Source organism: Streptomyces sp. 8N616, from assembly GCF_052246385.1.
Classification (GTDB): domain Bacteria; phylum Actinomycetota; class Actinomycetes; order Streptomycetales; family Streptomycetaceae; genus Streptomyces.
In genome coordinates this window covers 1-56708 of the sequence record NZ_JBQQBY010000006.1, presented here as the reverse complement: position 1 = coordinate 56708, position 56708 = coordinate 1, and the positions used below count along the sequence as shown (strand labels likewise).

Sequence of the window (56708 nt, the reverse complement as noted above, 5' to 3'; positions counted from 1 at the left end):
CCGCGGAGCTCCCGGCGCCGCCCGCCGCTGCCTGAGCCGCGCCCTGCGCGAGCCTCCGCCCCCGGGTCTTGCGGCCACGGTGCTGTACGAACTGGGTTCCCCGGGGCTGCTGCAGGACCCGGCGGCGACGGTGAACCTCTTGCGGGCCGCGCTGGAGGAGCCGGATCTGTCGCCGGCGCTGCGGCAGAGCATCGTGATCCGTATCATCCGGACGCTCGCGTACTGCGACCGGCTGACCGAGGCGGCGGATGTGGCGATCCGGGAGGCCCGTTCCGCCACGGACTCGCGCGTGCGCCTGCGCATGCTCATGGAGCACTTCATGGCGGCGAGCTTCACCTCCGAAGACCGCGAAGCCCCGGCCCTGTCGCGCCGGCTCGCCCACCTCACGCGGCGGCTGACCGGCAGGAGCCAGACGGAGCGCTATCTGTTCGGGCTGCGCGGGTGGGATGCGATGGTGCGCGGCGAACCGGCGTCGACCGCGCTGGAGTACGCGGAGCGGGCGCTGGGTCCTGAAGGGATGACCTGGACGGACGAGGAGTGGAGCTTCGAGGTGCCGTCGCTGGTGGCGCTCACCTTTCTCTACTGCGACCGCCCGGACCGGGCCGAGGAGCTGTACGCGGGAGCCATCGCGGAGTACGAGCGGCAGGGCTGGCGCGGGATGCACCTCGCGCTCGGCTACAGCCTGCTGGGCTTCATCCGCTTCTGGAAGGGCCAACTGACCGACGCCGAGGACTTCGTACGCGCCGGGCTGCGGCTTGCGGACCGGCTGGGGCCCGCGGGCACCCCGGCGCAGTGGTACGCGGTGGCGGGCCTGATCGAGATCCTGATGGCCCGTGGGGACACCGCGGCTGCCCATGAGCTGGCGGCGGAGCACCGGTTCGGCAAGCCGTTCCCTTCGGCCGTGACGCTTCCCGACGCCCAGACCGTCCACGGCGAACTGCTGCTGGCGCGCGGCATGCACAAGGAAGCCGCCGAGGAGCTGTCCGAGGTGGGCCGCCGCCTCGACCTGCGCGGTATGCGCAACCCCGCCTGGGTCCCCTGGCTGCCCAACCTGGCGCTCGCCTCCGGGACGACGGACGCCGCGCGGGCGCTGGAGCTGGCGCAGGAGGCGCTGCGCCGCGCCGAGCGGTTCGGTACGGGAACGGCGGTGGGACAGGCGCTGCGGGTGCTCGCCCGGTTGTCCGAGGGGCCGGAGGACATCGCCCATCTGCAGCGGGCCGTCCGCGTGTTGGAGCTGGCGCCCTCGGGGTACGAGCTCGCGCGCGCCCTGGTCGAGCTCGGTACCGCGCTGTGCCGCGCGGGACGCCTCGCGGAGGCCGCCGAGCCCTTGCACCGGGGCGTCTGCCTGGCCGGGCAGTGCGGGGCCGGAGGTGTCGCGGCGCAGGCACGCGACGAGCTGGTGGCGGCTGGGCTGAGGCCGCGCCGGTTGGAAACGCCGCGGCACGCGTCGCTCTAGCAAGGCGTGCATCCAGCCGCACGGCGCGCGTTGAGCGATGCGCGCCGTGCCGTGCGCCACCTCGTCGATCCTGTCGCCCCAAGGGGCCAGGTCCCCGGTTTCCCCCAGCGCCGTGCGGTGAAGGTTGAGGGCGTAATCACGAAGAGTGTTAAACACATCACTCTCCGCCCCTGCCTCATCTCGCTCCTTAGGAGGGGGCCATGCGCGCTGCTGCGGCAGATGCCGAGCGCCAGTCCCTGACCACCCCCACCAATGCCGTACCGGACCTGACGGAGATCCGGCTGGCGGTCGACACCGTGCTCGCGGAGTTCCTGGCGGCCAAGCGCCGTTCCGCGAGACCACCGCTCCAGGAACTCATCGACACCTTGGACGGCTTCATCTTCATCGGCGGCAAGCGGATCCGGCCGGTGATGTGCGTGTGCGGCTGGCGCGCGGCGGGTGGTGAGGGAACACCCGAGCAAGTGGTGCGGGCCGCTGCGTCGTTGGAGCTCTTCCACACCTTCGCCCTCATCCATGACGACGTCATGGACGACAGCGGCACCCGGCGAGGGCGCCCCACCGTCCACCGGTCGCTGACCCACCGCCACCGCAGCCAGGGCCGCCCCGGAAACGCCGACCGGTTCGGTGTGAACGCGGCCGTCCTGCTCGGCGACCTCACACTGGCCTGGTCGGACGAGCTGCTGCACACCAGCGGACTCACGTCCGGCCAACTGCGCGCAGCCCTCCCGGTGGTGGACGCGATGCGCAACGAGGTCATGTACGGCCAGTACCTCGACCTGCTCGGCACCGGCAGGCCGGCCGGCGACGTCGCCCACGCCCTGGAGGTGAACCGCTTCAAGACCGCGAAGTACACCGTCGAGCGACCGCTGCACCTCGGCAGCGCGCTGGCCGGCTGCGACACCTCCGTCACGGACGCCTGCACCGCGTACGCCCTCCCGGTCGGCGAGGCCTTCCAGCTGCGGGACGACCTCCTGGGAGCCTTCGGCGATCCCGCGGCGACCGGGAAACCCGCCGCCGACGACTTCCGCGAGGGCAAGTACACGGCCCTGATGGCCCTCGCCGTCGCGCAGGCCACTCCCTCCCAACTCCGGCTCCTGCACGCACTGGTGGGCCGCTCCGATCTCACCGGGGAGGAAGCCGACGCCGTACGGGCCGTCCTGGAGGCCACCGGTGCCCGCCTCGCGGTCGAGAGCATGATCGCCCGTCGCTGCCGCCGGGCTCTGGCCGCCCTTGACCGCGCCCCCTTCCCCGAGGCGGCCACCGTGCCCCTGCGCCAACTCGCTCACGCAGCCTCTGCGAGGACCTCATGACCGAATTCTTCCTGCCCGAGATGCCCCGGCTGCTGCCCGTCGCGTACCACCCCCAGGCCGCGCAGATCGAGTTCCGGTCCAACGGCTGGGTGCGCCGCCGGCTCGGCGGCTGCTTCGCCGGCGAGGAGGACCTGCTGTTCTTCCTGCGCCAGCGGAACGGGCTGTACGGACCGCTGACCGTGCCGGACGCCGGTGAGCAGCGGGCCCTCGACGTCGCCGACTGGTACCAGTACGTCACCGTCATCGACAGCTCCGTCTCGGACCGCTCGGCGCTGGGAGCCGACGAGGCCGCTGCCCGCGCGGTGTTCACCGGCATCATGGCCGACTTCCACGGCGAACGCGGCGGCAGCGAGGACTTCCCGTACGGGCTGGCGGGCAAGGACCTGTGGCGGCGGATCAGCCCGGGGCTCTCTCCCGCGCAGATCGGGCGGTTCGCCGACGCTCTCGAGGCGTTTCTGCGCGGGTGCGCGACCGAGATCCGTTTCAAGCTGACGGACACGGTGCCGGATTTCCAGACCTGCATGGCCGTGCGCCTGGACAGCTTCGGCTGCGACTTCATCCGGCTCATGACCGAGTACGCGGCGGAGGTCGACATGAGCCCGTACGAGCCGCTGCTCACCGAGGTGCACACCCACGCCATGCGGCAAATGATCATCGTCAACGATCTGCTGTCGTGGCGCAAGGAGCACGCGCAGGAGGACAAGATGACGCTGGTCCGCGTGCTCATCGAGCGCGAAGGGCTCTGTCTGCAAGAGGCAGTCGACCGGCTCTGTGAGCAGGCGGAGCACCACGAGAGGGCCTACATCGCGGCCCGGGACCAGGTACGGCACGGGCCGTACGGCACCCGCGTGGAGATCCTCGCCTACCTCGACGGCATGAACTACGTCATCGCCGGCAGCCAGGAATTCGAGTACCTCACCCCCCGCTACTTCGGCGACGGCTACGTCTGGGACGGCTCCACCTCGGGCTGGATCAGCCTCATCGCCCCCGTCACCCGATTCCGTCCACAGCCCGACATGGCACCGGTGCCGGGCTCAGCCGGCCGTGCGTGCTGACACCACCGATGACGAGGAGCAGAAGATTGGCAGAGACGTCACGCGAACGGCCGGGCACCGGCCCTACGACCACCGGGCCCACGACGCCCGGCCCCACGGCCACCGGCACCCCTGTGCTGTGGACGAAGGGCACCGCTCCCGGCCGGATCCCGGTACTCGCCCATGCGATCCGTCTGCGGCGCCGCCCACTGGAGTTCCTGGCCGCCCTGCCCGTCCACGGCGACCTGGTCGAGGTACGTCTCGGCCCGCACCGGGCGTACATGGTCTGCCGGCCCGAACTCGTACGCCAGGTACTGCTGGACCCGCGCACCTACGACAAGGGCGGCCCGCTGTTCGACAAGGTCCGACCACTCGTGGGCAACGGGCTGTTCACCTCGGGCTGGGCGGAGCACCGTATGCAGCGCCGGCTGGTCCAGCCCGCCTTCCGCCCCGGCCGGATGGCCTCGTACGCCGCCGTGATGTGCGAGGAGATCGACGCCACGCTCGGGGCGTGGCAGGAAGGCCGGGCCGTCGAGCTCAACGCGGCACTGCATGCGCTCACGGTCCGCGTCACCACGCGAACGCTGTTCTCCACGACGATCGACAGCCGGGCCGTTGAGGAGGTACAGCACTGTCTGCCCGTCATTCTCAGAGGCGTCTACAAGCGCATGGTCGCGCCGATCGGGCTGCTGGAGAAGCTGCCCACCCCGGAGAACAGGCGCTTCGACCAGGCGCGCGCGAGGCTGCGCGCGGTCATCGAGGAAACCGTCCAGGGCCGCCGGAGCGCCCGGGCCGACAACGGGGACCTGCTGTCGATCCTGATCGGGGCCGACGAGGAGAGCGGCGAGCGCTTCACCGACGAGGAGATCCACGACCAGGTCATGACCCTGCTGATCGCCGGCACGGAAACCACCGCGAGTGTCCTGGCCTGGGCTTTCCACCTGCTGGGTGAGAACGCCGAAGCCGAGCGGCAGTTGCTGGGCGAAGTCGATCGCGTCCTCGGGGGCCGGCTGCCCGCCTTCCCCGACCTGCCCGCCCTCGACTACGCCCGGCGCGTCGTCCTCGAAACCCTTCGTCTCTACCCGCCCGCCTGGCTGCTCAGCCGGATGGTCACCACCGCGACCGTACTCGCGGGACAGTGGCTGGCTCCTGGCACAACCGTCCTGTTCAGCCCGTACGTCCTCGGCCGCGACCCCCGTGTCTTCGCCGACCCCGAGCGCTTCGACCCCGACCGCTGGCTTCCCGAGCGGGCGTCGTCGGTGCCGCGTGGTGCGATGGTCGCCTTCGGCGCGGGCAGCCGCAAATGCGTCGGCGACGCCTTCGGCCTGGCGGAAGCGACCCTCGCGCTGGCCGCCGTCGGTACGCGCTGGCGGCTACGGCCCGCGTACGGCAAGGCGGTTCGGCCAAAACCGGAAGCTGCCCTGGGCACCGGACCCCTCCTGATGATCCCCCAGCCACGGCGCCCCAGCGGCACCTCAGGGGGCGCCTAGGAGTATCCGGCGGATCTTTGCCATCCCGCCCTCCCCCTGGGGACACCTCCCGGGCCGACGACGCGACGACGGGCCTCCAGTGGGAGGAGGCCCGCGCCGCGTCGCGTACCTCGGGCGCGTCAGTGCGACTACACCCGAACAGATTCGGTCGAACATCACGAATACTCTGCGTAGTTGAGTGCGGGGCGTCCGCGAGGGTCTGCGGGCGCAGGCCGGCGCCGCTCAGCGCAGGCCCATGACGAGGGTGACGACGGCGCCCACCGCCCCCGCGGCGATTTCCAGACGGTCCGTCAGCTGCCGGGTCAGCCACAGTCCCCGGCCGCCCTCCCCCGCGAGCATCCCGGGCGGGTCGGGTGGAATGACGTCCTCGCTGAAGCCGGGGCCGTGGTCGGTGACGCGGCAGTGCAGCGTGCCGTCGCCGCGGTAGAGGAGCAGGCGGCCGGCCCCGCCGCCGTGCTCGACCGCGTTGCACGCCACCTCGTGCACGGCGAGTACGAAGTCGCTCCGGCGCGGCTCGCCGAGACCCGCCCGTGCCGCGCACTCCGCCAGCCGCCGCCGCAGCATGGGTACGTCCTCGCCAACGAAGAGCAGCTCAAGCAACCGCTCCTGCGGAAAGCCCGCCAGATCGGCGCTCATGGCTTCAGTCACCTCGACCTCCGTCAGGGCCAGCCGCGGCGGTGCACAGCAATATGGAAACCGCGATCCGCATATGACGCTACTCGGCGTCATCTCCAGACACCACGCGTCACAACTTTTGCGCCGACGCATACGCATCTTGAACGGACGAACCACGAAGGCGATCGAAAGCGTCCTCCCGGTGTCCGGACGTGATCACCGGACTGGAACGGCCAACTTCTGGAGAGGACCCCGACATGGACATCGTCAGCTGGATAATCCTCGGCCTCATCGCCGGAGTCATCGCCAAGGTCCTGCTCCCGGGCCGCGACCCCGGCGGCCTCGTGGGCACCACTCTCATCGGGATCGTGGGGGCTTTTCTCGGCGGCTGGTTGTCGGCGCAGTTCCTCGACCGGCCCGTGGAAAAGGACTTCTACGATCCGGCGACGTGGGTCGCCGCCATCGCGGGGGCGCTGGTCCTGCTGATCGGCTACCGGATCCTCTTCGGCCACTCACGCGATCGCCGCTGAGCGCCGAGCCGCCTGCGGCGGCCATGCCCTAACGGGCCTCGGGGTCCCGGTCCGAATCCCGCTCCCGCTCCGTGTCCCTGCCCAGGTCCCGGTCCGAATCCCGCTCCCGCTCCGTGTCCCTGCCCAGGTCCCGGTTCGTGTCCCGGTCCCGGTCCATGTCCCGGGGCCCGCCCGGATCCGAAGCCGGACCCGGGTTCCGGTCCGGTGCCCGGGCCGGAACCCCGTCCTGCCCGTCGCCGCTCCCCCGCCCCCGGCCCGCGTCCGCCGCCGATCCGGCAGCGCGCTGCAGCAGGTGGCCGAGACCATGCCGGGTCGCCGCGATGACGACGCGGTCCTCGGGGCGCAGTACGTACCCGGGGTGCAGGTCCCACTCCAGTTCCGCCGGGCGCCCCGCCTCGCCGACCCGGAGCGGCAGGGACAGGTCGGGGCTGCGGTCCTCGGGAGCCGCCACGTCGAGCGCCATAACCCGCCACGCGCCGGGCCGGAAGGCCTCGGCCACGGTACGTCCCGCCAGCTCGGGATGGCCGCCCACCTCCACCGCCGCGAAGAGCAGCACACGGCGCTGGACCGGGATGGCGCCCAGGATCTGACGCCCCATCATCGCGCCCGCGAAGGAGGGCCCGGCCAGCGCCGAGACGCTGCGGCTGCGGGTCAGGGCCCCGGGGTAGGAGTCCCGGAGCGTGCGGTAGACGGTCGTGGAGAACTCGTCGTCGTACAGCCGCAGGACGACCCGCAGATCGGGCCGGATCTCGCGCGCGTACAGCACCGCCTCCAGGTTCGTACTGTCGCTGCTGGTCAGGGCGAGCATGACGCGGCTGCGCCGGATCTTGGCGGCTTCGAGGACCCCCTCCTCCGTCACGTCCCCGATGACGACCGGCACCCGGCGGCTGCGGGCGAGCGCGACCCCGCGCGCGCCCTGGTCGCGTTCGACGCACACCACCGGGATGTCGAGCTCGCAGAGCCGGTCGAGGACGCGGGTGCCGACCTTGCCCAGGCCCAGCAGGACGACGTGGCCGGACAGGCCGCGCGGCGGCCGGCGTACGGCGGAGGCCGCGCGGAAGGCGCCATAGCTCTCCAGGACGACGGCGAACAGCAGCGGCAGCATCAGCATTCCGGCGAACCCGGCGAGGAGCTGGAGGACCTGACGCCCACTGGACTCGTCCACGGCGGGGTCGCCGATCGCGAAGACGTCGAGGAGGGAGAGGTACGTGGCGTGCAACAGGTCGTAGCCCGTGACCAGCCAGGTCAGGACCGCCAGCAGGGCGACCAGGGCGGTGAGACCGGCGCTCGCGAGGCGCAGCCTGCGGGAGAAGAAGGAGCCCAGCGGCAGAGATCCGATCAGCCGGGGCACGGCCGGCGAGGCACGTTCCGTGCCGCTGCTGAGCGCTTCGAGCACGACGGCCGGGTGGGCCGAGTGCGTACGGGCCAGCGTCTCGTCGTCCGGGAGGAGCTGCGGCTCGTCGTCGTCGGTGGCGGCCTGCAGGGCGAGGGTGCACAGCGCGCCGCGGCTGTCGCGCTCGCCCGCGGTGCGGTCGGCGGCGCGCAGCATGAGCCCGTCGGCCTGCACGATCTTGGTGGTGCCGGTGACGGCGGCCGCGGCGAGCGAGTGCGCGGCGGTGTCCGCGTCGGAGAGTACGGTCGTCGAGGCGTCGATCGCGCGGGCGTCGAGCCCCGGGGCCCGTACGGCGGAGGCCCGCTGCAGGAGAGCTTCGAGGTGCCGGCCCAGCTTGCGGTTGAAGAGGCGTACGACCAGCCGCAGTTCGGGGTTGAGGCGGCGGGCCCGCAGCGCGGCGTGGATATTGGCCTGGTCGTCGCCGAGGGCGAGCGCGAGGGCCGCCGCGCCCTCCACTCCGGCCTCCAGCAGCGCCCCGTCGTCCGGCTCCGTGGCCTCGACGACCGAGACGGACACCTCGGAGCGGCGGGCGAGCGCGGCGATCTGGGGGCCGTGGCGGTGGCGTACGGATGGCAGGACGACCGTGACCTCCTCCCCGTAGACGGTGGCCAGTTCGGTGACGAGGCGGTGCGCGAGCGCGTTGTCACCGCAGACGACCATGTGGCCGGACCGGGGAGCGCGACGCGGAAACGGCAGCTGGAACGGCAGGGAAGGCACCCGATAGAGGATGCCTGTTCGTCCGACGGGACGTCATGGATCAAGCCAATTCGGCGAAGTTCTCCACCGCCTGGGTCTTTCCGGTGACGACGATCACGTCGCCGGGCCGGACCACGGTCTCGGCGGTCGCGTACGTGAAGTCGGCGCCCGGGCGCTTGATGCCGACGACGGTGATCCCGTATCTGCTCCGCACCCGGCTCTCGCCGAGCGGCATCCCGCCGACCGCCTTCGGGGCGATCGTCTTGATCAGCGCGTAGTCGCTGTCGAACTCGATGAAATCCAGCATCCGCCCGGTGACCAGGTGGGCGACGCGCTCGCCCATCTCGTGCTCGGGCAGGACGACATGGTGGGCGCCCACGCGTTCCAGGATCTCGGCGTGCTGGCGGCTCGACGCCCTGGACCAGATGTTGGGCACGCCGGCGCCCGCGAGGTTGGAGGTGACCAGGATGCTGGACTCCAGGTCGGTGCCGATGCCGACGACCGCGCGGGTGAACTCGGTGACGCCCAGCTGGGTCAGTGCCTGGGGGTCGGTGCAGTCGGCGACCACGGCGTGGGTCAGTTCGCCGCTGAGCTGCTGGATGATGCGGGGGTCGGAGTCGACGCCGAGGACGTCCCAGCCCCGCCGCGTCAGCTCCAGGGCGAGGGAGCTGCCGAACCGGCCGAGGCCGATCACCGCGACCCGGGCCGCCTCTTCCGGCTTGCGCATCCCGCGGTGGGCCCGGCGGCGGGCGCGGAACTTGTTCAGGTGCGTGCTAGCCAATGACGGGTCGCTCCTCGGGGAGTTGGTAGCGGCGGGCACGCTCGCGCAGGGCCAGGGCCGAGGCCAGGGTGATGGGCCCGAGCCGGCCGACGAACATGAGGCCGATCAGGACGACCAGGGCGGGATCCGGCAGGTCCGGGGTGATGCCGGTGGACAGGCCGACCGTGGCGAAGGCCGAGACGGCCTCGAACAGGACGGCTTCGAAGGCCGCGTCCCCGGCGACGGTCAGCAGGGCGAGCGTCGCCCCGATGACGCAGCCCACCCCAACGAGTGCGACGGTCAGCGCCTGCCTGAGGGCGGACGGCGCGATCCTACGGCCCATCACATCCACCGCGGTGTCGCCGCGAGCCTCGGCCAAGATGGCGGCGGCCAGTACGGCGAAGGTGGTGACCTTGATGCCGCCTGCGGTGCCCGCGCTACCGCCGCCGATGAACATGAGGATGCACGTTCCCAGGAGTGTGGCGGGTTCCAGCGCGGCGACATCGATGGCGTTGAAGCCCGCAGTGCGGCTCATCGCGGAGTAGAAGAAGCCGCTCAGGAGCTTGTGCGGCCACGAAAAGAGGCCGATGGTCCCGGGGTTGGACCACTCCAGCCCGAGCGTCAGCGCGGTGCCCGCGACCAGCAGGACGGCGGTCGTGCCCACGGTGAGCCGCGTGTGGAGCGACCAGTGGCGGGCGGCCCCGCTGCGGGTGCCCTGGCGGCTGCCGCGCAGCAGCTCCAGCAGGACAGGGAAGCCGATGCCGCCGAGGATGACAGCCGCGGCGATGGGAAGGGTCACCCAGGGGTCGTCGGTATAACCCACCAGACTGTCCGCGTGCAGGCCGAACCCAGCGTTGTTGAAGGCGGATACGGCGTGGAAGAAGCCGCTGAACGCCGCCTCGCCCACCGTCCGCCCGTACCCGAAGCGGAGGCGCAGGGCGAGGACCGCGCCGACTGCCAGCTCCACGGCGAGCGTGGTGGCGGCGACGCCGAGGAGCACCCGGCGTACGTCCCCGATGCCCAAGGTCTTCGTCTCCGCCTGCGCCGTGAGCTGCATCCGCAGCCTCAGCCGCCCGGAGACGAGCAGGCCGAGCAGCGAGGCGAAGGTCATGATGCCGAAGCCGCCGACCTGGATCAGGCCCAGGATGACGGACTGGCCGAAGCCGCTCCAGTACGTGCCGGTGTCGACGACCGCGAGGCCGGTGACGCACACTGCGGAGGTGGACGTGAACACGGTGGTCAGCGGGTTCGTGGCTGTGCCGTCCTGAGCGGCGAGCGGCAGGGTGAGCAGCAGGGCACCCGCGACGATCGCCAGGGCGAAGGCGAAGACACCGGCGCGGGCAGGGTGGGCGATCAGCCGGGACCACCAGGGCCGTCGCATCCACGCCGCACCTGTGGCCACCGCACCAACCCTTCCGCCGCTCCGGCCGATCTCTCAGCGGTGCGCGTCACCCTACCGGCGCGCTGGGCGTTCTCCGTGGAGACATTCGCCCCGTTATGTTCCTCGTGGACGACGGTCCCGGACGAGACGCTCCCGGGCGGTCCGGACGGAAGGGAGCCGGCCATGCGCGCACGCGACCTGGCTGTGGAGTACGAGTCGGTGACCGTGGACAGCGACGCGCTCGACGCGGCCCGGCTGATGGCCGAGCACAGGCTGCCGGGGCTGCTCGTACTCGACGCGGTCGGCACGCCCAAGGCGATCCTGCCGGCCTCGCAGCTGGTGAAGGTGCTCGTGCCGCCGTATGTCATCGAGGACCCGAACCTCGCCGCGGTCGTGGACGAGCAGCACGCCGACCGGCTGGCCTCCGCGCTTCAGGGGCGGCGGGTGGGCGACTGCCTGCCGCGCAGCTTTCCCGAGCCGCCGATCGCCGCGCCCGACGACACCGCGCTCGAGGTCGCCGCCCTGATGGCGCGGGCGCGCAGCCCGCTGGTGGCGGTCTGCGCGAGGGACAAGGCGGGACTGCGTCTGCTCGGTGTGGTCACCGCCTCCCATCTGCTCAACAGGCTGCTGGCGGTGGCGTCGTGAGGGGGGAGGTGCGAGCGGGATGAACGACTGGCAGAGCTGGGCAGCGATCGCGATCTTCGCGGGCACGTACACCGTGATCATCGGCGAGTGGGTGCACCGGGTGGCCGCCGCGCTCGCCGGCGCCGGTCTGATGCTGGCGATCCGGGCGACCGACGACTCCTCCGCCTTCTACTCCGAGCGCAGCGGTGTGGACTGGAACGTCGTCTTCCTGCTGCTCGGGATGATGATGATCGTCGGGGTGCTGAAGAAGACCGGCATGTTCGAGTACCTGGCGATCTGGGCGGTGAAGCGCGCCCGCGCCAGGCCCTTCCGGGTGATGGTCATGCTGATCCTCATCACCGCAGTGGCCTCCGCCGTGCTGGACAACGTCACCACGGTCCTGCTGATCGCCCCCGTCACGCTGCTGGTCTGCGAGCGCCTCGGCCTGCCCGTCGTCCCCTTCCTCATCGCCGAGGTCTTCGCCTCGAACATCGGCGGAACCGCCACCCTCGTCGGCGACCCGCCCAACATCATCATCGCCAGCCGCGCCGGCCTGACCTTCAACGACTTCCTGGTCCATCTCGCCCCGCTCAGCGCCGTCCTGACGGTGGTGCTGATCGGCCTGAGCCGCTTCCTCTTCCGCAGGTCCTTCGTCTACGACGAGAAGCGGGCGGAGGAGGTCATGGCCCTGGAGGAGCGCGAGGCGATCCGTGACCCGCGGCTGCTGATCCAGGGCCTGGCCGTGCTCGCCGTGGTCGTGGCGGGCTTCGTGCTGCACCCCGTGCTCCACTACGAGCCGAGCGTGGTCGCCCTGCTCGGCGCCGGTCTGCTGGTCGCGGTCTCCGCGGCGGAGACGAGCGATGCGCTGAGCGAGGTCGAGTGGCCGACCCTCGCCTTCTTCGCGGGCCTGTTCATCATGGTCGGCGGCCTCATCGAGACCGGTGTGATCTCCGATGTCTCGCAGGCGCTCGCGGACGCGATCGGCGGTCATGAACTCGGCGGCTCGATGATGTTGTTGTGGGCTTCCGCCGTGTTCTCCGGCATCGTCGACAACATCCCGTACGTGGCCACGATGGCGCCGATCACCAGCGACCTGGTACGGAATGTGGCGGGCGGCGGCGATCACGTGCTGTGGTGGGCGCTCGCCCTGGGCGCCGACCTCGGCGGCAACGCCACGCCGATCGGCGCATCCGCGAACGTCGTGGTGCTGGGCATCGCCGAGCGCAACCGCACGCCCATCGGCTTCTGGGAGTTCACCCGGTACGGGCTGGTGGTGACGGCCGTGACGGTGGGGCTGTCGGCGGTCTGGATCTGGCTGCGGTACTTCGTGCTGGCGTGACGGCCGCTGAGGAGCACTCAGGAGCACTCAGGCGTAGGACCAGCCGGACCAGCGGCTCACGGTGATCGTGACGACCGGCCCCTCCGGGGGCCGGTCGTCGTACTGCGGGTACTTGGCGCGCAGCAGCCCCACGGGATGCGTCCGGCCCGCCTCGTCCTCCACGATCTCCGCGGTCCCGTCGGCGCGGGCCCACCACAGGGCGGACCAGTCGTCCGCGTAGTGATCGGCCAGCAGGGCGACGCGCTCGTTCTCCCGGATGTTGCGCAGCCTCCGGAGGTCCTGGCTGCGCTTGGGCTTGTGGTCGACGGCGAAGTGCAGCGCGTCGCCCTCCAGCGCGAAGGTGACGGGCACCAGGTGCGGCTGCCCGCCGCCGCTCACGGTGGCCAGGCGGGCGACCGGCGAAGCCCCGAAGCGCCACCGCGCCTCGGCCGGATCGAGATTCATGCCCCGACCGTACGGGCGCAGCGTCCCGCCGCCCGGCGAACACGCGTCACGACACCACGTCCTTGGTGCGGAACCCGCGGAAGGCGAGGGCGAAGAGCACCAGCGCGTACGCCACCGAGACCGCCGTGCCCTTGATCATGCCGCCCCACTCCAGCTGCGGCTGGAGCGCGTCGGCCCAGGCGAACTGCCAGTGCGCGGGCAGGAAGTCGCGCCACGAGCCGAGCGCCGTGACCTGGTCGAGGACGTTGCCGACGATGGTCAGGCCCACCGCGCCGCCGACCGCGCCCAGCGGGGCGTCCGTCACCGTCGAAAGCCAGAAGGCGAGGGCGGCGGTGATGAGCTGGCTGACGAAGATGTACGCGACGACGACCGCGAGCCGCGGCAGGGCCGTGCCCGGGTCGAGGGCGCCGCCGGTGGGGATCTGCAGGTCGCCCCAGCCGTAGGCCGCCGTGCCCGCAACGAGCGCGACCACCGGCAGCAGGACCATCGCCGCCGCGCTGAAGGCCAGCGCCACCGTGAGCTTGCTGAGCAGCAGCCGGGCGCGCGGCACGGGCGCCGCCAGCAGGTAGCGCAGCGAGGACCAGCTCGCCTCCGAGGCGACCGTGTCGCCGCAGAACAGCGCGACCGGCACCACCAGCAGGAAGCCCGCCGAGACGAAGAGGCAGGTCGCGGCGAAGTTCGCGCCGGAGGAGGTGGCCGTGTCGATCAGCGTCACCTGGCCGCCGTCGCGGTCCGGGTCGCCGCCGATGGCGAAGGCGGCGATCAGTATGAACGGCAGGGCGGCCAGCACCCCGGCGACCACCAGCGTGCGGCGGCGGCGCAGCTGGCGCATCGCCTCCACGCGCAGGGGCAGGGTGTGGCGCGCGCGGTAGCCGGGGGCCGAGTCCGCCTGTGCCGCCCCGGCCCCGATGTCCCGTACGGTCACGAGCTGTCTCCTCCGATCAGGGTGAGGAACGCGTCCTCCAGGCGCCGGTGCGGGCCGACCCGCTCCACCGGGATCTCCAACCGGACCAGCTCGACGAGCAGTTCCGGGGTGGTGAGCCCGTCCAGCCGTACGAGCAGGCCCTCGTCACTGCGCACCGCGGAGCCGACGCCCGGCAGCGCCGCGACCTTGTCCACCGCGCCATCGGACGGCGGGCCGCCCGCCACACCCACCAGCAGCGTGTCCCCGCTGCCGGTGATCTCCGCGACCGGCCCGGCGCTGACCAGCTGCCCGCGGTCCATCACGACCAGGTGCGTGCAGCTCTGCTCGACCTCGGCGAGGAGGTGGCTGGAGACGATGACGGTCCGCCCCGCGGCCGCGTACCGGATCAGCACCTCGCGCATCTCGCGGATCTGCGGCGGGTCCAGGCCGTTGGTCGGCTCGTCGAGGATCAGCAGGTCCGGCAGTCCGAGCATGGCCTGGGCGATGGCCAGCCGCTGCCGCATGCCCTGCGAGTACGTGCGCACGGCGCGCTGCAGGGCGTCGCCGAGCCCGGCGATCTCCAGAGCCTCCTCGAGGTGCGCATCCTCCGGCGGGCGGCCGGTGGCCTGCCAGTACAGGTCGAGGTTGGCCCGCCCGGACAGGTGCGGCAGGAAGCCCGCGCCCTCGACGAACGCGCCGACCCGCGACAGCACCGGCGCGCCCGGCCTGACGGCGTGTCCGAAGATGTGGATCTCGCCGCCGTCGGGCCGGATGAGACCCATGAGCATGCGCAGGGTGGTGGTCTTGCCCGCGCCGTTGGGACCGAGCAGGCCCAGCACCTGGCCGCGCTCGACGCGGAAGGACAGCTCGCGCACGGCATACCGGTCCGCGGACTTGGCGTAGCGCTTGCTCAAGTCCGTGATCTGCAGGGGTACGTCCGCGAGCGCCGGGTCGGGAGCCGGGGTCGCGGTACGGCGGCGGCCGGTGAGCAGCAGGGCAGCCGCGGCGGCCGCGCCCGCGAGCGGCAGTCCCCAGGTCCACCACGGCAGGGCCTCGTAGCCGGTCTGCACGTCCGGCGCGGTGGGCAGGGTCAGCGCGCCGCCGCCCCCGGGCCCGGCCTTTGCGCCCGCCCCGTCCAGGGCGATGGAGTACGTGGCGGGCTCGGCCGGGGACGCGTACGCGAGGTCGGTGGTGGTCAGCACGAGCCGCATCCGGTGCCCGGCCTGGAAGTTGTGGTCGACGGCGGGCAGCCGCAGCTCGAGCTCCCTGCCGTCCTGCGCGCCGGTGACCCGGACGGGCGCCACGAGCTGCGAGGGCAGCACGCTGGCGCCGTCGGGCCCGATGTCGTAGACCTTGGCGAAGAGCACGAGATCGTCCGTGGGGGCCTTGACCTTCACGCGCACGGACGGGGAGCCGGTGACGCGCAGGCCCGAGGGCAGGGGCCGGGATTCGAAACTCGCGAACTGGCCCGGGAAGTCGACGGACACCCCGACCCCGAAGGTGGCCAGCTGGGAGAGGCCGCCCGCGCCCGGCACGGTGGAGATCGCGGGCGGGTTGGCCCCGGCCGGGTTGTGGATCCGCTGCTCGCGGCCGGTCAGCGCGACCGTACGGGGCTGTGCGCCGTCGAGACCCGGGTAGCGGTCGCCGGTCGCGCCGCGCAGCAGGGCGCGGCCGTTGGTGGAGTCGATGCCGCCGGTGCGCGAGACGCGGAAGGCCGGGCCCGTGTCGGTGGCCTCTTCGCCCTTGAGGTAGCGGTCGAACCACGCCGTGACGCGCTCCCGCACCCGGTCGGTCTCCTGGTCACCCCCGTCGTGCCCGCCGGCGAGCCAGTCGACGGCGACGGGCGCGCCGTTGGCCCGGATCCGCTTGGCCATCGCGTCGGCGTGGTCGAGGGGGAAGAGGGAGTCGGTCTGGCCCTGGAGGATCAGCGCGGGCACCTTGATCCGGTCCCCGACGGCGGACGGACTGCGGTCCGCGAGCATCTCGCGCGCCTCGGCGTCCGGCTTCCCCGCGACGGCGACCCGCTCGTACATCTCGCACAGGGCGGTCTCGAACCGCCCGCATCCGGGGGCCGTTGAGCCGGGTCCTTCCGGCCCTTCGGTGCCGGCCTCGGCGGACGCGGCGCCGCCCTGCTGCCCGCCGCCGCCCGCGCCCGCGGGTCCCGCGCCGCCCGGGGCCTCGGCGCCGTCGTCGGAGCCGGGTGGGGTCGGGGCCGAGCCCGTGGTGAAGAAGATGCCGGCCCACAGGCGCTTGAACACCCCATGCGGGAACAGCGCGTCGGCCAGGTTCCAGTACGTGTTCTGCGGGGCGATGGCGTCGACGCGCTCGTCGTACCCGGCGGCGAGCAGCGAGATCGCGCCGCCGTACGAGGCGCCTGCGACACCGACGCGCGGGTCGCCGCCGCCGTCGAGCCGCACCTCGGGCCGCTTTGCCAGCCAGTCGATCAGCATGCTGACGTCGGCCACCTCGTGGTCCGGGTCGTTGATGCCGATCCGCCCCGTGGACTTCCCGAAGCCGCGCGCCGACCAGGTCAGCACCGCGTATCCCTCGCGGGCCAGCTTCTCGGCCTCGCCGCGCATCCGGTCCTTGCTGCCGCCGAAGCCGTGCCCGAGGAGGACGGCGGGGCGGGGGCCTGCGCCCGAGTCCGACGTGAAGAAGGAGGTGTCGATCCGCACCTCCTTCTCGCTGCCCGGCGATTCGGGCGCGGCGAGGATACGGTCCTCGCGGCGCACCGACGCCTCACCGCCGGAGGCGACGGTCCAGGTGGCGGCCCCGGCGAGGACGGCGAGGACGGCGGCGCCGGCGAGCAGCCGCCGGCGCCGCGGGGGCTTGCCCGGCGCCCGGGGGCGGAGCCGGGGCCTGAAGCGGGGCCGGGGCATGCGGAGATCCATGCCTCGGATCCTACGGACGCCAAGTGACATACCGGCCGCCCCCGGGTCGGAATCCGGCATCTCCCTGAGGAGTAGACCCGCCCAGCGGCATACCGCGGACGCGGTAGACGGACGGGTCAACGGGGCAGCGTTCAGCGGTGCTCGGGGTTCTCGAAGTCGTAGCGGCAGCCCGCGTCCCACTCCGAGCGCTGGTTGCCGTACGCGGGGAAGCCGCCGGCGTCTTTCAGGAGCCCGGCCAGGTGGAGCAGGTTCCAGGTCATGAAGGTGGTGTTGCGGTTGGTGAAGTCGTTCTGCGGGCCGCCGGAGTCGGTGTCGAGGTAGGACGGTCCCGGCCCCACTTCGCCGATCCAGCCCGCGTCGGACTGCGGCGGGATGGCGTAACCCAGGTGCTGCAGGCTGTAGAGCAGGTTCATCGCGCAGTGCTTGACGCCGTCCTCGTTGCCGGTGATCAGGCAGCCGCCGGCGCGGCCGTAGTACGCGTACTGGCCGGCGTCGTTGAGGAGCGACGAGCAGCTGTAGAGGCGCTCGACGACGCACTTGGTCACCGAGCCGTTGTCGCCCAGCCAGATGGGTCCCGCCAGGACCAGGATGTCGGCGGCCAGCACCCGCTCGTAGAGCTGGGGCCACTCGTCGCTCGCGGCGCCGTGCTCGGTCATGTCCGGCCAGACGCCGGTGGCGATGTCGTGGTCGGCGGCGCGGATCTGGTCCACCTGCACGCCTTCCCGCTCCATGATGCCGCGGCTGATGTCGACCAGGCCCTGGGTGTTGCTGGTCTGAGGCGACCCCTTCAACGTGCAGTTGATGAACAGCGCGCGCAGGTCGTCGTAGCGCCGCGGGGGCCTGGTCCGGCCTGCGTCGGCGGATGCGGTCACGGTCTCCTCCTCGGGTCGGCGCCCCGCGCTCAGCTCACCACGCGGGGTTGTGCCCGGGACGCGACACGGCCCGGCATGCCGCCGGGCCGTGTGACGCGCTGCGACCGTTCGGCCGTCAGTGTCGTCGGTTGCGTCAGTGGTTCTTCGGGAAGCCGAGGTCCACGCCGCCGGCTGAGCCCCGGCCGGAGGCCGAATATTCAGCAGGGTCGGCCCAGCGTGTGGTGACGACCTTGCCGCGGGTGTAGAAGTGCACGCCGTCGTTGCCGTAGATGTGGTGGTCGCCGAAGAGGGAGTCCTTCCAGCCGCCGAAGGAGTGGTAGCCCACGGGGACCGGGATCGGCACGTTCACGCCGACCATGCCCGCCTGGACCTCCAGCTGGAACCGGCGGGCGGCGCCGCCGTCGCGGGTGAAGACGGCGGTGCCGTTGCCGTACGGCGAGGCGTTGATGAGGGCGACGCCCTCCTCGTACGTCTCGGCGCGCAGCACGCACAGCACCGGGCCGAAGATCTCGTCCTGGTACGCGTCCGCGTCCGCCGGGACCCGGTCGAGCAGCGAGAGTCCGATCCAGTGGCCGTCCTCGTAGCCCTCGACGGTGAAGCCGGTGCCGTCGAGCACGACCTCGGCGCCCTGCTCCGCCGCCCCGTGCACGTACGAGGCGACCTTGTCGCGGTGGGCCTTGGTGATCAGCGGGCCCATCTCCGAGGTCGGGTCGTCGCCGGGGCCGATCTTGACCTTCTCGGCGCGGTCGCGGATCTTCCGCACCAGCTCATCGCCGGTCGCGCCGACCGCGACGACGGCCGAGACGGCCATGCAGCGCTCGCCCGCCGAGCCGTACGCGGCGGAGACTGCGGCGTCGGCGGCCGCGTCCAGGTCGGCGTCGGGGAGGACCAGCATGTGGTTCTTCGCGCCGCCGAGCGCCTGGACGCGCTTGCCGTTGGCGGAGGCGGTGGTGTGGATGTAGCGGGCGATCGGGGTGGAGCCGACGAAGGAGACGGCCGCGACGTCCGGGTGCTCGAGCAGCCGGTCGACGGCGACCTTGTCACCGTTGACGACATTCAGCACACCGTCCGGAAGGCCGGCCTCCGCCGCCAGCTCGGCGAGCCGGATCGCGGGCGACGGGTCCTTCTCGCTCGGCTTGAGGACGAAGGTGTTTCCGCAGGCGATGGCGAGCGGGAACATCCACATCGGCACCATGGCGGGGAAGTTGAACGGCGTGATGCCCGCGACGACGCCGAGCGGCTGCCGGATCGCGGCCACGTCCACGCGGCTGGAGACCTGGGTGGACAGCTCGCCCTTGAGCTGGGTGGTGATCCCGCAGGCCAGCTCGACGATCTCCAGGCCGCGGGCGACCTCGCCGAGCGCGTCGGAGTGGACCTTGCCGTGCTCGGCGGTGATCAGCTCGGCGATCTCGTCGCGGTGGGCGTCGAGCAGCGCCCGGTAGCGGAAGAGGACCGCGGTGCGCGCGGCGAGCGAGGAGGTCCCCCAGGTCTCGTACGCGGCCTTGGCGGCGGCCACGGCGGCGTCGACCTCGTCGGCGGAGGCGAGCGCGACCCGGGTGGTCTGCACACCCGTCGCCGGGTCGGTCACCGGGCCGTAGGTGCCGGACGCGCCCTCGACGGACTTCCCGCCGATCCAGTGGTCGATGGTCTTCATGAGTGCGAAGCCTTTCTCGAGAGTCTGGGCGCGAAGGGTGGGGGCGCCGGTCAGAGGTGGCGGCGGCGGCCGGCTGCACGCCGGTCGTACTCCTCCCGGGCCTTCACGGCTGCCGGGCGGGTGGCGGTCTCGGCTACAGGAACATCCCACCACGCCTGCGCGGCGGGCGCGCCGGACACTGTGTCGGCTGTTTCGGTCTCCACATAGACACATGTGGGGCGATCCGAGGCGCGGGCGGCGGCCAGCGCTTCCCGCAGCTCACGGACGGTCTTCGCGCGGAGCACGGCCATGCCGAGGCTGGCGGCGTTGGCGGCCAGGTCGACGGGCAGCGGGTCGCCGGTGTACGTGCCGTCGTCCGCCCGGAAGCGGTAGGCGGTGCCGAAGCGCTCGCCGCCCGTCGCCTCGGAGAGCCCGCCGATCGATGCGTAGCCGTGGTTCTGGACGAGGACGAGGTTGATGTTGATGCCCTCCTGGACCGCGGTGACGATCTCGGTCGGCATCATCAGATACGTGCCGTCGCCGACCAGGGCCCACACCGGGCGGTCGGGGGCGGCCAGCCGTACGCCGATGGCGGCCGGGATCTCGTAGCCCATGCAGGAGTAGCCGTACTCGAGGTGGTACTGGCGCGGGGACCGGGCCCGCCACAGTTTGTGCAGGTCACCGGGGAGGGAGCCGGCTGCGTTGACGACCACGTCCGCGTCGCCGACCACCGCGTCCAGCGCGCCGAGCAGCTGCGTCTGGCTCGGCCGTACGGTCTCGTCCGCGGCCCCGTACGCACGGTCGACCTCCTGCTCCCAGCGCTCCTTGCCCGCGCGGTACTCGATCTCGTAGAGCTGGTCGACACGGTGGCCGCTCAGGGCTCCGGCGAGCGCTTCGAGCCCGGCGCGCGCGTCGGCGACCAGCGCGAGCCCGGCCATCTTGTGGGCGTCGAAGGGCGTGACGTTCAGGTTGAGGAACCGCACCGCCGGGTTCGCGAAGAGGGTGCCGGAGGCGGTGGTGAAGTCGGTATAGCGGGTGCCGACGCCGATGACCAGGTCGGCCGCGCGGGCGAGGTCGTCGGCGACTGCCGTGCCGGTGTGGCCGATGCCGCCGACGTCGGCGGGGTGGTCGTGGCGCAGCGAGCCCTTGCCCGCCTGGGTGGAGGCGACCGGGATGCCGGTCGCGTCGGCCAGCGCCTTCAGGGCGTCCTCGGCCTCGCTGTGGTGGATGCCGCCGCCCGCGATGATCAGCGGCCGGGCGGCGGCCCGTACGGCTCCGGCTGCTTCGGCGAGGGCGTGGGCGTCGGGCGCGGGGCGGCGGACGTGCCAGATCCGCTCCGCGAAGAAGTCCTCCGGCCAGTCGAAGGCTTCGGCCTGGACGTCCTGCGGGAGGGCGAGGGTGACGGCGCCGGTGTCGGCCGGGTCGGTGAGGACCCGCATGGCCTGGAGGGCGGCCGGGATCAGCGACTCCGGCCTGACGATCCGGTCGAAATACCTCGAGACCGGGCGCAGACAGTCGTTGACGGAGATGTCCCCCGCGTACGGGACCTCGAGCTGCTGGAGGACCGGGTCCGCGGGCCGGGTGGCGAAGACGTCGCCGGGCAGCAGCAGGACCGGGAGCCGGTTGACCGTGGCCAGGGCGGCTCCGGTGACGAGGTTGGTGGCGCCGGGGCCGATGGAGGTCGTGACGGCGTGCGCGGACAGCCGGTTGGACTGCCGGGCGTAGCCGACGGCCGCGTGGACCATGGCCTGTTCGTTGCGTCCCTGGAGGTACGGCATGCGCTCACCGCCGGTTTCCAGCAGCGCCTGGCCGAGGCCCGCGACATTGCCGTGGCCGAAGATGCCCCAGCAGGCGCCGATCAGCCGGTGCCGCCGGCCGTCCCGCTCGGCGTACTGCCGGGACAGAAACTCCACCAGCGCCTGGGCGACGGTGAGCCGGCGGGTCGGGCGAGTGGTCATCGGGGGCCTCCAGCTGGGGCTTCGTAGAGCGGCAGACGTGGGTCGACGGGCTGTTCGGGCCAGGTGGAGCGGATCCAGGTGTGGTCGGGGTGGTCGCAGATCAGCCACGCGCGCTCAGCGCCGGGGCCCGCCATGACGTTGAGGTAGTACATGCCGTGTCCCGGCGCGGCGATGGACGGGCCGTGCCAGCCGTCGGGGATGAGCACGGCGTCGCCGGTGCGGACCTCGGCGAGGACGTCGGTGCCGCCGGTCCTGGACGGCGAGACCCGGTGGTAGCCGAGCCCTTCGGTGCCGTGCGCCGGGGCGATCTCGAAGTAGTAGATCTCCTCCAGCTCGGACTCCTCGCCCGGGCGGTCCTCGTCGTGCTTGTGCGGCGGGTACGAGGACCAGTTGCCGCCGGGGGTCAAAACCTCCACCGCGATCAGCCTGTCCGCCTCGAAAGCCCCTGCCGCGCCGAAGTTGTTGACCTGGCGGGAGCAGTTCCCTGCGCCGCGCAGCTCGACCGGCACATGTGATGCGGGGCCGTAGCGCGCGGGCAGGCGGCGCTCGCAGCGGGCCCCGGCGAGCGCGAAGCGGCCGCCGCGGCGCGAGGCGATGGACACCTGGGTGTCGCGCGGCACGTACGCGAAGTCCGTCACGCCCGCGAAGACGCTCTCGCGGCCGTGAAGCCGGAAGGCCTCGCCCTCGGTGGCCACCGTGCAGGCGCCGGACAGCGGCAGCACGATCCACTCGCTGTCCTCGGTCCCGAAGGTGTGCCAGCCGCCGGGCGGCAGCTCCAGGACGCGCAGGCCGGAGTAGCCCCAGCCCGCCTTCTTCGGATCGATGTCCACGGCGTACGGGCCGTCGGCCGCGCTCCCGGCCGGGAGGTGGAAGCTGGTGGGAGTCATGGGTTCAAGTCTCCTGCGGTGTGCGGTGTCAGGCACGGGCCAGGTGCGGTGTCAGGCGCGGGCCCTGTGCGGTGTCAGGCGCGGGGCCAGGAGGTCCTCGATCTCGGCCTCGGTGGGCATCGCGGAGGAGCAGGCGAGCCGGGAGGCGACGATGGCGCCCGCGGCGTTGGCGTACCGCATCGTGCGCCGCAGGTCCCAGCCGGCGAGCAGCCCGTGGCACAGCGCCCCGCCGAACGCGTCGCCCGCGCCGAGGCCGTTGACCACTTCGACGGGAACGGGCGGGACCTCGGCCGCGGTACCGTCGCGGTGCACGGCGAGGACGCCCTTGGGGCCCTGCTTGACGACGGCGAGCTGCACGCCCGCGTCGAGCAGCGCCTCGGCCGCGAGGCGGGGTTCACGCTCGCCGGTGGCGACCTCGCACTCGTCGAGGTTGCCGACGGCGACGGTGGCGTGCGCGAGGGCTTCGGCGTAGTCCGGGCGGGCGCCGCCTTCGGCAGACAGGCCGTCGATCCGCCCGCAGGCCACAACATCGGACGCCAGTCGAGGTCGAATACCGTGGCGGCCGCGCCCGACCCGTACGCGCCCCGCGCCGCACTCCGCGCTTCCAGGGCGGCCAGAGTCGCGGAGCGGCTCGGCTCCTCGCACAGCCCGGTGCCGGTCATCCAGAACACCCGGGCCGAGCAGACGGCGTCCAGGTCGAGGTCGTCCGCGGCGATCTCCAGGTCCGGCGCCTTCGGCTCCCGGTAGAAGTACAGCGGGAAGTCGTCGGGCGGGAAGATCTCGCAGAAGGTGACGGGCGTGGGGTACCGGCCGACGGCGGTCACCCAGCGGTCGTCGACGCCGAAGCCGCGCAGCGCATGGTGAATGTAATGGCCGAACGGGTCGTCACCCGTGCGGCTGATGACGGCGGCGCGGCGGCCGAGCCGGGCGGCGGCGACGGCGACATTGGTGGGAGAGCCGCCGAGGAACTTCCCGAACGTCTCGACCTGGGCCAGTGGCACGCCGGTCTGGAGCGGGTAGACATCGACCCCGATCCGGCCCATCGTGATCAGGTCATACGGGCTGTTGGGGTCGTCCGGCTCGTACGGCTCAGGCATGTGCGCCCCTTCGTTCGCTCGGCTTTGGTCCGCTCGGCCGGGCCGGCCCGGTGACAGGTGTAGCCCTGACCGTCGTACACCGTCAATAGTTTGTCCTTACATCCGGACCTGACGTGAGGCGCCAGGGTGCCGACCAAAGACAGAATTGACGTTACGTCCTTATGTCAGGACGAAGTCTTGACACTCGCCGGAGCGGGGTGAAGGCTACGCGGCATGACAGCCAGCCAGCCCCTGTCCCCCGCTCCCGCACTCGACCGGATCCGGGTCGGCTCCGCACCCGACTCCTGGGGAGTGTGGTTCCCCGACGACCCGCAGCAAGTCCCCTGGCAGCGCTTCCTCGACGAGGTCGCGCAGGCCGGCTACTCCTGGATCGAGCTCGGCCCGTACGGCTACCTCCCCACCGACCCCGCCAGGCTCGCCGACGAGACCGGCCGCCGCGGTCTCACGGTCTCGGCGGGCACGGTCTTCACCGCGCTGCACCGCGGTCCCGCCGTCTGGGAGTCCACCTGGGAGCACGTCGCCCAGGTGGCCGAACTGACCCGCGCCATGGGCGCCCGGCACCTCGTCGTCATCCCGGCCTTCTGGCGCGACGACAAGACCGCCGAGCAGCTGGAGAGCCCTGTGCTCACCGCCGAGCAGTGGCGCGACCTGGCCACCGGCATGGAGCGCCTCGGCCGCGAGGTGCGCGAGCGGTACGGGCTCGGCATCGTCGTCCACCCGCACGCCGACACCCACATCGACGGCGAGGAGAACGTCGCCCGCTTCCTGGACGCGACCGACTCCGACGTCGTCAACCTCTGCCTGGACACCGGTCACTACGCCTACTGCGGCGGCGACAGCGTCAAGCTCATCGAGACCTACGGCGAGCGGATCGGCTATCTGCACCTCAAGCAGGTCGACCCGGAGATCCTCGCCGACGTCGTCGAGAACGGGGTGCCCTTCGGCCCCGCGGTCCGGCGGGGGGTGATGTGCGAGCCGCCGAACGGCGTACCGGAGCTGGAGCCCGTGCTGGCCGCGGCGCAGGGTCTGGGTGTCGACCTGTTCGCGATCGTCGAGCAGGACATGTACCCCTGCCCGCCGGACCGGCCGTACCCGATCGCCGAGCGCACCCGCCGCTTCCTCCGCAGCTGCGGCGCGTAGGCCCCGTTCCCTTTCCCCGCCCCCTGCCCCGCTCGCCCGCTGGGCCCCGGCCCACAGCCCGAACACGAACGCCAGCAACGACTCCTCGAGGGACACCATGACGAAGCACGGAACACTCGGCGTAGCCGTGATCGGCACCGGGAGGATGGGCGCCGACCACGTCCGCCGGATCAACGCCGTCACCAGCGGCGCGCGGGTCGCCGCGGTCGTCGACATCGACGCCGAGCGGGCCAAGCAGCTCGCCGACGGGATCGACGGCTGCACGGCCTACACCGACCCGGCCGGCGCCATGGCCTCCCCCGACGTCGATGCGGTCCTCATCGCCTCGCCGGGCCCCGTCCACGAGGCCGCCCTGCTCCAGGCCTTCGAGCGCGATCTGCCCGTGCTGTGCGAGAAGCCGCTCACCCCCGACGCCGCCTCGGCCCTGCGCGTGCTGGAGGCGGAGCAGAAGCTGGGGCACCGGCGGGTGCAGGTCGGTTTCATGCGGCGCTACGACGCCGAATACCTGAAGCTCAAAGCGCTGCTGGACAGCGGGCAGTTCGGCCGGACTCTGCTGCTGCACTGCCGGCACCGCAACGCCTCGACCCCGCCCGGCTTCACCAGCCAGATGATGATCAACGACTCGGTGGTGCACGAGATCGACACCACCCGCTGGCTGCTGGAGCAGGAGATCACGGCGGTGACCGTGCTGCGTCCGCGTCCGTCGAGCGCTGCCCCGGACGGCCTGGCCGACCCCCAGTTCGTCCTCTTCGAGACGGCCGGCGGCGCGGTCGTGGACGTGGAGATCTTCGTCAACTGCGGCTGGGGCTACCAGGTGCAGTGCGAGGCGGTGTGCGAATCCGGCAGCGCGCGGGTCGGCGACGGGCACGCCATGGTCACCAACGCGGCGGGCCGCTGGGGCGGCGAGATCGACGCGGACTTCGTCTCCCGCTTCGAGGACGCCTACGACCGCGAGGTTCAGCAGTGGGTGGACGCGACGCGACGCGGCGAGGTGGAGGGTCCCACCGCCTGGGACGGCTATGCGGCCGCCGCGGTCTGCGAGGCGGGCGTACGGGCCCAGGCCACCGGCGAGCGTACGTCCACGAACCTGGTCGAGCGCCCCGCGCTCTACCGCTGAGTCGGCGGGTCCGGCTGGAGCGGCAGGGCCGACAGGGCCGACTGGGCAGACAGGGCCGGCTGGGCAGACCGGTCGCCGTCACCCGGGCTGATCCCCCGCCACCCCGCGTAAGGCCCCGCCGCTCGAACTGCCACGACTGGCGGCCGAGCTGGGCTGCGAGTGGACCGAGCTCTCGCCGCGCCGCGAGGACTCCACCGGGCCACCCCGACACCCCGACACCCCGACACCCCGCCACCCCGCCACCCCCGTTGACCGACGAATATCTCACCCGCCACTGGAGCTGACCTATGCGTATCGGATTCCTCGGCGCGGGCCGCATCGGCGCCTTCCACGCCGAAGCCCTGCAGGCCACGCCTGGTGTCGACAGCGTGCTGATCGGGGACGTGGACAGCGGCCGGGCCGCAGAGCTCGCCGACCGGATCGGCGCGCGGGCGGCGGAGTCGGTGGACGCCGTCTTCGCCGCGGGCGTCGACGCCGTGGCGATCGCCACCGCCACGGCCTCCCACGCCGAACTGATCATCCGCGCCGCCCGCGCAGGTCTGCCCGCCTACTGCGAGAAGCCGGTCGCCCTCGACCTGGCCGGGACGGTCCGCGCCCTCCGGGAGGTCGAATCGGCCGGGACCATGCTGCACATGGGCTTCCAGCGGCGGTTCGACGCCGGGTACCGGGCGGCCAAGGAGGCCGTACAGGCCGGGCGGCTCGGCAGGCTGCACACCATCCGGGCCATCACCTCCGACCCCGTCCCGCCGCCCCCCTCGTTCCTCCCCCTCTCCGGCGGGCTCATCCGGGACTGCCTGGTGCACGACTTCGACGTCGTACGGTGGCTGACGGGCCGTGAGGTCGTCGAGGTGTTCGCCACCGGCGCCAACGGCGGGGCCGCGTTCTTCCGCGAGGCCGGAGACGTGGACACCGCGGCGGCGCTGCTCACCCTGGACGACAGCACCCTCGTCACCGCCACCGCCACCCGCTACAACGGCGCAGGCTACGACGTACGCATGGAACTCTCCGGCGAGCGCGACCAGCTCGTCGTCGGGCTCGACGCCCGTACGCCCTTCACCTCCGCGGAACCCGGGGGCCCCGAGCCCCCCGCCCGCCCTTGGACCGGTTTCCTGGAGCGCTTCGCTCCGGCCTACCGGGCCGAACTCGCGGCCTTCGTACAGGCAGCGAGCGGTGAGGCCCCGAACCCCTGCTCCGGCCAGGACGCCCTGCACGCGCTGCTGGTCGCCGAAGCCTGCGAGCTGTCGCGAACCGAGCGCCGGCCGGTCCGGCTGACGGAGATGAGCAAGCTGATCGCCGATCTTCACTGATCTTCGGTCTTCGCTGATCCCCGACCCTCGCTGGCCTTCGGTATTCGCCGGCGGTCGGTCTTTCGTCGGTTTCGGCCCGCCGATGACCTGTTGGCTCCTCCCCCCTTTGGTCCGGCCTTTGCCACAGTTGTCACGATTGCGCGTGTTTCGCGTCACAGCCGGTCAACAGCCCCTCCCCTGTGCTCGAACCGTGTCGTTGACGGGACACAGGCTGACTGGCCACGAGCGGTTATGTCGCAGCTCCCCCGCCGGCTCCCTCCGGGCCGCGCTGCGACTGCCGCGAGGAGGTGCTCAGATGACCGATCGCCGGCTGTGGTCGTACAAGGAGATCGCCGCACACATCCGCGTACAGACCAACACCGTCCGCTCCTACCGGAAGCACGGGCTGCTGCCGCCCCCCGACCACGTGGAGGGCGGCAAGCCCTACTGGTTCGCCGACACGATCCGCGCCTGGGTCGCCAGACGGCCGGGGAACCGGGGGCGGTACAGCCGCGAGTAGCGACCGCCGCCCCGCGCTACGGACGTCCCGCGCCCACCGGATTCCGCTCCGGCGAGTCCTCGGGCGGCGACCCGGCTCCGGAACCGGGCCCGGAGCCGGAGCCGGAGCCGGAGTCGGGCCCGGAGCCGGAGTCGGGCCCGGAGCCGGAGTCGGGCCCGGAGCCGGAGCCGGGCCCGGAGCCGGAACCGGGCCCGGAGCCGGAGCCGGCCCGAGGGCGTTCGCCGTCTCCCGCCGGGCTCTCGCCCTCGCTGAGGCCTATTCGGGCGTGCAGCCGGCGCAGCGGTCCCGGCGCCCACCAGGTGGCCCGCCCGGTGAGCCGCATGACCGCCGGGACCAGCAGACTCCGCACCACCATGGCGTCCATGACCACGGCCAGGGCGATCCCGAGGCCGAGCATCTTGGTGTTGGTCACCCGCGAGGTGCCGATGGCCACCATGACGACGGCGAGGATGACGGCGGCTGCGGTGATGAGCCCACCGGTCCGCTGGAGGCCGAACACCACCGCGCCTTGGTGGTCGCCGGTCCTGTCGTACTCCTCCTTGATCCGGGACAGCAGGAACACGCCGTAGTCCATGGATAGTCCGAAGGCGACGCAGAACATCAGCACCGGCAGGGTGGTCTCGATGTCCCCGGTGGAGGTGAAGCTCAGCAGCCCCGACAGATGGCCGTCCTGGAAGACCCAGACCACGGCGCCGAACATCGCGGTGAGGCTGAGGGCATTGAGCACCACGGCCTGAAGGGGTATCAGCACGCTCCCGGTGAGCAGGAACACCAGCAGCAGGGTGACCACGGTGATGATGGCAACGGCCCACGGAAGCCGGTCGGCTATGGCGTCCTTGGAGTCGACCAGGACGGCGGCGGTGCCGGTGACCGAGGTCTCGAGCGGCGAGTCCACCGCCCGGATGTCCCGTACGAGCTGCTGGCTCGCGGCGTCCACGGCCTCGCCCTTGGGCAGCACGCTGATCTGGGCCGCGCCGCCCGCGCGCCGGGCCGCCTCGGCGGGCCCCGGCTCATGGGCGCGCTCCCCGCGGACGTACTGGCCGGTCGGCCCGTCCACTCGCAGCACGCCCGGCAGTTCGGAGACCCGGCTGCTGTAGCGGCCCAGTTCCGCGGCGGACGGGCCGGACGGGCCGCCCTCGGCGAGGACCTCCACCGCGCCGCCCGGACTGCCCGGGAAGCCGTCCCGGATGTGCTGCTGCACGACATGGGACTCAGCTGTCGCGGGCAGCTGCCGGTCGTCGGCGGTGCCGAACTTCACCCCCAGGAAGGGCATTCCGAGCAGCACGAGACCGGCTGCGGTGGCGGCCGCGAAGAACGGCGCCCGCCGCATCACCAGCCGGGCGGTGCGCGCCCACCCCGCCCCGCTCTCCCGGCCCCGGCCGCCGGCCTCCGGCGCAGGCCGTCCCCGCCGCAGGAGCCTGCGCAGGTCCAGCGCGTTCACCCGGTGGCCGAGCAGCACCAGCGCCGCGGGCAGCACGACGAGTGCGGCGGCCGCGGCCAGCAGCACGACGGCGATCCCGGCGTACGCGAAGGAGCGCAGGAAGTACTGCGGGAAGACCAGCATCGCGGCGAGCGAGACGGCGACGGTGAGCGCGGAGAACAGCACCGTGCGCCCCGCGGTCCGCAGCGTCGCGGCCACGGCCGGCAGCGGCCCGGCTCCGCCCGCGAGCTCCTCGCGGAACCTGCGGACGATGAACAGGGCGTAGTCGATGGCGAGTCCGAGGCCGAGCGCCGTGGTGAGGTTCTGCGCGAAGACCGAGACGTCGGTGAACTCGGTGATGCCGCGCAGCACCGCGTTGGTGCCCAGGATCGCCACGATGCCGACGGCCAGCGGCAGCAGGGCGGCGATGGCGCTGCCGAAGACCATGACGAGCAGAACGAGGGTCACGGGCAGGGCTATCGCCTCGGCCCGCAGCAGATCCTCCTGGATGGTGGTCTGCAGTTCGTGCCGCACCGCGACCGGTCCGCCGAGCGAGACCTCCACCGGGCCGTGCTGCCCCCGGTACTCGGGCCCTATGCGGTCGAGCACGTCCGCCGCCGCGTTCTCGTCTCCCCCGATCCGGGCCGTGATCATCGCCTCGCGGCCGTCCTCGGCCCGCAGCGCGGACGAGTGCGTCTGCCAGTAGGAGGTGACACCGGTGACGGACTTCTCCTTGCCGAGCCGCTCCGCGAGCCGGGCCGCCTCGGCCGCCACCGCCGGGTCGTCCACCCGCGCCCGCCCGCTGTCGACGAGGAGTATGAGATTGGGCTGGGAGGCCGGGAACTCCCGCTCCAGCGCCTTGGTCGCATACGAGGACTGGGAGTCCGGCGCCTCCCAGCCGCCGCTTCCCATCCGGTCGGCGACCCCGCTTCCCGCGACCACGGCCAGGGCCGTGAACAGCAGGGCGAGCAGCAGCGAGAGCCGTGGCCGGGCGGTGACCGCCCGGGTCCACCCCCCGGCCTCTCGGTTGACATCACGCATGGCGCAGGTGTCCCCTTCCCCCTGATAGCCAATAGACTGGCAAACACGAGCGCCCGCTCGCGTTCACATCAGAATGCGAGCGACCACTCGCGTTTGTCAACCGAACACTGAGAGCTGGGGATTGGGCGTGAGGAAGGCCGGCGCGGCCGAGAAGGGGACGAGCAGCACCTCCGCCGCCGACGGAACGGCGAAGCCACGCCGCAGGCAGGCCCGCGGCGAGCGCCGCATGGCGCAGCTGCTCGAAGCCGCGGCCAGCGTGTTCTGCAAGGTCGGCTACACCGCCGCCAGCACCAACGCCATCGCCCGCGAGGCCGGCGTCTCGCCCGGCACGCTCTACCAGTTCTTCCCCAACAAGGAAGCCATCGCCGTAGAGCTCGGCGAGCGCTTCAACCACGAGATGCGCGAAGCGCACAGCCAGGTCTTCACCGAGGCCAACGCCGCGCTGCCGCTGCCCGGGATGCTGGACGCGATCCTCGACCCGCTCATCGAGTTCAACTGCCAGAACCCCGCGTTCCTCGCCCTCATCAAGAGCTCCGACATCCCCGGCAGGATCGTCGAGGATCACGACGCGCTGCACGATTCACTGCTCGCCCGCGTCGACGACATGATCTCCCTCTACGTCCCCGAACTGCCGGCCGACCAGCGGGCCCGTACCGCCGCGATGGCGTTCGCGCTGTTCAAGGCGGGCCTGGAACTCGTCCTCGCCCACGAGGGCGCCGAGCGGGACGCGTACGTCGCGGAGCTCAAGGCATCCCTCTACCGCTACCTCGCACCCGTCCTCGGCACCGAGGGCTCGGAGGCAGGCGAGAGTTGCGGGCCCGCCGAGGGCTCATCAGCCGCCGGGTCTGCCGGGGTACCCGAGGCCGCCGGGTCTGCCGGGGGCGCCGAGGCCCCCTGGTCTGCCGGGGCCCCCGGCGCCACCGGTGCCGCCTCCCGGAAGCCCTGACCCGCGGCCGGACTCCGCCGCCCCCGCACGGCCGCCTGAATCAGCCCGCCGGCCCCGGCCACCACCGCCGAGACCCCTATGCCGATGGCCGCGGCGTACAGCGGCTCGCCCGCCGCCGCGCTGCCGAGATAGCCGAGCCCCACCGAGTACGTCGCCCAGATCGCCTCGGCGATGCCCGCGCCGATCAGGTAGCGCCGCGCCGGGTAGCGCACCACGCCTGCCGCGAGACCGCCGACCAGACGCCCGCTGGGCAGGAAGCGTACGGCGGCCACGAAGGGCACGCCGTGCCGCTCGATTCGCAGAGCCAGCCACTCCAGCAGGGCCCGGCGCCTGCGATTGCGTCCCATCCAGCCCTGCACGGGGCTGCTGAACCGCCGCCCCGTGGCGTGCATGAGCAGGTCGCCGAGGAGCGCGCTGCCCGCGACCACGAGCAGCACGAGCGCGAGGTCCAGACTGCCGCGCGAGGCGAGGACGCCCGCGGCCACCAGGAGTCCGGAGTTGGGCAGGAGCGGCGGGGCAGTCGTGAGCGCCAACAGACCGTAGATCCACAGCACTTCCATGAGGGCCGCCCCTCGCCGAGGAGCCGCACCACCTGCGCCACGCCCGTGGGACGAAGCCGACAGATGCCGACTGGATATGACAAAGCCTACCCGCGGTCGCCGTGCGGCCCGCCCGGAACACATACCCCCTAGGGGTACAGTGGGAACACCGAAGCGCGATACACCCCCTACAACCCGCAAGCGCAAGGAGAGCTTCCCATGAGCACCGAGAGCACGACCGGGCCCGTCACTGCCACCTACCGGGTCAAGGGCATGACATGCGGCCACTGCGAGGGAGCCGTGACCGAAGAGATCTCCGCCGTCGAGGGGGTGGCGTCCGTCAGGGCCGTCGCCGCGACCGGGCTGGTCACCGTGGTCTCCGCGGCCCCACTGGCCGATGAGGCCGTACGCGCCGCCGTCGACGAGGCCGGTTACGAGTTCGCCGGCCCGGCCTCCTAGGAACCGCCATGACCAGTACGGTTCCGGCTCCTTCGCCATCCCCCTCGCCCTCGGCGACTGCGGGCGACTCAGGCCCGGACGCCTCGCGGATCGAGCTCACCATCGGCGGCATGACCTGCGCGTCCTGCGCCGCGCGCGTCGAGAAGAAGCTCAACCGCATGGACGGCGTCACCGCCACGGTCAACTTCGCCACCGAGAAGGCCGTGGTGTCGTACGGGGCCGGGCTCGAAGTCGCCGACCTCATCGCCACTGTGGAGAGGACCGGCTACACGGCCGTCCCGCCCCCGCCGCCCGAGCCGGAACCGTCCACTCCGCCCGCCGCCGGTGCGCCCGCGGACGGCGCGCGCCCCCCGGCCGACGACGAGGGTGAGGCCGGAGCCCTGCGGCAGCGGCTCCTGGTCACGCTGCTGCTGGCCGCGCCCGTGGTCCTCATGGCCATGGTGCCCACCCTGCAGTTCGACAACTGGCAGTGGCTGTCCCTGACCCTGGCCGCGCCGGTCGTTGTGTGGGGCGGACTGCCCTTCCACCGGGCCGCGTGGACCAACGCGCGGCACGGCGCGGCCACCATGGACACCCTCGTCTCCCTCGGCACGCTGGCCGCCTTCGGATGGTCCCTGTGGGCGCTGTTCTTCGGCCACGCCGGGATGCCCGGCATGCGGCACGGCTTCGACCTCACCGTCTCCCGTACGGACGGGTCGTCGACGATCTACCTCGAGGTCGCGGCCGGGGTGACCGCCTTCATCCTGCTCGGCCGCTACCTGGAGGCGAAGTCCAAGCGCAGGGCGGGCGCCGCCCTGCGCGCCCTGCTGGAACTCGGCGCCAAGGACGTGTCGGTGCTCCGCCCCGGCGGCCACGAGGAGCGGATCCCCGTCGCACGGCTGACGGTCGGCGACCGGTTCGTCGTACGCCCCGGCGAGAAGATCGCCACGGACGGTCGCGTGATCGAGGGCGAATCGGCCGTGGACGCCTCGATGCTGACCGGCGAGTCGGTGCCGCTGGACGTGTCCGCGGGCGACGGCGTGACCGGTGGCACGGTCGGCGTCTCGGGGCGCCTGGTCGTCGAGGCCACCCGGGTCGGGGCGGACACGCAACTGGCGCGCATGGCCGGGCTCGTCGAGGACGCCCAGAGCGGCAAGGCGCAGGTGCAGCGGCTCGCCGACCGGATCTCGGGGATCTTCGTGCCCGCCGTGCTGCTCGTCGCGCTGGCCACGCCGGCGGTCTGGCTGCTGGCCACCGACGACATGACCGCGGCCTTCACCGCCGCCGTGGCGGTGCTGATCATCGCCTGCCCGTGCGCCCTCGGCCTGGCCACGCCGACCGCGCTCATGGTCGGTACGGGCCGGGGCGCGCAACTCGGGATCCTCATCAAGGGCCCGGAGGTCCTGGAGTCCACGCGCCGCGCGGACACCGTCGTGCTGGACAAGACCGGCACCGTGACCACCGGGAGGATGACCCTGCAGGACGTCCTCACGGCCGGTGGAGACGACGGAACGGACGGGGCCGCAGGACAGGACGAGGCCGGGGTACGGGACGAGGCCGCGGGACAGGACGAGGCCGGGGGACAGGACGAGGCCGGGGTACGCGAGGCCGGGGTACGCGAACTGCTGCGGCTCGCGGGCTCCCTCGAACACGCCTCCGAGCACCCGGTCGCCCGCGCGATCGCCGCGGCCGCCCTCGAGCGCGTGGGACCGCTGCCCACTCCGCAGAGCTTCGAGAACGTCGCCGGTCTCGGCGTCCAGGGCGTCGTCGACGGCCAGAAGGTGCTCGTCGGCCGCCGGAGGCTCCTCGAGGAGAGGTCGGTCGAGCTGCCGGAGCGGCTGGCCGCCGCCATGACCGAGGCCGAGGCGGAGGGTCGTACGGCCGTGGCCGTCGCCTGGGACGGCAGCGCCCGGGGCGTGCTCACCGTCGCCGACGCCGTCAAGGAGTCGAGCGCCGAGGCGGTGGCCGAGCTGCGCCGGCTCGGCCTGACTCCCGTGCTGCTGACCGGCGACAACCGGGCCGTGGCCGAGTCGGTGGCCCGGGCGGTGGGCATCGGCGAGGTCATGGCCGAGATGCTGCCCGAGGAGAAGGTCGACGCCGTGCGGCGGCTGCAGGGCGAGGGCCGGGTCGTCGCCATGGTCGGCGACGGCGTCAACGACGCGGCGGCGCTGGCGGCCGCGGACCTGGGCCTGGCCATGGGCACGGGCACGGACGCGGCGATCGAGGCCGGCGACCTGACGCTCGTACGGGGTGATCTTCGGGTGGCGGCGGACGCGATCCGGCTCTCCCGCAGGACGCTGACGACGATCAAGGGCAATCTCTTCTGGGCGTTCGGCTACAACGTCGCCGCCCTGCCGCTGGCCGCCGCCGGGCTTCTCAACCCCATGATCGCCGGGGCCGCGATGGCCTTCTCGTCGGTCTTCGTCGTGACCAACAGCCTCCGGCTCCGAAATTTCAGATGAGTCGGGCACCTTCACAGAGCCCCGAGACTTTTACATAATCCCCACATGGGTCACAGCACTCTTACGCAGGGGCCTCGATCTTCAGATCGGGGCTCTTGCCCGTATTGGTGCACTTATGGCAAGAGACCCAGATCACAGAGTTGGCAACGTAACCATCTTGGGGGGTCGCGAGTCTAACCATTGCGATGCCACACTCCCGGCGGGGTGAGGCATCAGCAAGACCGGGTTCGTCTTGGGGGACGGACTGGGTTTGTGCGTGGCCGGGGCACGTGCGCGGGGAGCTTTGAGCGGCCCTCCCGACCGTACGGGTCCCGGCAGTCGCACGGGCGTACCCGCGAACTTTGTGGCCAGCAGACGCCCGGCCGGATCCCGTGGGGGGAATCCGAACCGGGAAAGGGAAGCGCCCCGCTGATCGACCCGTGGGGGGATCGATCGGGCGGGGCGCTTTCCGCATTCCGCAGCTTCCGCGAGTTGCGCGAGTTCCGCGAGGGGTCCGCTCAGCGAGGGGTCCGGATCCCGCGAGCGGTCCGGATCCGAAGCGGTGACCTCAGCGCTTCTCGACCGGGATGAAGTCGCGCTCGACGATGCCGGTGTAGATCTGGCGCGGGCGGCCGATACGGGAGCCCGGCTCCTTGATCATCTCGTGCCACTGGGCGATCCAGCCGGGGAGCCGGCCGAGCGCGAAGAGCACGGTGAACATCTCGGTCGGGAAGCCCATGGCCCGGTAGATCAGACCGGTGTAGAAGTCCACGTTCGGGTAGAGCTTGCGGGAGACGAAGTAGTCGTCGGCGAGCGCGTGCTCCTCGAGCTTGAGGGCGATGTCGAGCAGCTCGTCGGACTTGCCGAGCGCCGAGAGGACGTCGTGCGCCGCGGCCTTGATGATCTTCGCCCGGGGGTCGAAGTTCTTGTAGACGCGGTGCCCGAAGCCCATCAGCTTCACGCCGTCTTCCTTGTCCTTCACCTTGCGGATGAAGGTGTCGACGTCGCCGCCGGAGTTGCGGATGCCCTCGAGCATCTCCAGCACCGACTGGTTGGCGCCGCCGTGCAGCGGCCCCCACAGGGCGCTGATGCCCGCGGAGATCGAGGCGAACATGTTCGCCTGCGAGGAGCCCACCAGGCGCACCGTCGAGGTCGAGCAGTTCTGCTCGTGGTCGGCGTGCAGGATGAGCAGCTTGTCCAGGGCGCTGACCACGATCGGGTCGAGGTCGTACTCGGCGGCCGGCACCGAGAACGTCATGCGCAGGAAGTTCTCGACGTAGCCGAGGTCGTTGCGCGGATAGACGAACGGGTGGCCGACCGACTTCTTGTACGCGTATGCCGCGATGGTCGGCAGCTTGGCGAGCAGCCGGACGGTCGACAGGTCGCGCTGCTGCTCGTCGAACGGGTTATGGCTGTCCTGGTAGAACGTCGACAGGGCGCTGACCACGGAGGACAGCATGGCCATCGGGTGCGCGTCGCGTGGGAAGCCGTCGTAGAACCGCTTGACGTCCTCGTGCAGCAGCGTGTGGATGGTGATCTGCTCGCGGAAGCTCGCCAGCTCGTCGACGGTGGGCAGCTCGCCGTTGATCAGCAGGTACGCGACCTCGAGGAAGGTGCTGCGCTCGGCCAGCTGCTCGATCGGGTAACCGCGGTAGCGCAGGATGCCCTGCTCCCCGTCGAGGTACGTGATGGCCGATTTGTACGCGGCGGTGTTGCCGTAACCGCTGTCCAGGGTCACCAGACCGGTCTGGCCTCGGAGCTTTCCGATGTCGAAGCCCTTGTCACCGACGGTGCTCTCGACCACCGGGTAGGTGTACTCGTCGTCCCCGTACCGCAGTACTACAGAGTTGTCGCTCACGTCTTCCCTCACCGACGTTGTGCCTCTTTTTCGAGGTGCCCTGACTATCTCCAGCTTCCCCCATTTGGCACGGGGCCGTGCACTCGGGGTCGGCCGCAAGGCCCACGGATGGCACGCAGTGCCGCGCGTGCGGGCCCATCCTGCTCCTCTTCGCCTCTTTTAGGAAACGCGTGGGGCTCGGGTACCCATCCCGGCGGCCCCGCTGAGCCGGTGATCCAGGGCCGTGCAGCGCCTGCCCGCCGAGACCGTGCGCACCGCCTGCCCCAGCGCCCTGCGCGATCCAACCAGCACGACCAGGCGTTTCGCCCGCGTCACCGCCGTATAGAGCAAGTTGCGCTGAAGCATCATCCAGGCACCGGTGGTGACGGGGATCACCACGGCCGGATATTCGCTGCCCTGCGACCGGTGAATCGTCACGGCGTACGCGTGGGCGAGCTCGTCCAGTTCGTCGAAGTCGTACGGCACCTCCTCGTCCTCGTCGGTCAGGACGGTCAGCCGCTGGTCCACGGTGTTCAGGGAGGTCACGACACCGACGGTGCCGTTGAAGACGCCGTTGGCCCCCTTCTCGTAGTTGTTCCGGATCTGGGTGACCTTGTCGCCGACGCGGAAGACACGGCCGCCGAAGCGGCGCTCCGGCAGGTCGGGGCGGGCGGGTGTGACGGCCTCCTGGAGCAGCCCGTTGAGCGTCCCGGCCCCGGCGGGCCCGCGGTGCATGGGGGTGAGAACCTGCACGTCCCGGCGCGGGTCGAGACCGAACTTCGCCGGAATGCGGCGGGCCACCACATCGACCGTCAGCCGCCCCGCCTCCTCCGTGTCGTCCTCGGCGAACAGGAAGAAGTCCGGCAGTCCGTGAGTAATGGGCGGCGCCCCGGAGTTGATGCGGTGAGCGTTCGTCACCACGCCCGACTGCTGCGCCTGGCGGAAGATCCGGGTCAGCCGGACGGCGGGGACCGGGCTGTCCGGCGCCAGCAGGTCACGCAGCACCTCCCCCGCGCCCACGGACGGGAGTTGGTCCACGTCCCCCACCATCAGCAGATGCGCCCCCGGCGGCACGGCCTTCACCAGCTTGTTCGCCAGCAGCAGGTCGAGCATCGAGGCCTCGTCGACCACCACCAGGTCGGCGTCCAGCGGCCGGTCCTTGTCGTAGGCCGCGTCGCCGCCGGGCCTGAGCTCCAGCAGCCGGTGGACGGTGGAGGCCTCGGCTCCGGTCAGCTCGGACAGCCGCTTGGCCGCCCGGCCGGTCGGGGCCGCCAGGATCACCCTGGCCTTCTTGGCCCGCGCGAGCTCGACCACGGACCGTACGGTGAACGACTTGCCGCAGCCCGGGCCGCCCGTCAGCACCGCGACCTTCCTGCTCAGGGCCAGCTTGACGGCCTCCTGCTGCTCCGGCGCCAGGTCCGCGCCCGTACGGTCCGCCAGCCACGCCAGGGCCTTCTCCCAGTCCACTCCCCGGAAGGCGGGCAGCCGGTCCTCCTCGGTGCGCAGCAACCGCAGCAGCTGTCCCGCGAGGGAGATCTCGGCGCGATGGAACGGGACCAGATAGACCGCGGTGACCGGCTCTCCGTGCTCCCCTCCGGGGACGGTCTCGCGGACCACGCCCTCATCATCCGCGGCCAGTTCGCCCAGGCAGTCGATGACGAGCCCGGTGTCGACCTGGAGCAGCTTCACCGCGTCCGCGATGAGCTGCTCCTCGGGCAGGTAGCAGTGGCCCTGGTCGGCCGACTGCGAAAGGGCGTACTGCAGGCCCGCCTTGACCCGGTCGGGGCTGTCGTGCGGGATGCCGACGGCCTGCGCGATGCGGTCGGCGGTCAGGAAGCCGATGCCCCAGACGTCGGCCGCCAGCCGGTACGGCTCGTTCTTCACCACCGAGATCGAGGCGTCGCCGTAACGCTTGTAGATCCGGACGGCGATGGAGGTGGAGACGCCGACGCCCTGGAGGAAGACCATCACCTCCTTGATGGCCCGCTGCTCCTCCCAGGCCGCGCCGATCAGCTTCGTACGCTTCGGGCCCAGGCCCGGGACCTCGATGAGCCGCTTGGGCTCCTCCTCGATGACGTCGAGCGTGTCGATGCCGAAGTGGTCGACGATCCGCTCGGCGATCCGCGGCCCGATGCCCTTGATCAGTCCGGAGCCGAGATAGCGCCGGATTCCCTGGACCGTGGCGGGCAGCACCGTCGTGTAGTTCTCGACCGTGAACTGGCGGCCGTACTGCGGGTGGGAGCCCCAGCGGCCCTCCATGCGCAGCGACTCGCCCGGCTGCGCGCCGAGCAGCGAGCCGACCACGGTCAGCAGGTCGCCGCCGCCCCGGCCCGTGTCGACCCGGGCGACCGTGTAGCCGTTCTCCTCATTGGCATAGGTGATCCGCTCCAGGACCCCTTCGACCACGGCAAGCTGCACCATGCCCCGACGTTATCGCCGCAGACCGACAGCGCGGTCGGCCTGTGGATAACCTGCCCCGCGGATCAGGCGAATCCACCGGGCAGGTGGATCAAGCGGGCAGGCGATCAGAGAGAGGGCTCAGCGCATGGACACGTACGACCTGCTGGTCGTGGGCTCGGCCAACGCCGACCTGGTGATCGGTGTCGACCGCCGCCCTGCGGCCGGCGAGACCGTCCTCGGCTCGGACCTGGCCGTCCACCCGGGCGGCAAGGGCGCCAACCAGGCCGTCGCCGCCGCCCGCCTCGGCGCCCGTACGGCGCTCCTCGCGCGCGTGGGCGACGACGCCCACGGCCGTCTGCTGCTGGAGTCGCTGCGCGCGGCGGGCGTCGGCACGGCGGGCGTGATGACCGGCGGCGCCCCCACCGGCGTCGCGCTCATCACGGTGGATCCCGCCGGTGACAACAGCATCGTGGTCTCCCCCGGCGCCAACACCCGCCTCACGCCCGGCGACGTGACGGACGCGGGTGCGCTGCTCGCCGCCGCCCGCGTGGTCTCCCTCCAGCTGGAGATCCCGCCGGCGACGGTGGCGGCGGCCGTACGGGCGGCCCGGGCGGCGGGCACCCGGGTGGTCCTCAACCCCTCGCCGCCCGCACCGCTGCCCGCCGCAGTCCTGGCCGCCTGCGACCCCCTGGTGGCCAACGAGCACGAGGCCCGCTTCCTGTTGCGCGGCCACGCGGCCGCCGCCGCGTCCGAGCCCGAGGCCTGGGCGTCCGCGCTGCTGGAGCGCGGGCCCCGCTCCGTGGTCGTGACCCTGGGCGCCGGGGGAGCACTCGTGGCCGGCCGCGACGGGGAGGCCCTGCGGGTGCCGAGCCCGCCGGTGGAGGCCGTGGACACCACGGGCGCGGGCGACGCCTTCACCGGGGCGCTGGCCTGGCGGCTCGCGGCCGGTGACGGCCTGGAGGAAGCCGTACGGTTCGCCGTACGGGTCGGGGCCGCGGCGGTGACGCGGGCCGGGGCGCAGGAGTCCTTCCCCGCGGCGGAGGAGGTCCCCGCACCGTGAGCGGACGCCGGGGCGGGCACACAACCGAGGGGGCCCGGCCCCCTGGCCGGGCCCCCTCGCGGGTCCCCCCACCCCAAGCCTCCCGGAATCCCCCCTCGGGCCCTCCACAGGAAGCTTGACGCCCTGTACGACCCGCCAGGGTCCGGAAGGGTTGCACGGATTCCGGCAGTTACTGTTCCGTTACTCGACGTGCCGACGTCACACCCGCGCCGTAGCGTTTGACCCATGAGGGACGAATCTCTGCTGAGGGATGTGCTGGCCGAGCTCGGCGACGACCGCATCCAGGAGCTCGCGGGGGAACTCGGCACCGACGCCGGCGGTGCCCGCGGGGTCGTCGAGGCCACCGTCTCCGTCGTCCCCGGCACGATCGGCGACGGCACGCTGGCCGGTGTCCTCGACCGGATCACCGCCCCCACCGCCGAGGCCGTGGCAGCGCGGACCGGGCTGTCGCTCGACTCCGTCACCCGGGCGCTCGAGCTCCTGCTCCCGGTCGTGCTGTCGGTCGTCGCCGAGCGCCGCCGGGCCCGTAACTGATCGACGGAAACCCGGCGCCCTTGGCCGCCTCGCCCCGGCCGCCTCGCCCCGGCCGTACCCCCCGGCTAGAGCACGTGCGTCACGTAGCGCTCCGCGATCTCCGCCAGCAACTCGGCCCCGTCGCGCGCCCAGAGCCCCGGGCTGAAGATCTCGACCTCGACCGGCCCGCCGTAGCCTGCCGCGTCGACCCGCTCCCGGAACCAGCGCAGATCCACGCAGCCGTCCCCCAGCTGCCCGCGCCCCAGCAGCACGCCCTCCGGCAGCGGCGTCACCCAGTCGGCGAGCTGGAAAGCCGCGATACGGCCGCCGCGCCCCGCGCGTTCGATCTGCGCGGCCACCGTGTCGTCCCACCACAGGTGGTAGGTATCCACGACCACGCCCACCTGACCCGCGGGAAAGCGCTCCGCCAGGTCGAGCGCCTGCGCGAGGGTCGAGACCACGCAGCGGTCCGCGGCGTACATCGGGTGCAGCGGCTCGATCGCCAGCCGTACGCCCCGCTCGGCGGCGTAGGGTGCCAACTCCACCAGCGCGTCCGCGATCCGCTCCCGGGCCCCTGCCAGGTCGCGGCTCCCCTCCGGGAGCCCGCCCGAGACCAGGACCAGGGTCTCCGTGCCGAGCACCGCGGCCTCGTCGACGGCCGCCCGGTTGTCGTCGAGCGCGGCCGCCCGCCCGGCCGGGTCGGCCGCGGTGAAGAAGCCGCCGCGGCACAGGCTCGTGACCGCCAGGCCCGCGTCCCGTACGAGCCGGGCCGCGCGCCCCGGCCCGTACTGCTGGACCGGCGCGCGCCACAGCCCGACGCCCGGCACGCCCGCGTGGGCGCACCCCTCGACGAGTTCGGGCAGGGACCACTGCCTGATGGTCTCCTGATTGAGGCTCAGCCTCGCCAGACCACCCCCCTTCACCGGAGTCACTGAAGCACCCCCTGGAGGCCGAGCAGGGACTTCATCCGGGCCTCGGCCAGCGCCGGGTCGGGGAACAGGCCGAGCCCGTCGGCCAGTTCGTACGCCCGCGCCAGATGGGGCAGGGACCGGGCGGACTGGAGGCCGCCCACCATCGTGAAGTGCGACTGGTGCCCCGACAGCCAGGCCAGCAGGACGACACCTGTCTTATAGAAGCGGGTCGGGGCCTGGAAGAGGTGCCGGGACAGCTCGACCGTGGGGTCGAGGAGCTCGCGGAAGCCCTGGGTGTCGCCAGTGTCGAGGACGCGTACGGCCTCGGCGGCGAGCGGGCCGAGCGGGTCGAAGATGCCGAGCAGGGCGTGGCTGAAACCGTGCTCGTCGCCCTCGATCAGCTCGGGGTAGTGGAAGTCGTCGCCGGTGTAGCAGCGCACGCCGTCCGGGAGGCGGCGGCGGAGGCGGGTCTCCCGCCGGGCGTCGAGCAGGGAGACCTTGACGCCGTCCACCTTGTCGGGGTGCGCGGCGATGACCTCCAGGAGGGCAGCGGTCGCGGCGTCGAGGTCCTCGCTGCCCCAGTAGCCGGTGAGGGCCGGGTCGAACATCGGGCCGAGCCAGTGGAGGATGACGGGCGCGGCGGCCTGGCGCAGCAGATGGCCGTAGACCTCGAGGTAGTCCTCGGGGCCCCGGGCGGTGGCGGCGAGCGCGCGGGAGGCCATCAGGATGGCCTGCGCACCGGCGTCCTCGATGAGCGCGAGCTGCTCCTCGTACGCCGCCCGTACCTCGGCCAGGCCCGCGGCGGTTGGGGTGAGCTGGTCGGTCCCGGCCCCGCAGGCGATACGGCCGCCGACGGCCCTCGCCTCGGCCGCCGAGCGGCGGATCAACTCGGCGGCGGCGGCCCAGTCCAGACCCATGCCGCGCTGGGCGGTGTCCATCGCCTCGGCGACACCGAGCCCGTGGGACCACAGGTGGCGGCGGAAGGCGAGCGTGGCGTCCCAGTCGAGGGCGGCGGGCCCGTCGGGTGTGGTGTCGGCGAAGGGGTCGGCGACGACGTGCGCGGCGGAGAAGACCGTACGGGAGGCCGGTGCGCTCTGCGGGCGGGCGGCCGGGGCGGCGCGGGCGTACGGTGCGGGCTCGCGCCGCGGTTCGTAGGTGCGCAACGCGCCGCGGGCGCCGGGGAGTCGGATCGTCACGGCTTCAGCTCCGGGACGTCCAGGCGGCGCCCCTCCGCCGCGGATCTGAGGCCGAGCTCCGCGAGTTGCACCCCGCGGGCGCCCGCGAGCAGGTCCTGGCTCCACGGCTCGTCGAGCGCCACGTGCCGCAGGAACAGCTCCCACTGCGCCTTGAAGGCGTTGTCGAAGTCGGCGTTGTCCGGGACCTCCTGCCACTGCTCGCGGAAGCGCTCGGTGGCCGGGAGGTCGGGGTTCCAGACGGGCTTGGGGGTCGTGCAGCGGTGCTGTACGCGGCAGTTGCGGAGACCGGCGACCGCGGAGCCCTCCGTGCCGTCGACCTGGAACTCCACCAGCTCGTCGCGGTTGACCCGGACCGTCCAGGAGGAGTTGATCTGGGCGACCGCCCCGCCGTCGAGCTGGAATATCGCGTATGCCGCGTCGTCGGCCGTCGCGGCGTAGAGCCTGCCCTCCTCGTCCCGGCGGGCCGGGATGTGGGTGGTGACGTGCGCCTGCACGGTCCTTATGGCGCCGAACAGGCCGTGCAGGACGTACTCCCAGTGCGGGAACATGTCCCTGACGATGCCGCCGCCGTCCTCGGCCCGGTAGTTCCAGGAGGGCCGCTGGGCCTCCTGCCAGCCGCCTTCGAAGACCCAGTAGCCGAACTCGCCGCGCACCGACAGGATCCGGCCGAAGAAGCCGCCGTCGATCAGCCGCTTCAGCTTGAGCAGGCCGGGGAGGAAGAGCTTGTCCTGGACGACACCGTGCTTGATCCCGGCGCGTGCGGCGAGCCGGGCGAGCTCGAGCGCGCCGCCGAGGCCGGTGGCCGTCGGCTTCTCGCAGTAGACGTGCTTGCCCGCGGCGATCGCTCTCTGCACCGCTGTCTCGCGGGCGGAGGAGACCTGGGCGTCGAAGTAGACGTCCGTGGCCGGGTCGGCGAGCACGGCGTCGAGGTCGGTGGTCCAGTGCTCCAGGCCGTGGCGCTCTGCGAGGTCTTTGAGGACGTGCGCGCGGCGCCCGACGAGAACCGGCTCGGGCCACAGCACGACGCCGCCGCCCAGATCCAGGCCGCCCTGCTCGCGGATGGCGAGGATCGAGCGTACGAGGTGCTGCCGGTGGCCCATCCGACCGGTCACGCCGTTCATGGCGATCCGCACGGTCTTACGTCTCACGTGGGTGCTCCCCCTCTGGCGTGGCGGGCGTGCGCGGAGGTCGGGCGTCGAGCGTCGGGCAGCGCACGGCGCAGCAAGCGCTTTCCGTCGGAAAGCTAGCCTGCGGAGCTGTTGCGCTTCAAGAGGCCGGGGCACGCGAGCAGTTGCCCCGGTGGGGTTGGCCGACCCTCACCGAGCCCTCCGGCGGAACCGGACCCGCTCCGGCCGTGCCCCGGCAGGGACCCGGCAGCCGCGGCCCCGGCGGGGCCCGACCAACGACACGAACTCCCCATCGTCACGGCCGTTGTGAGCGCAACAAATGCGGAGGTGTCCATTTCGACTTCGTCGCTGCCCGCCCGCAGCACCGAGGCCCCCATGTACCGCGGTACCGCCGGTCTCGCCGCCGGCCAGTACCTGGAAAGCGCTGACAGCCGGGCGACAGCGGCGCGCGGGCTCGTGGGGATCGAGAGGCGGGTGGGCCCAGCGGTCCCGGAGCGGACGTCGGTGGGCCACGGGCATGGGATACGTTGCTTCGACGGCGATGGAAAGCGCTTGTCGAGAAGAAGCTCCAGAGACAACTCACATGTCTGGACAAGGGGGCGTGCAGTAGGAAGCGCAACCCCTCCACCACTTGTCACACGAAGTGAGAGCATGTGTCCGGGCAGTCGAAGCGCTTGAAAACAGGGGGCCTTCGCGCACGACCGTCCGCACCACTCACGGCACTCACCAGGCGGAGGAAGAGATGGCAGTGACCCTGGCGGATGTGGCGGCCCGCGCCCAGGTCTCGTCGGCCACGGTCTCCCGCGTGCTCAGCGGCAACTACCCCGTCTCGGAGGCGACCAGGGCCCGCGTGCTGCGCGCGGTCGACGAGCTGGACTACGTGCTGAACGGCCCCGCGAGCGCGCTCGCCGCCGCCACATCCGACCTGGTCGGCATCCTCGTCAACGACATCGCCGACCCCTTCTTCGGCATCATCGCCGGCGCCGTCCAGTCCGAGATCGGCGGTCGGCTGCCCAACGGCAGGGGCGGCGAGAAGCTGGCCGTGGTGTGCAACACCGGCGGCTCGCCCGAGCGCGAACTCACCTATCTCACCCTGCTCCAGCGGCAGCGCGCCGCCGCGGTCGTGCTGACCGGTGGCGCGGTCGAGGACCCGGAGCACGCCGCGGCCGTGACGGCGAAGCTCGGCCGGCTCTCGGCGGCGGGGACGCGGGTCGTCCTCTGCGGCCGCCCGCCGCTGACGGCTGCCCCCGGCGCGGACGGCGAGGCGCCGCCCGCCGCCGTCACGCTCGCCTTCGACAACCAGGGCGGCGCCCAGCGCCTGACCGAGCACCTGCTCGCGCTGGGCCACCGCCGGATCGGCTACATCGCGGGCCCCGCCGACCGCACCACGACGCGGTACCGTCTCGAGGGCCACCTCGCCGCCCTCGCCGCGGCCGGGCTCGCCGAGGGCGCGAAGCGGCTGACCGTTCACGGCTTGTACGACCGCGCCTCCGGCTACGACGCGGCCCTCGAACTCCTGCGCCGCAGCCCGGACCTGACCGCGATCGCGGCCGCCAACGACTCGATCGCGCTGGGCGTCTGCGCGGCCCTGCGCGACCGCGGCCTGCGCATACCGGAGGACGTCTCGGTCACCGGCTTCGACGACCTGCCCTTCAGCGTGGACGCGGTACCCGCGCTCACGACCGTACGGCTGCCGCTGCACGAGGCGGGGGCCAGGGCGGGACGGCTTGCGATGGGCCGCGAGACCCCGCCGCCGGGGGGCCTGGCGACGATCCGTGCCGATCTGATGGCCCGCGCGTCCACGGCTCCGCCGCCGGCCGCATAGTGCTGTGACCGCGCAGCACCCCCGATGATGAGGCGCTACGCTCGCGCCGTGACCGCGACATGGGAGCCCACGACGCCGGGTGTGCTGCGTCTGCCGTCGGGCCGGCTCATCCGGGGCCGGGGACTGCGACACCCGCTCCCGCAGGGCCCGCAGCCCGCCTTCGCGCTCTATCTGCTGGGCCGTCGGCCACCGCCCGTGACCTGGGAAAACCGATGGCTTCGTTGGCCCGACTTCTGGCTCCCCTCCGACCGCCCCGCAGCCGCCGACGCGCTGCGCGAGGCATGGGTACGTGCTGGAGCCGAGCGCGTAGAGGTCGCCTGCTCCGGGGGACACGGACGCACCGGCACCGCGCTGGCCTGCCTCGCCGTGCTCGACGGGGTGCCCAGCCACCAGGCGGTCGCCTACGTCCGGGAGCACTACGCTCCACGCGCCGTTGAGACACCCTGGCAGCGCCGTTTCGTCTCCCGCTTCCCGTAGCGGCTGTCCAACCTGCCCCGCGTGAGCGGCTGTTCCGCGTGACTAGGATCTGCGGACCATGGACATAGCGGTGTACCTCCTCATCCCCCTCGTCGGACTGCTGGGCGCTGCCCTGGAGCGCAAGCTCGACCGGATCGACCGCAGAATCGCCCGCGTGGAGCGCGACGTTGATCTGGTCCTCGGCCACCTGGGCATCCGCGAGGCCGACCCCGCACTGGACCGGGTCGGTGCGCTGGTCCAGGAGGGGAAGAAGATCGAAGCCATCAAGGTCTACCGCGAGGTCACGAGTGCCGGCCTGAAGGAGGCCAAGGACGCGGTCGACCGCATGCCGGGCCCACGCTGATCCTGCGGCCGGGCTGCCCCGGAACCCCGGGGTCACCACCCCCTTCCCGAAATGCTTGACCGAGAGCAACTATTGGGGTCGACCAGTCCGTGAAGGGGGTACCCGTATGAGCCCGATCAACGATCTCGACTCCGCCGTGGCAGAAGTCCGCGAGTTCAACCGCGTCTACACCCGGCTCATCGGCGCTCTCGACTATCCGGAGAAGCTGCGCACCCCTTACTCCCTGAGCGAGGCCCGGGTCCTCTACGAGCTCGCCCGGAGCGGCCTCACGCGCGTCCAGCGCCTGCGCGAGGAGCTGGGTCTCGCACCCTCGCATCTGAGCCGGATGCTCGGCCGCTTCGAGGACCAGGGGCTGATCGCCCGGGAACGGTACGCGGAGGACGCGCGCCACCAGCAGGTCCGGCTCACGGAGTCCGGGCGGGCTGCGGCTGCTGAGCTGGCCGAACGGTCCAGGGAGGCCGTCGCCGAGCTGTTGCTCGGCTGCAACGGCACGCAGGTCCGGGAGCTGACCCGGGCCCTGCGCACCGTGCGCTCCACGCTCACCGAGCCGGCGCCCGCCAGGGGGGAGGTGCGGCTGCGGGAGCCGGGGCCCGGGGATCTCGGGTGGATCGTGCAGGCGCATGGCGCGCTGTACGCCGCCGAGTACGGGTGGGACGTACGGTTCGAGGCGCTCGTGGCCCGCATCGTCGCCGACTTCGCCGAGGACCACGACCCGCTGCTGGAGCGGGTGTGGATCGCCGAGCTGGACGGAAGGGCGGTCGGCTCCGTCATGTGCGTACGAGACGCGGCGCCCGGCGCCGCCCGGCTGCGGCTGCTGCTCGTGGACCCCGCCGCCCGCGGATACGGGATCGGGGACCGGCTCGTCCGGGCCTGCATCCGCTTCGCCCGCGAGGCGGGGTACCGCGAGCTGGTCCTGTGGACCAACGACGTCCTCACCGCCGCCCGGAAGATCTACGTCCGGGCGGGCTTCCAGCTCATCGCCGAGAAGCCGCACCACAGCTACGGCGCCGATCTCGTGGGCCAGGACTGGCGCCTGGACCTCCACGAACCGGACCCCAAGGGTCCTGCTCACTCGTAGCCGTGATCACTCGTCGCGCCGATTACTTGCCGCCCTGCACTTACCGCCCTGATCACTTACCGCCGTGATCACATGTCCCGGTAGCGCTTGGCCTCCGCGAGCTGCTGCCGGAGTTCCGGTGCGTTGAGGCGCTTGACGTAGCCCGGGGTGTCGCGCTGGATGCGCCAGCCCTCCGCGAGCGGACCGATGTCGACCGGGTCGAAGCCGAACGAGTCGATCAGGTCGGCGACCACCTTGCGCGCCTCCGGATCGTCGCCCGCGACGATCAGAGCGCGACGCTGGTCCGCGCCGGCCGGCTGGCCGTCGGCCGTCAGGTCGGCGGCCGTCAGGTCGGCGGCCATGATGTGGTTGAACGCCTTGACGACGCGGGACTCCGGCAGGTGCGCCTGGAGCAGCTCCGCCGTCGTGGTGGACTCGTCGTCGAGCTCGGGGATCTGCCCGTCGCGCTGCGGGTAGTAGTTGTTGGCGTCGATCACGACCTTGCCGGCGAGCGGTTCGACCGGGACCTGGGCGTGGTTCTTGAGCGGGATGGCGACGAGGACGATCTCGCCCGCCTCCGCGGCCTCCCGCGCCGTCGCTCCGGTGAGCTTGTCGCCGAGTTCGGCGAACAGCTGCCGCGGCAGCGTCTCCGGGCCCCGGGAGTTGCTGATGACGACGTCGTGGCCTTGTGCGACGGCGAGCCGCGCGATCTGGCTGCCGATGTTGCCCGCGCCGATGATGCCAATCTTCATCTTCTGCCTCCTTGGTCCCAAGCCAAGCACTTTCTGAGAGAAAGCACAATCCTAGAGTTAGCGCTAACTGCTGCATAGCGCTGTGGAAGCGTATGCTCAGCGCATGAATGACCCCGAGTTCGACGTCTTCGAGCGCGCATGTCCCTCGCGCTCCACGCTCGAGCACGTCACCGGCCGCTGGGGAAGCCTCACTCTCGGCGCCCTCAGCGAGTCCCCGTGCCGCTTCAACGAGCTGCGCCGCCGCGTAGACGGCGTCAGCGAGAAGATGCTGTCCCAGACCCTCCATGCCCTCGAGCGCGACGGCCTCGTGCACCGCGACGCGCAGCCGACCAATCCGCCGCGGGTCGACTACAGCCTCACCCCGCTCGGGCGCAGGACCGCCGAGCGGCTGCTCGGGCTGATCGAGCTCGTTCAGTCGCACATGCCGGAAGTACTGGCGGCCCAGCGGCGTTACGACGCCGAGCGGGCCCGGAGCACCGAGCGGGCCGAGAGCGGCAAGCGCTGACCTCGGGCGGCGGGCGACGGGCCTCGAGCTGCCGGTGAGCTCCCGGTGAGCCCCCGGACCCCGCCCGCCCCGGCCCGCCGTGGCCTGTTCAAGCCGCCCGGATGCGCGGGGGGCGGCCGCCCGGCAGGGTTGACCGTAGGGTGGGCGCTGCATACGTCCGCTGGCATCCGTCCGCCCGTAGCAACTGCTTGCCGGAGCCCCCACCCAGGAGCAGCCGTGAAACTCGCCTTCTCGACCCTCGGAGTGCCCGGTATGCCGGTCGCGGACGTCGTGCGGCTGGCCTCCGGCAGCGGCTTCCACGGGGTGGAGTTGCGGGCCCACCCCGAGGAGCCCGTGCACCCGGGCATCGGGCTCTCGGAACGCGTCGATGTCGTCGAACAGTTCAAGGCGGCCGGGGTGGAGATCCTCACCGTCGCGGGCTACGCGCGCGTGGCCGCGCCCGGCGACGACGAGCCCGTGATCGACGAGCTCTCCGAACTGGCCGCGCTCGCCCGCGACCTGGGCGCCCCGTACGTCCGGGTCTTCCCCGGCGGCGGTGACCAGCCCGCGGAGGAGGCGGACGCGATCGCCGCCCGCCGCCTCGCGGCGGCGGCCCCGCACGCCGCCGACCTCGGCGTCCGGCTCCTGCTCGAGACCCATGACTCGCACTGCCGCGGCGTGGACGCGGCCCGCATCCTGGGCCTGGTGGGCCACCGCAGCGTCGGCGCGATCTGGGACGTGATGCACCCCTGGCGCGGCGGCGAGGAACCGGCCGCCACCTTCGCCGTACTGGCCCCGCACCTCGGCTATGTGCAGGTCAAGGACATCGCCACCGCGGACGACACGGCCCCGCTGCCGCTCGGCGCGGGCGTGCTGCCGCTGGCCGAGACCATCGAGCTGCTCAGCCGCGCGGGCTGGGACGGCTGGCTGTGCTGGGAGTACGAGAAGCGCTGGTACCCGCAGGCGGCGGAGCTTCCGCCGCTGCTGGAACCGGCCCGCGACCATCTGTCGTGGCTGCTCGCCCAGTCCGCCTGAGCCCAGAGCGCGTGAGCCCCCTCCGCCCGAAGCTCCCCGTCCCCGCGAAGGACGTGACGGCGACCCCGCCGACCAGCAGCGCCGCCGCACACCACCGCAGTGGGCTGATCCCCTCCCCGAGCAGCAGCGCCGCCGACGACATCCCGAAGACCGGCACCAGCAGCGAGTAGGGCGCGACCGACGACGCGGGATACGTACGGAGCAGAAACCCCCACGCCCCGAAGCCGAAGACGGTGGTGACCCAGGCGACGTACACGATGGTCCCCGCGCCGCTCCAGTCGAGCGAGCGCAGCGCCTCCAGGTCGGCGTCCGGACCTTCCAGGAGCAGGGAGAGGCCGAGCAGCGGGAGTACGGGGACAAGGCTGACCCAGACCATGAAGGCGAGTGCGTCGGGCGGGGCGGCCATGCGGGTGAGGACGTTGGACACGCCCCAGAAGAGCGCGGCCGCGACGAGCAGCACGAAGCCGAGCATCGGGCCCGACGTGCCCTCGTCGACGGCGGCGACCGCGATGCCCGCGAGCGCCACCCCCATGCCCAGCACGCGCGTACGGCCCGGCCGTTCGCCCAGCACCACGGCCGCGACGACCGCCGTGAACACCGCCTGGATCTGCAGCACGAGCGAGGAGAGCCCGGCGGGCATGCCCAGGTGCATGCCGGTGAAGAGCAGCCCGAACTTGACGACGCCGAGCACCACACCGACCGCGACGAGCCAGCGCCACGCGACCGGCGGCCGCCGTACGAAGAAGACGGCGGGCAGCGCGGCCACCAGGAAGCGCAGCGCGGAGAAGAGCAGGGGCGGGAAGTGGTCGAGCCCGATCTCGATGACGACGAAGTTCACTCCCCAGACGGCGGCGACGAGGACGGCCAGGGCGATGTGTGCAGGACGCATGGACCGAGGATGGCCGCCGGTGACTGTGAAGCACCAGCGCGGATCTCTTCATGATTGGATGCAGTAATGCTGAAGTGAGCGGGGAGAAGGAGGGGGACCGATGCTGGATCTGTCCCGGCTGCGGGCGCTGCACGCGGTGTCCGTGCACGGCTCGGTGGGCGCCGCGGCGGTCGCCCTCGGCTACACGCCCTCGGCCGTGTCCCAGCAGATCGCGAAACTGGAGCGGGAGACCCGTACGACGCTGCTCGAGCGGCAGGGCCGCGGGGTCGTCCTGACCGACGCGGCCCAGCAGTTGGCCGCCACCGCCGAGCAGTTGCTGGCCATCGTGGAGCGGGCCGAGACGACGCTGGAGGAGCGCCGGGGGCAGCCGTCGGGACGGCTGCTGGTGGCGGCGTTCGCCACGGCGGCGCGCGGCCTGCTGCCCGGTGTGCTGGCCGAACTCGCCGAGCGCCACCCGTCGTTGGACACCCGTCTCACGGAGATCGACCCGCACATGACACCGGGGCTCGTGGCCCAGGGCGTGATCGACCTGGCCGTGACGCACGACTGGGACATCTCGCCGCTGCCCGCGCCCGAGGGCGTCGAGCGGGCGGTGATCGGTGACGACCCGTCGGACGTCGTCGTACCGGCAGGGCACCCGCTGGCGCGGCGCGCGAAGCTGACGCGTGAGGACCTGGCGGGGCAGCGGTGGATCTGCCAGCCAGCGGGCTCGGTGTGCCACGACTGGCTCGTACGGACGCTGCGCGCCTCCGGGCACGAGCCGGATCTCGCGTACCAGGTGGCCGAGTACTCGACGCAGCTCGCGCTGGTGGCCGCCGGTCTCGGCATCGCGCTGGTGCCGCGCCTGGGCCGCGACCGCCTGCCGGACGGCGCGGTCGCGCTGCCCCTGGACCCGACGCCGGTCCGCCGCCTCTACGCGATGTGGCGTCCGGGCGCGGCCCGCCGCCCGGCCATCAGGGAAGCGGTCCGCGTCCTTCGCGACCACTATCCGCGGCTCGCGGCCTGAGCGGGTACGCCGATCCATCGCGATCCACGCAGCTCAGAGCGGTGCGGAGCGGCTGGCGAGAATCCCTTGAACACTGGCAGCAGCGCCACTGCCGCCGTCGTGCGAAGGCCGCTGCGCCACGACGCACCACCACGGCCTGGACCTGCTGGACGCCACCGGGGTGACCGCCGTGGACGCGCGCGTTGTCGACAACGGGGACCTGGTGACCGGAGCGGGCGTCACATCCGGCCTGGATCTCGGCCTGTACCTGCTGGAGCGGGAACTCCGCCCTCGTATCGCGCACGCCGTCGAGCAGGTCTTCGCTCACGAACGCCGCGGCACCACCTGGCGCAACGCCGGACTCGAGCCGGTCGGGTTCTGACCGGCCGGTTTATGACCCGCCGGCTTCTGACCGGCCGGTTTCTGACCTGCGTCGCACCGCGCCGGACGCGTGGCCGCCAACTCCCCTGCCCGGTGCGGGATGTCACGGGGGCCGGCCCCCAGCGCGTCCGCGCAGAGCTGTCCGAACCAGCGCAGCCCGGGTACGGCCGGCAGCCAGCCCAGCACAGCCCACCCGAGGTGCAGATGGCCGAGCATGCGCCCGAGCGCGGCGACGCCCTCGGCCGTGACGGCCCCGTCATCCGTCTCGTACGTCATGCGGCGCAGCGGCCGCGGATGGTCTTCGGCCGGGACGAGTTCCAGCGCGACTGGGCGCCGCCGGGCGACCCAGCGGCCGAACTGGCTGCACGGACCGCAGCTTTCCGCCACGTACAGGCGGGCCGGTGCGGTGCCCGGCCAGGGCCGCAGGCGGGGCAGCCAGGGCCGCACCCCGGCGCGGTAGGCGGTCCACCGCTCCCCGTACGCGGCGCGCAGCCCGGCGCTCTCGTGCCAGTCGGCGAGCCCGGCGCCGTAGGCGAAGGCGGCGGCCGCGGCGGCGAGGAGCCGCCAGTCGCGGGCGATCAGGCCGAGCAGCGCGTGGCTGAGCACGATCGACAGTTGCATCGGGTTGCGCACGTACGCGTACGGGCCGCTGGTGACCAGCCGGGCCGGCGGGTCGTACGGGACGGGTGTGCCGCCGCCGCGCTGCACGAACTCCCGCACCGCGACAGCGCCCAGCAGCAGCGGCACCGCCAGAAGCTGGACCGTGACCGCCGCCCCGGCGCGGCCGCCGGGCAGCTCCGGGCGGACGAGGGCGAGTGGCAGCGCGAATATCAGGGCGCCGCTGAGCAACATCTGCATCCCCGCCCGTACGGCGAGCCGCTGCGCCCCCAGCGTCCAGCGGGCGAGCAGCAGCCCCGGCACGAGGACGGCGGCGACGGCGACCGCCTCGCCCGCGAGCCAGCCGCCGCCGAGCCGTACGACGGGCTCGGCGAGCGGCATCGCGGCCAGGTCGAACCACGCGAGGCCCGCGGCGACGAGTGGCAGCGGAAGCCGGTCGGCGCCCGCGAGCACGGGTAGGGCACCCCACAGCAGCGCCCAGCCGATCAGCAGGTCGACCGGCAGCCCGGCGGCCGTCCCGCCCTCGGCGGCGAAGGACCACCAACCCATATGGACGGCAAGGAGGTTGACGGCGGGCAGCCAGACCGCGTTCCAGGCGGTGGCCAGAATCGCGGCGGCCACCGCACGGCGGCCGGGCGGCCGGAGGCCGGGCGGCCGGAGGCCGGCGGCCACAGCGGTCGCGACGAGCGGCCCGAACAGGCACGCGCCGCGGACGAGCGCGACCCCCGCTTCGGCCCCGGCCCCGCTCATGACCGCCCCTCCCCCGCCGCCGGGCGCCCAGGCTCTCCGGAGCTGACAGGGTGGGCAGGGCAGGTCGCCGGGATCATCGCGCGGCTCCTGCGGAGAAGGTGTCCGACAGATACGCCGCGGCCTGCTCCATGCCGTACCTCTGCAGCGGACCGAAGTACCAGCCCGGGTCATAGGTGCGGCGGTAGCGCAGCGTCCAGGTGACCTCCGTGCGGCCCCCGGCCGCGGGCCGCCAGCTCGCCTCCGCCGAGCCGAGGTCGAGCCAGCGGGCCAGCGTGGTGTCCCGCTCGATGTCGAAGACGACGCGGCCCGGCGCCCGTTCGGCCACGACCAGCCGCATCGCGCGCGGCGTCGGACGCGCCCCGATCCCGAGGGACTTGCGCGGGCTGAAGGTGATGGTCCGGCGGTCGCCGACGTCGAGCCCGGAGCCCTCGGCCTTCCGCGGCCGCGGGAACGGGACCCCGCGGAGGAAGACCGGCTCCGGCGGGGCGAAGCGGGGCGGCGCGGCGAGCGCCGCCTCGTACGACGCGGGGCTCGCCGCGACCGTACGGGTCACGGACGCGGCCCCGTCCCGCGGGAGTTCGTACGCTCCCGTCCCCTCCAGCACCAGCACGGCGAGCAGCGGCAGCGCCGCGAAGGCGTGCGCGCGGTTGTCCCTGCGCCCGGCGTAGTCGACGATCAGGCCGATGCCCACGGCCACCAGGTAGAACAGCGGGGCCGCCATGACGAGGCAGACGACCCCTTCGTCGAGCAGCGGCCCGGCGAGCGCGAGCCCGACGGTGACGCCGGCGAGGGCGGTGCCGGTCGCGCTCTTGGGCCGGGCCGTGCCGACGACGGCCAGGGCGATGAAGGCCGGCAGGCCGACGTAGAAGAGGGCGGTCTGCTCCAGGCGCCCCGCGTGCAGAACCTTGTAGAGCAGCATCGCCGCGAACAGCACCAGCAGCACACTGCCCAGCAGCCACCGCTCCCGCGATATCCCCGGCCGCCCACTGTCGTCCTCGTCCATGGATCCCCCCTGCCTTCCCGTTGGTTGATCGGTCTTCAGTCAGTTTTCATCGATCGGTTTAATCACTCGATTAAACCGTATGATGAAGGCTCGACGGGAGGATGGTCAATGACGGCGGACACCAAGGACCGGCTGATCGAGGCGGCGACAGCGGTCCTGAAGACCCACGGCTACGGCGGCACCAGCGCCCGTACGATCGCCAAGGAGGCGGGGGTCAACTCGGCGCTGGTCTTCTACCACTTCGGCGGGGTCGACCCCTTGCTGCTCGCCGCCCTGGACCAGTCGTCGGCCCAGCGGATGGCCCGGCACAGCGCCACGGTCGCCGGGGTGAAGACCCTGGAGGAGCTGGCCGAGGCCGCCACCCGCATCTACCGCGACGACCTCGAAGGCGGCCACATCACGCTCTTCTCCGAGCTCGTCGCGGCCGCTGTCGCCAAGCCCGAGCTGCGCGAGCCGGTGTCGCAGCGGGCCGAGCCCTGGCTGGCGTTCATCGAGGAGACGCTGGAGCGGGTGATCGGCGGCACCGCGCTCGCCCGGCTGACCCCGCCCCGCGACCTGGCCAACGCGGCGATCACCTTCTACCTCGGGGTGAACCTCTTCACGGTGCTGGACGCGGACCTGTCGCGTACGGACTCGGTCTTCGCGATGGTGCGGCGCCTTGCCCCGCGCGCCAAGCTGCTGACGATGCGTCTGCCGAGCCGGCGCCGGACGCCGCGCACGTCCCAGTGAGCCCGCCGGGCGTCCCGGTGAGCCCGCCGGGCGTTCCGGGGGAGCCGCGTCCGCCCCAGTGAGCCTGCCTGCGCCTCGGCGTACACCTCGACAGGCGCCCCGCCCGGCGCTTCCCATTGACTGGCACTTACTTTCCGGCTATCCGTGTCTCACCGACAATTCCTGGAAGTTTCCTTCAATCCGCCGCCACGCACCTCCTCCCGGAAGGAGTGCACGTGCACCACGAAGAAACGACCGCTCCGAGACCGCGACCGTCCAGACGGGCCGTCCTGGCCGGCGCCACCGCCGTCACCGCGGCGGCCTCCCTCACCGCGGCCGCCACCGCCCCGGCCGCCCACGCCGCAAGTCCCCTCTCCCCCGCGGACCGCGAGCGGCTCCGCAGGCTCATCTCCCGGATGAGCCTCGAGGAGAAGGTCGGCCAGCTCTTCGTCATGCGGGTCTACGGGCACTCCGCGACCGACCCCGACCCGGCCGACGTCGAGGTCAACCGGAAGGAGTTGGGTGTCTCCAACGCCGCCGAGCTGATCGCCAAGTACCACGTCGGCGGCATCATCTACTTCTCCTGGGCGCACAACACCCGCGACCCCCACCAGATCGCCGCTCTGTCCAACGGCATCCAGAAGGCCGGGCTCGCCCAGCCCACGCCCGTACCGCTGCTCATCTCCACCGACCAGGAGCACGGGATAGTGGCCCGCGTCGGCGCGCCCGCCACGCTGCTCCCCGGCGCGATGGCCCTGGGCGCGCACGCCTCGCGCGCGGACGCCCGTACGGCCGCGCGCATCGCAGGAGCCGAGCTGGCCGCCCTGGGCATCAAGCAGAACTACGCGCCGGTCGCGGACGTCAATGTGAATCCGGCCAACCCGGTCATCGGCGTGCGGTCCTTCGGCGCCGACCCGGGGGCCGTGGCCAGGCTGGTCGCGGCAGAGGTGGAGGGCTACCAGAGCGCCGGGGTCGCGGCCACCGCCAAGCACTTCCCCGGGCACGGCGACACCGCGACCGACAGCCACTTCGGGCTGCCGCTCATCACCCACAGCGCCGAGGAGTGGGAGCGGCTCGACGCGCCGCCGTTCAAAGCCGCGATCGAGGCCGGTATCGACTCGATCATGACGGCCCACCTGCTGTTCCCCGCCCTCGACCCCGCCGACGACCCGGCGACCCTCTCCCGCCCGATCCTCACCGGCATCCTGCGCGAACGGCTCGGCTATGGCGGCGTGGTGGTCACCGACTCGCTCGGCATGGCGGGCGTACGGCAGAAGTACGGGGACGACCGGGTGCCGGTGCTCGCGCTCAAGGCGGGTGTCGACCAGCTGCTCAACCCGCCGGATCTGCCCGTCGCCTGGAACGCCGTCCTCAAGGCGGTACGGGACGGGGAGATCGCCGAGAAGCGGCTCGACGAGTCGATCCTCCGGGTGCTGGAACTGAAGGCGCGCCGCGGTCTTTTCGGCGACCCGTACGTCAGCGACAAGGACGTGGACCGTGTCGTGGGCACCCGGGCGCACCTGACCGCCGCGGACCGGATCGCCGAGCGCACCACGACGCTGCTGGTCAATCGGGACGGCCTGCTGCCGCTGTCCCGGCGCAGGCACCGGAACGTCCTGGTGGCCGGTGTCGACCCGGCCCCGCCGTCGGGCACCGGCGGCCCGCCGACCGCCGTCCTCGCCAGGGCCCTGACCGAGCTGGGCTTCACGGCCACCGCGCTGTCCACCAGCACGGGTTCGCAGCCCAGCCCCACACAGGCGAAGATCGACGAGGCGGTGGCGGCGGCGCGCGGCAAGGACGCGGTCGTGGTGACGACGTACAACGTGTCCGCCACCTCCTCGCAGCGCACTCTCGTCTCGTCACTCGCGACCACCGGCGTGCCGGTGGTGCACCTCGCGATCCGCAATCCGTACGACATCGCGCGGCTCGGCGACTCCGGGGCCGGAGCGTCGCTGGCGACCTACTCCTGGACGGACGTGGAACTGCGGGCCGCGGCGCGGGTGGTCGCGGGCGGGGCCGAGCCGGTCGGCAGGCTGCCGGTGCCGGTGCCGCGGGCGGACGACCCGGCCCAGGTGCTGTACCCGATGGGGTACGGGCTGTCGTACTGACCGGTGCGGGTGCGCTCCCGTGCGCTCCCGTATGCGGGTGCGACCGG

At 72.5% G+C, this 56708-nt stretch carries 45 protein-coding genes and 4 pseudogenes (1 of these 49 running past the window's edge); 26 read left to right on the top strand and 23 right to left on the bottom strand.

Annotated features, from left to right (window positions below):
* The 4 genes from ACTWQC_RS07220 to ACTWQC_RS07205 all read left to right on the top strand — a co-directional run.
* Nucleotides 1-1456, top strand: the 3' portion of a protein-coding gene (locus tag ACTWQC_RS07220) for an ATP-binding protein (protein WP_443314707.1). It extends 1265 nt beyond the left edge of the window; the window shows 1456 of its 2721 coding nt (coding positions 1266-2721); its start codon lies off the left edge, out of view; its stop codon occupies nt 1454-1456.
* Between the two features lie 200 nt (nt 1457-1656).
* A complete protein-coding gene (locus ACTWQC_RS07215) occupies nt 1657-2766 on the top strand; it encodes a polyprenyl synthetase family protein (protein WP_443314706.1) in 1110 nt (369 codons plus the stop codon).
* Entirely contained in the window at nt 2763-3821 is a 1059-nt protein-coding gene (locus ACTWQC_RS07210) for a terpene synthase family protein (protein ID WP_443314705.1), read from the top strand. Before ACTWQC_RS07215 ends, ACTWQC_RS07210 begins: the two co-directional genes overlap by 4 nt.
* 26 nt (nt 3822-3847) lie before the next feature.
* Nucleotides 3848-5290 carry a cytochrome P450 gene (locus ACTWQC_RS07205; RefSeq protein ID WP_443314704.1) on the top strand — a complete coding sequence of 481 codons (1443 nt, stop codon included), beginning with the start codon at nt 3848-3850 and terminating at the stop codon, nt 5288-5290.
* Nucleotides 5291-5512: 222 nt separating this feature from the next.
* Here the strand turns inward: ACTWQC_RS07205 and ACTWQC_RS07200 are convergent, their stop codons facing one another.
* Nucleotides 5513-5926, bottom strand: coding sequence for an ATP-binding protein (locus ACTWQC_RS07200; protein WP_443314703.1), 414 nt, complete (start codon nt 5924-5926; stop codon nt 5513-5515).
* 236 nt (nt 5927-6162) lie between these two features.
* On the opposite strand from ACTWQC_RS07200, the gene ACTWQC_RS07195 reads away from it, so the two are divergent.
* Nucleotides 6163-6435 carry a GlsB/YeaQ/YmgE family stress response membrane protein gene (locus ACTWQC_RS07195; RefSeq protein WP_443314702.1) on the top strand — a complete coding sequence of 91 codons (273 nt, stop codon included), beginning with the start codon at nt 6163-6165 and terminating at the stop codon, nt 6433-6435.
* 28 nt (nt 6436-6463) lie between these two features.
* Here ACTWQC_RS07195 and ACTWQC_RS07190 read toward each other — a convergent pair whose 3' ends face one another.
* The 3 genes from ACTWQC_RS07190 to ACTWQC_RS07180 form a co-directional block, all read right to left on the bottom strand.
* Nucleotides 6464-8488, bottom strand: a complete 2025-nt coding sequence (locus tag ACTWQC_RS07190) for an NAD-binding protein (protein WP_443314861.1) — start codon at nt 8486-8488, stop codon at nt 6464-6466.
* 97 nt (nt 8489-8585) lie between these two features.
* Nucleotides 8586-9305: a potassium channel family protein gene (locus ACTWQC_RS07185; RefSeq protein WP_443314701.1), complete on the bottom strand. Its 720-nt coding sequence runs from the start codon at nt 9303-9305 to the stop codon at nt 8586-8588.
* Nucleotides 9298-10665, bottom strand: a complete 1368-nt coding sequence (locus ACTWQC_RS07180) for a TrkH family potassium uptake protein (RefSeq protein WP_443314700.1) — start codon at nt 10663-10665, stop codon at nt 9298-9300. Before ACTWQC_RS07180 ends, ACTWQC_RS07185 begins: the two co-directional genes overlap by 8 nt.
* A 183-nt stretch (nt 10666-10848) precedes the next feature.
* Between ACTWQC_RS07180 and ACTWQC_RS07175 the strand changes: the two genes are divergently transcribed.
* Both ACTWQC_RS07175 and ACTWQC_RS07170 read left to right on the top strand, forming a co-directional pair.
* Nucleotides 10849-11310 (top strand): CBS domain-containing protein, encoded by a 462-nt coding sequence (locus tag ACTWQC_RS07175; protein ID WP_443314699.1) that lies wholly within the window; start codon nt 10849-10851, stop codon nt 11308-11310.
* 19 nt (nt 11311-11329) lie between these two features.
* Nucleotides 11330-12628, top strand: a complete 1299-nt coding sequence (locus tag ACTWQC_RS07170) for an SLC13 family permease (protein WP_443314698.1) — start codon at nt 11330-11332, stop codon at nt 12626-12628.
* A 27-nt stretch (nt 12629-12655) separates the two neighbouring features.
* Here the strand turns inward: ACTWQC_RS07170 and ACTWQC_RS07165 are convergent, their stop codons facing one another.
* From ACTWQC_RS07165 to iolC, 8 genes and pseudogenes are all read right to left on the bottom strand, one after another.
* Complete coding sequence (locus ACTWQC_RS07165) at nt 12656-13072, bottom strand: TIGR03668 family PPOX class F420-dependent oxidoreductase (RefSeq protein WP_443314697.1); 417 nt, start codon at nt 13070-13072, stop codon at nt 12656-12658.
* 46 nt (nt 13073-13118) lie between these two features.
* On the bottom strand, nt 13119-13997 hold the full coding sequence (locus ACTWQC_RS07160; protein ID WP_443314696.1) for an ABC transporter permease: 879 nt from the start codon (nt 13995-13997) through the stop codon (nt 13119-13121).
* Nucleotides 13994-16867, bottom strand: coding sequence for an alpha/beta fold hydrolase (locus ACTWQC_RS07155; protein ID WP_443314695.1), 2874 nt, complete (start codon nt 16865-16867; stop codon nt 13994-13996). The genes ACTWQC_RS07160 and ACTWQC_RS07155 overlap by 4 nt, the downstream gene beginning before the upstream one ends.
* Before the next feature lie 131 nt (nt 16868-16998).
* Nucleotides 16999-17739: a flavodoxin family protein gene (locus ACTWQC_RS07150; RefSeq protein ID WP_443314694.1), complete on the bottom strand. Its 741-nt coding sequence runs from the start codon at nt 17737-17739 to the stop codon at nt 16999-17001.
* Nucleotides 17740-17872: 133 nt separating this feature from the next.
* Entirely contained in the window at nt 17873-19393 is a 1521-nt protein-coding gene (gene mmsA, locus ACTWQC_RS07145) for a CoA-acylating methylmalonate-semialdehyde dehydrogenase (protein WP_443314693.1), read from the bottom strand.
* Nucleotides 19394-19443: 50 nt separating this feature from the next.
* Nucleotides 19444-21330, bottom strand: a complete 1887-nt coding sequence (iolD, locus tag ACTWQC_RS07140) for a 3D-(3,5/4)-trihydroxycyclohexane-1,2-dione acylhydrolase (decyclizing) (RefSeq protein WP_443314692.1) — start codon at nt 21328-21330, stop codon at nt 19444-19446.
* On the bottom strand, nt 21327-22217 hold the full coding sequence (gene iolB, locus ACTWQC_RS07135) for a 5-deoxy-glucuronate isomerase (RefSeq protein WP_443314691.1): 891 nt from the start codon (nt 22215-22217) through the stop codon (nt 21327-21329). The genes iolD and iolB overlap by 4 nt, the downstream gene beginning before the upstream one ends.
* 51 nt (nt 22218-22268) lie before the next feature.
* Nucleotides 22269-23314: pseudogene (gene iolC / locus ACTWQC_RS07130) on the bottom strand (5-dehydro-2-deoxygluconokinase).
* A 213-nt stretch (nt 23315-23527) separates the two neighbouring features.
* Here iolC and ACTWQC_RS07125 point away from each other — a divergent pair.
* The 4 genes from ACTWQC_RS07125 (at nt 23528) to ACTWQC_RS07110 (ending at nt 27377) form a co-directional block, all read left to right on the top strand.
* Nucleotides 23528-24454 carry a sugar phosphate isomerase/epimerase family protein gene (locus ACTWQC_RS07125; protein ID WP_443314690.1) on the top strand — a complete coding sequence of 309 codons (927 nt, stop codon included), beginning with the start codon at nt 23528-23530 and terminating at the stop codon, nt 24452-24454.
* Between the two features lie 97 nt (nt 24455-24551).
* Entirely contained in the window at nt 24552-25571 is a 1020-nt protein-coding gene (locus ACTWQC_RS07120) for a Gfo/Idh/MocA family protein (protein ID WP_443314689.1), read from the top strand.
* A gap of 287 nt (nt 25572-25858) precedes the next feature.
* Entirely contained in the window at nt 25859-26878 is a 1020-nt protein-coding gene (locus tag ACTWQC_RS07115; RefSeq protein ID WP_443314688.1) for a Gfo/Idh/MocA family protein, read from the top strand.
* 295 nt (nt 26879-27173) lie between these two features.
* A complete protein-coding gene (locus ACTWQC_RS07110; protein ID WP_443314687.1) occupies nt 27174-27377 on the top strand; it encodes a helix-turn-helix transcriptional regulator in 204 nt (67 codons plus the stop codon).
* 16 nt (nt 27378-27393) lie between these two features.
* On the opposite strand, the gene ACTWQC_RS07105 is transcribed toward ACTWQC_RS07110, so the two are convergent.
* Nucleotides 27394-29838: an MMPL family transporter gene (locus ACTWQC_RS07105; RefSeq protein WP_443314686.1), complete on the bottom strand. Its 2445-nt coding sequence runs from the start codon at nt 29836-29838 to the stop codon at nt 27394-27396.
* Between the two features lie 226 nt (nt 29839-30064).
* On the opposite strand from ACTWQC_RS07105, the gene ACTWQC_RS07100 reads away from it, so the two are divergent.
* Complete coding sequence (locus tag ACTWQC_RS07100; protein WP_443314860.1) at nt 30065-30784, top strand: TetR/AcrR family transcriptional regulator; 720 nt, start codon at nt 30065-30067, stop codon at nt 30782-30784.
* A 188-nt stretch (nt 30785-30972) separates the two neighbouring features.
* Here the strand turns inward: ACTWQC_RS07100 and ACTWQC_RS07095 are convergent.
* A pseudogene (locus ACTWQC_RS07095) lies at nt 30973-31344 on the bottom strand (DedA family protein); the annotation flags it as partial.
* Between the two features lie 198 nt (nt 31345-31542).
* Between ACTWQC_RS07095 and ACTWQC_RS07090 the strand changes: the two are divergent.
* Nucleotides 31543-31782, top strand: a complete 240-nt coding sequence (locus ACTWQC_RS07090) for a heavy-metal-associated domain-containing protein (protein WP_443314685.1) — start codon at nt 31543-31545, stop codon at nt 31780-31782.
* A gap of 8 nt (nt 31783-31790) precedes the next feature.
* Nucleotides 31791-34223, top strand: coding sequence for a heavy metal translocating P-type ATPase (locus tag ACTWQC_RS07085; protein WP_443314684.1), 2433 nt, complete (start codon nt 31791-31793; stop codon nt 34221-34223).
* A 547-nt stretch (nt 34224-34770) separates the two neighbouring features.
* On the opposite strand, the gene ACTWQC_RS07080 is transcribed toward ACTWQC_RS07085, so the two are convergent.
* On the bottom strand, nt 34771-36060 hold the full coding sequence (locus ACTWQC_RS07080) for a citrate synthase (protein ID WP_443314683.1): 1290 nt from the start codon (nt 36058-36060) through the stop codon (nt 34771-34773).
* A gap of 159 nt (nt 36061-36219) precedes the next feature.
* Nucleotides 36220-38460 carry an SF1B family DNA helicase RecD2 gene (gene recD2 / locus ACTWQC_RS07075; RefSeq protein WP_443314682.1) on the bottom strand — a complete coding sequence of 747 codons (2241 nt, stop codon included), beginning with the start codon at nt 38458-38460 and terminating at the stop codon, nt 36220-36222.
* Nucleotides 38461-38584: 124 nt separating this feature from the next.
* On the opposite strand from recD2, the gene rbsK reads away from it, so the two are divergent.
* Together rbsK and ACTWQC_RS07065 are read left to right on the top strand one after the other, a co-directional pair.
* Nucleotides 38585-39499 (top strand): ribokinase, encoded by a 915-nt coding sequence (rbsK, locus tag ACTWQC_RS07070; protein ID WP_443314681.1) that lies wholly within the window; start codon nt 38585-38587, stop codon nt 39497-39499.
* A 225-nt stretch (nt 39500-39724) separates the two neighbouring features.
* Nucleotides 39725-40033 (top strand): DUF937 domain-containing protein, encoded by a 309-nt coding sequence (locus ACTWQC_RS07065; protein WP_443314680.1) that lies wholly within the window; start codon nt 39725-39727, stop codon nt 40031-40033.
* 65 nt (nt 40034-40098) lie between these two features.
* On the opposite strand, the gene ACTWQC_RS07060 is transcribed toward ACTWQC_RS07065, so the two are convergent.
* From ACTWQC_RS07060 to ACTWQC_RS07050, 3 genes are read right to left on the bottom strand one after another with little or no spacing between them, the layout of a single operon-like run.
* On the bottom strand, nt 40099-40944 hold the full coding sequence (locus tag ACTWQC_RS07060) for a sugar phosphate isomerase/epimerase family protein (protein WP_443314679.1): 846 nt from the start codon (nt 40942-40944) through the stop codon (nt 40099-40101).
* Complete coding sequence (locus ACTWQC_RS07055; RefSeq protein ID WP_443314678.1) at nt 40941-42119, bottom strand: dihydrodipicolinate synthase family protein; 1179 nt, start codon at nt 42117-42119, stop codon at nt 40941-40943. The genes ACTWQC_RS07060 and ACTWQC_RS07055 overlap by 4 nt, the downstream gene beginning before the upstream one ends.
* Nucleotides 42116-43267 (bottom strand): Gfo/Idh/MocA family protein, encoded by a 1152-nt coding sequence (locus ACTWQC_RS07050; RefSeq protein ID WP_443314677.1) that lies wholly within the window; start codon nt 43265-43267, stop codon nt 42116-42118. The genes ACTWQC_RS07055 and ACTWQC_RS07050 overlap by 4 nt, the downstream gene beginning before the upstream one ends.
* A 721-nt stretch (nt 43268-43988) precedes the next feature.
* On the opposite strand from ACTWQC_RS07050, the gene ACTWQC_RS07045 reads away from it, so the two are divergent.
* The 4 genes from ACTWQC_RS07045 (at nt 43989) to ACTWQC_RS07030 (ending at nt 46969) form a co-directional block, all read left to right on the top strand.
* Complete coding sequence (locus ACTWQC_RS07045; protein ID WP_443314676.1) at nt 43989-45071, top strand: LacI family DNA-binding transcriptional regulator; 1083 nt, start codon at nt 43989-43991, stop codon at nt 45069-45071.
* Nucleotides 45072-45119: 48 nt separating this feature from the next.
* Nucleotides 45120-45548: a protein-tyrosine phosphatase family protein gene (locus ACTWQC_RS07040; RefSeq protein ID WP_443314675.1), complete on the top strand. Its 429-nt coding sequence runs from the start codon at nt 45120-45122 to the stop codon at nt 45546-45548.
* 58 nt (nt 45549-45606) lie between these two features.
* Nucleotides 45607-45891, top strand: coding sequence for a ribosomal protein L7/L12 (locus ACTWQC_RS07035; protein ID WP_443314674.1), 285 nt, complete (start codon nt 45607-45609; stop codon nt 45889-45891).
* A gap of 106 nt (nt 45892-45997) precedes the next feature.
* Entirely contained in the window at nt 45998-46969 is a 972-nt protein-coding gene (locus tag ACTWQC_RS07030; RefSeq protein WP_443314673.1) for a bifunctional helix-turn-helix transcriptional regulator/GNAT family N-acetyltransferase, read from the top strand.
* A gap of 68 nt (nt 46970-47037) precedes the next feature.
* Here ACTWQC_RS07030 and ACTWQC_RS07025 read toward each other — a convergent pair whose 3' ends face one another.
* Entirely contained in the window at nt 47038-47730 is a 693-nt protein-coding gene (locus tag ACTWQC_RS07025; protein WP_443314672.1) for an NADPH-dependent F420 reductase, read from the bottom strand.
* A gap of 73 nt (nt 47731-47803) precedes the next feature.
* On the opposite strand from ACTWQC_RS07025, the gene ACTWQC_RS07020 reads away from it, so the two are divergent.
* Together ACTWQC_RS07020 and ACTWQC_RS07015 are read left to right on the top strand one after the other, a co-directional pair.
* A complete protein-coding gene (locus ACTWQC_RS07020; protein WP_443314671.1) occupies nt 47804-48205 on the top strand; it encodes a winged helix-turn-helix transcriptional regulator in 402 nt (133 codons plus the stop codon).
* 252 nt (nt 48206-48457) lie between these two features.
* Nucleotides 48458-49141, top strand: a pseudogene (locus ACTWQC_RS07015) (sugar phosphate isomerase/epimerase family protein); the annotation flags it as partial.
* Here ACTWQC_RS07015 and ACTWQC_RS07010 read toward each other — a convergent pair.
* Nucleotides 49086-50108, bottom strand: coding sequence for an EamA family transporter (locus tag ACTWQC_RS07010; RefSeq protein ID WP_443314670.1), 1023 nt, complete (start codon nt 50106-50108; stop codon nt 49086-49088). The pseudogene ACTWQC_RS07015 and the gene ACTWQC_RS07010 overlap by 56 nt on opposite strands.
* 100 nt (nt 50109-50208) lie before the next feature.
* Here ACTWQC_RS07010 and ACTWQC_RS07005 point away from each other — a divergent pair, with 100 nt between their 5' ends.
* Together ACTWQC_RS07005 and ACTWQC_RS07000 are read left to right on the top strand one after the other, a co-directional pair.
* The gene (locus ACTWQC_RS07005; protein ID WP_443314669.1) at nt 50209-51114 is read left to right on the top strand and encodes a LysR family transcriptional regulator; all 906 of its coding nucleotides are present in this window, start codon (nt 50209-50211) and stop codon (nt 51112-51114) included.
* Nucleotides 51115-51217: 103 nt separating this feature from the next.
* Nucleotides 51218-51475 (top strand): annotated as a pseudogene (locus tag ACTWQC_RS07000) (DJ-1/PfpI family protein); the annotation flags it as partial.
* Here ACTWQC_RS07000 and ACTWQC_RS06995 read toward each other — a convergent pair.
* Both ACTWQC_RS06995 and ACTWQC_RS06990 read right to left on the bottom strand, forming a co-directional pair.
* A complete protein-coding gene (locus ACTWQC_RS06995) occupies nt 51418-52842 on the bottom strand; it encodes a methyltransferase family protein (RefSeq protein WP_443314668.1) in 1425 nt (474 codons plus the stop codon). The pseudogene ACTWQC_RS07000 and the gene ACTWQC_RS06995 overlap by 58 nt on opposite strands.
* 73 nt (nt 52843-52915) lie before the next feature.
* Nucleotides 52916-53845: a hypothetical protein gene (locus ACTWQC_RS06990; RefSeq protein ID WP_443314667.1), complete on the bottom strand. Its 930-nt coding sequence runs from the start codon at nt 53843-53845 to the stop codon at nt 52916-52918.
* Nucleotides 53846-53953: 108 nt separating this feature from the next.
* On the opposite strand from ACTWQC_RS06990, the gene ACTWQC_RS06985 reads away from it, so the two are divergent.
* Together ACTWQC_RS06985 and ACTWQC_RS06980 are read left to right on the top strand one after the other, a co-directional pair.
* Nucleotides 53954-54574 (top strand): TetR/AcrR family transcriptional regulator, encoded by a 621-nt coding sequence (locus ACTWQC_RS06985; RefSeq protein ID WP_443314666.1) that lies wholly within the window; start codon nt 53954-53956, stop codon nt 54572-54574.
* A gap of 215 nt (nt 54575-54789) precedes the next feature.
* Nucleotides 54790-56661, top strand: a complete 1872-nt coding sequence (locus ACTWQC_RS06980; RefSeq protein ID WP_443314665.1) for a glycoside hydrolase family 3 protein — start codon at nt 54790-54792, stop codon at nt 56659-56661.
* The last annotated feature ends 47 nt before the right edge of the window (nt 56662-56708 follow it).

What these genes read in the sequence shown, in the direction of transcription:
- ACTWQC_RS07175 (WP_443314699.1), top strand. Translation starts at nt 10,849, where the DNA reads ATGCGCGCACGCGACCTGGCTGTGGAGTACGAGTCGGTGACCGTGGAC.
- ACTWQC_RS07115 (WP_443314688.1), top strand. Translation starts at nt 25,859, where the DNA reads ATGCGTATCGGATTCCTCGGCGCGGGCCGCATCGGCGCCTTCCACGCC.
- ACTWQC_RS07200 (WP_443314703.1), bottom strand. Translation starts at nt 5,926, where the DNA reads ATGAGCGCCGATCTGGCGGGCTTTCCGCAGGAGCGGTTGCTTGAGCTG.
- ACTWQC_RS06995 (WP_443314668.1), bottom strand. Translation starts at nt 52,842, where the DNA reads ATGAGCGGGGCCGGGGCCGAAGCGGGGGTCGCGCTCGTCCGCGGCGCG.
- mmsA (WP_443314693.1), bottom strand. Translation starts at nt 19,393, where the DNA reads ATGAAGACCATCGACCACTGGATCGGCGGGAAGTCCGTCGAGGGCGCG.
- ACTWQC_RS07110 (WP_443314687.1), top strand. Translation starts at nt 27,174, where the DNA reads ATGACCGATCGCCGGCTGTGGTCGTACAAGGAGATCGCCGCACACATC.
- ACTWQC_RS07180 (WP_443314700.1), bottom strand. Translation starts at nt 10,665, where the DNA reads ATGCGACGGCCCTGGTGGTCCCGGCTGATCGCCCACCCTGCCCGCGCC.
- ACTWQC_RS07090 (WP_443314685.1), top strand. Translation starts at nt 31,543, where the DNA reads ATGAGCACCGAGAGCACGACCGGGCCCGTCACTGCCACCTACCGGGTC.
- ACTWQC_RS07195 (WP_443314702.1), top strand. Translation starts at nt 6,163, where the DNA reads ATGGACATCGTCAGCTGGATAATCCTCGGCCTCATCGCCGGAGTCATC.
- ACTWQC_RS07100 (WP_443314860.1), top strand. Translation starts at nt 30,065, where the DNA reads ATGGCGCAGCTGCTCGAAGCCGCGGCCAGCGTGTTCTGCAAGGTCGGC.
- recD2 (WP_443314682.1), bottom strand. Translation starts at nt 38,460, where the DNA reads ATGGTGCAGCTTGCCGTGGTCGAAGGGGTCCTGGAGCGGATCACCTAT.
- ACTWQC_RS07215 (WP_443314706.1), top strand. Translation starts at nt 1,657, where the DNA reads ATGCGCGCTGCTGCGGCAGATGCCGAGCGCCAGTCCCTGACCACCCCC.
- iolB (WP_443314691.1), bottom strand. Translation starts at nt 22,217, where the DNA reads ATGACTCCCACCAGCTTCCACCTCCCGGCCGGGAGCGCGGCCGACGGC.
- iolD (WP_443314692.1), bottom strand. Translation starts at nt 21,330, where the DNA reads ATGACCACTCGCCCGACCCGCCGGCTCACCGTCGCCCAGGCGCTGGTG.
- ACTWQC_RS07030 (WP_443314673.1), top strand. Translation starts at nt 45,998, where the DNA reads ATGAGCCCGATCAACGATCTCGACTCCGCCGTGGCAGAAGTCCGCGAG.
- ACTWQC_RS06985 (WP_443314666.1), top strand. Translation starts at nt 53,954, where the DNA reads ATGACGGCGGACACCAAGGACCGGCTGATCGAGGCGGCGACAGCGGTC.
- ACTWQC_RS07155 (WP_443314695.1), bottom strand. Translation starts at nt 16,867, where the DNA reads ATGGATCTCCGCATGCCCCGGCCCCGCTTCAGGCCCCGGCTCCGCCCC.
- ACTWQC_RS07065 (WP_443314680.1), top strand. Translation starts at nt 39,725, where the DNA reads ATGAGGGACGAATCTCTGCTGAGGGATGTGCTGGCCGAGCTCGGCGAC.
- ACTWQC_RS07005 (WP_443314669.1), top strand. Translation starts at nt 50,209, where the DNA reads ATGCTGGATCTGTCCCGGCTGCGGGCGCTGCACGCGGTGTCCGTGCAC.
- ACTWQC_RS07045 (WP_443314676.1), top strand. Translation starts at nt 43,989, where the DNA reads ATGGCAGTGACCCTGGCGGATGTGGCGGCCCGCGCCCAGGTCTCGTCG.
- ACTWQC_RS07190 (WP_443314861.1), bottom strand. Translation starts at nt 8,488, where the DNA reads ATGGTCGTCTGCGGTGACAACGCGCTCGCGCACCGCCTCGTCACCGAA.
- ACTWQC_RS06990 (WP_443314667.1), bottom strand. Translation starts at nt 53,845, where the DNA reads ATGGACGAGGACGACAGTGGGCGGCCGGGGATATCGCGGGAGCGGTGG.
- ACTWQC_RS07170 (WP_443314698.1), top strand. Translation starts at nt 11,330, where the DNA reads ATGAACGACTGGCAGAGCTGGGCAGCGATCGCGATCTTCGCGGGCACG.
- ACTWQC_RS07105 (WP_443314686.1), bottom strand. Translation starts at nt 29,838, where the DNA reads ATGCGTGATGTCAACCGAGAGGCCGGGGGGTGGACCCGGGCGGTCACC.
- ACTWQC_RS07035 (WP_443314674.1), top strand. Translation starts at nt 45,607, where the DNA reads ATGGACATAGCGGTGTACCTCCTCATCCCCCTCGTCGGACTGCTGGGC.
- ACTWQC_RS07120 (WP_443314689.1), top strand. Translation starts at nt 24,552, where the DNA reads ATGACGAAGCACGGAACACTCGGCGTAGCCGTGATCGGCACCGGGAGG.
- ACTWQC_RS07085 (WP_443314684.1), top strand. Translation starts at nt 31,791, where the DNA reads ATGACCAGTACGGTTCCGGCTCCTTCGCCATCCCCCTCGCCCTCGGCG.
- ACTWQC_RS07210 (WP_443314705.1), top strand. Translation starts at nt 2,763, where the DNA reads ATGACCGAATTCTTCCTGCCCGAGATGCCCCGGCTGCTGCCCGTCGCG.
- ACTWQC_RS07125 (WP_443314690.1), top strand. Translation starts at nt 23,528, where the DNA reads ATGACAGCCAGCCAGCCCCTGTCCCCCGCTCCCGCACTCGACCGGATC.
- rbsK (WP_443314681.1), top strand. Translation starts at nt 38,585, where the DNA reads ATGGACACGTACGACCTGCTGGTCGTGGGCTCGGCCAACGCCGACCTG.
- ACTWQC_RS07020 (WP_443314671.1), top strand. Translation starts at nt 47,804, where the DNA reads ATGAATGACCCCGAGTTCGACGTCTTCGAGCGCGCATGTCCCTCGCGC.
- ACTWQC_RS07010 (WP_443314670.1), bottom strand. Translation starts at nt 50,108, where the DNA reads ATGCGTCCTGCACACATCGCCCTGGCCGTCCTCGTCGCCGCCGTCTGG.
- ACTWQC_RS07165 (WP_443314697.1), bottom strand. Translation starts at nt 13,072, where the DNA reads ATGAATCTCGATCCGGCCGAGGCGCGGTGGCGCTTCGGGGCTTCGCCG.